Source organism: Streptomyces sp. GL_141 (genome assembly GCF_057834385.1).
Window position 1 is genome coordinate 1,876,021 of record NZ_CM174402.1, and the last position, 55,922, is coordinate 1,931,942.

The following is a 55,922-nucleotide window of genomic DNA, read 5'->3' on the forward strand; positions in this document are numbered from 1 at the left end:
CAGCCCCGCCGGTACGACTCGTCGCCCAGTGGATTCCGCATGTCCGGATTCGATGAGCTTGACCAGGGACGAAACCGCCGATTCGGCGATCCGTTCCGGATCGAAGGTGACGGTCGTCACGGACGGTTCGTTCGCGGCGTACGCCGGGTCCTCGCTGGCGCAGACCAGCAGCAGGCCCCTCTCCCCCGGGTCGGCGCCCGGTCCGCCGCCGGGGATCGCGATTCCGTGGCGCGCGGCGGCGGCCAGCACCTGTCGGCCCCCGGGGTCGTATACGCAGTAGACGGCGTCGGGCCGGTCCGCCCGGCCTCCCCGGTCCGCCCGGTCTTCCCCGTCCGCCCGGTCTTCCCCGTCCGGCCCCGCGAAGGCGGAGTCGAAGGCGTGCCCGGCGTCGTCATTGGGGTCGAAGGGGATCACCAGCGGAGTCCGCCGATGCTCGGCGCACCAGTGTTCATAGGCTGACGTGACGGCCCCGGTGTAGAACTCCCGGCCGTAGCCCGCGTGCAGCGCGATCCGCCGGGCCCCGGAGGCCGCCAGGTGGTCGAGCACCTCGCGGGTGGTGGCCGTGTGGTCGTTGTCCACCCACACGTCGTCCGGCCGCGGATCGGCCGGGGGCCCGTCGAAGACCACCGGCACCCCCCGCGCCCGCAGTGCGCGCAGCACCGGGTCGTCGGCCGGACTGTCGAGCAGCAGCATCCCGTCCACCGCCAGGGTGTGCCACAGCGGCTCGGCGCCGCGGTCGGCGGGCAGCGTGGTCAGGGCGTAGCCGTGGGCGTGCGCCGCCGAGGTGGCGGCGATGAGCAGCCGGGCGTAGTAGGCGATCCGCGCGAAGTCCCAGGCGAAGCCGGCGTACGTGGTCACGGCGATGCCCAGGCTGCGGTTGTGCGGGCCGCGCCGGGCTCCGTAGCCGAGGGCCCCGGCCACCTCGCGCACCCGGCGGCGGGTGGACTCGCCGAGGCGGCCGGTGCCGTTGAGCGCGTGGGAGACGGTCGCGGTGGAGACCTCGGCGGCGCGCGCTATGTCGGCGAGGGTCGGACCGGGCACGGGCGCGGGCGGGGGCATCGGGGGCGGGCCGGAGGCGTGAAGGGGGGCGGGCACGGCGCCATCGTACGGATTTCGTCGCCGGAGGCGGCTTCTGGTTAAGCCCTTAATCAAACAGCGTCCTGGCCACGCCAACGTTTGGGAGTGTGCATGCAGTCTTCTCCTTCCCCCCGGTCCCCGCTGTCCGCCTTCACCCCCTTCTCGCGCCGCGGGCTCCTCGCCGCCGCCGGAGCCGCGGGCGCGGCGGGTCTGCTGGGCGCGGGGCCCGCCGCGGCCGCCGCGGCCGCCGCCCCGCCCGCCGGCGGGCGGAACTCGGCCGCGCTGGTGATCCGCAACGCCTCGGTGTTCACGGGGGTCACCGGGACCGAACGCCGGGGGCCCGTGCGGGCCGTCGCGGTCGGCCGGGACGGAAAGATCCTGGCCACCGGGACCGACGCCGCGCTGCGCCGGTACGTGGGCCGGGACACCGAGGTGGTCGACGCCCGCGGCAACACCGTGATGAGCGGGATCCACGACGGCCACGTCCACCCGCTCGGAGCCGGCGAACGCTCGCTGTCCCCCTCGCTGGAGAGCGCGGAGACCACCCAGGCCGAGCTCCTGGAGATCCTGACCGGCTTCCTCGCCGACACCGGCGGCGCGGGCGCCGAGCCCGACGGCTGGCTGGTGGTGGAGGACTGGAACCCGGTCGGGCTGCTCCCCACGGGCACCGCTCCGCACCACTCGATGCTGGACGCGCTCCCGACCCGGCGGCCCGTCGTGCTGATCGGCGGCGACGGGCACAACTGCTGGGCCAACCAGCGGGCCCTGGACATCGCCGGGATCACGGCGGCCACGCCCGACCCGGTGGGCGGCAAGGTGGTCAAGGGTGCCGACGGGAAGCCGACGGGCGTCCTCAAGGACGACGCCCAGGGGCTGGTGCGGCACCTGATACCCGAGCACACCCGCGCCGAACTCGTCGCGGCGTGCGCCGAGGTGCTGGGGCTGGCCGCCGCGTCCGGGATCACCACGATGATGGACGCCCTGGTGGGGCGGCACGAACTGGAGCTGTACCAGGCGCTCTCCGCCGCGGGCCGGCTGCCGCAGCGGATCGTCCCCGCGATCCGGCTGGACGCGGACCAGGCCAAGGACCCGGCGGGCTCGCTGGCGTACGCGCGGGGCCTACGGCGGGAGTTCGAGGGAGTGCGGGGGCTCCGGTTCGGGATGATCAAGGTGTTCCTGGACGGGGTCATCGAGTACCCGGCGCAGACCGCCGCCCTGCTGGAGCCGTACCTCGACGGGAACGGCAAGCCGACCGCGAACCGCGGCGAGCTCTACACCTCGGCGGCGGACTACGGCCGGCTCAGCGCCGCCTTCAACCGGGCGGGCTGGCAGATGCACGCCCACGGCCTCGGTGACCGGGCGGTGCGCACCGCCCTGGACGGGTACGCGTACGCCCGGCGGGTCACGGGACAGCGGGACGCCCGCAACGCGGTGGCGCACCTGCAGATCGTGGACCCCGCGGACCTGCGGCGCTTCGCGCAGCTCGGGGTCGCGGCGTGCATGCAGCTGCAGTGGGCCGCGCGGGACACCTGGACGGTGGAGGCGCTGCTCCCCTACATCGGGCCCGAGCGGCACCGGTGGCTGTACCCGGCGCGCAGCCTGGAGAAGGCGGGCGCACGGCTCTCGGGCGGCTCGGACTGGCCGGTGGACGCCCTCCAGGTGTGGAACCAGCTCCGGACCGCGATCGACCGCCAGGGCGCGGAAGGGGCCGGCGAGCTGTACCGGGAGCAGGAGGCGCTGAGCCGGGACACCACCTTGCGGATGCACACCTCGGGCACGGCGTGGCAGCTCCGCCAGGAGGAGCTGACCGGCACCGTGGAGGCGGGCAAGGCGGCGGACCTGGTGCTCCTGGACCGGGACGTGACGCGCTGCCCGGTGGCCGACATCAGCGGGACGGGCGTACGGATGACCCTGGTCGGCGGCCGCGTGGTGCACGAGGCGGATTCGGCGTCGGGCCGGGCGGCTTCGGCCCGGCTGGCCCGCGCGGCGGCGGCGGGCGCGCGCCCGGCCTCGTACGCCTCGGTCCACGGCGGCGGCAAGGGGCGGCACCACGCCTGCGGGCACTGAGGGTTGCGGGGGCGGGGGGCTTGTGAGCCCCCCGCCCCGGGCGGCCGCCGGTCAGCCCGCAAGGCCGTGGCGTGCGGCCCAGGCCGTGACGGCGGCGGCGATCTCCTCGGGCCGGTCCTCCGGGCAGAGGTGGGCGGCGGCGCCGCAGTACTCGGTCTCCAGCGCGGAGATGTTCTCCTCGCTCCACGCCACCAGCTCGGGGCCGACCATCAGGGCGGGCGAGCCGTCGAAGGTGAGCAGGAGCTTGGGCACCTGCGGGCTGGCGGCCAGCCAGGCGTCGTACTCCCCGACCCGGGCGACCACGTCCGCCGGCTCGCCGCCGATCGGCAGGGAGCGGGCCCACCGGAGCAGGGGGAGCCGGCTCTCCGGGGTCGGGTAGGGGGCGGCGTAGACGGAGTGGTCGGCCTCGCTCATCGGGTTCAGCACCGTCTTGCCGATGCTGTCCTCGATGAAGAGGTTCCGCTCCAGGATCATCTCCTCCCCCACCCCCGGGGTGCGGATCGCCTCGAACCGGGCGCGGGCGGCGGGCGGGTACTCCTCCCAGGTCATCGGCCGCAGGATCGTCTCCATGAAGGCGAGCCCGCGGACCTGCTCCGGGTGGCGGGCGGCCCGGTCGAAGGCGAGCGCCCCGCCCCAGTCCTGGCCGACGAGGACGACCTCGTCGAGTCCGAGGGCGTCGAACCAGGCGTCGAGGTAGCGGGCGTGGTCGGCGAAGCGGTACTCGCCGCCGGGCTTGCCGGAACGGCCCATCCCGATGAGGTCGGGGGCGAGGACGCGGACCCGGCCCCCGATCCGGGGCAGTACGCCCCGCCACAGGTGGGAGGAGGTCGGGTTGCCGTGCAGGAAGACGAAGGGGACGCCGTCGGGGGCGCCGAGCTCCTCGTAGTACATGGTCGAGTCGAGTACGTCGATGACGGGCATGGGGAACCATCCGCTTCACTCAGGCCACTCAGGCCACTCAGGGCATTCGGGCCATTCGGGCAATCGGGTCACTCAAATTCGTTGGCGTCACGAACGTTCGCGACACCAACGAAGTTAAATCGTTAGTGCCCCGAACGCAAGGGGTACGATCCCGCCATGACCACGGAAGAGGACCAGGGCGCCTCCGCCCTCCCGGCGCGGCTGCGCGAACTGCCCAGCCGGCTGCTCTCGCAGGCCTCGGCGCACGCCACACGGCTCGTCACCGAGGGACTGAGCGGGGCGGACGCGCGCAAGTGGCACTACGCGACCCTGGTCGCCCTGGACGAGTTCGGACCCGCGAGCCAGGCGGCCCTGAGCGGCCGGACCGGCATCCACCGCAGCGACCTGGTCGCCGTCATCAACGAACTCGCCGCGCGCGAGCTGGTCGAGCGGACCCCCGACCCCGCCGACCGGCGGCGCAACGTCATCACCCTCACGACCGCCGGCCGGCGCCGGCTGCGCAAGCTGGAGCAACTGCTCGCCACGGCCCAGGAGGAACTCCTGTCCCCTTTGTCCGCACCGGAGCGCGAGCAGCTCGTCGGACTGCTCGGCCGGCTCGTCGCGCACCACGCACACGGCGGCCCCACCATGGGAGCTGACGACCGGTAAGTCCCCTTTGGCGCCTGTTGACACCCATTGACACCCGTCTGCCGCACCCAGCGCGGGCAACATCTCATATCTGAGATACGGTGCATCCATGGCAGACGACTACCTCGTACGCATCGGCAAGCTCATCCGTGACGCCCGGCAGCACCGTGGCTGGACGCAGAGTCAGCTCGCGGACGCCCTGGGCACCAGCCAGAGCGCCGTGAACCGGATCGAGCGCGGCAACCAGAACATCAGCCTTGAGATGATCGCGCGCATCGGGGAAGCCCTCGACAGCGAAATCGTCTCCCTGGGCTACGCCGGTCCGATGCACCTGCGCGTGGTCGGCGGCCGCCGCCTGTCCGGCGCGATCGACGTCAAGACGAGCAAGAACGCGTGCGTGGCCCTGCTGTGCGCCTCGCTGCTCAACAAGGGCCGTACGGTCCTTCGCCGGGTCGCCCGCATCGAGGAGGTGTACCGCCTCCTGGAGGTCCTGAACTCCATCGGCGTCCGCACCCGCTGGATCAACGACGGCGTCGACCTGGAACTCGTACCGCCGGCCCGCCTCGACATGGACGCCATGGACGCGGACGCGGCCCGCCGCACCCGCAGCATCATCATGTTCCTGGGTCCCCTGCTCCACCGGATGGACCACTTCAAGCTGCCCTACGCGGGCGGCTGCGACCTCGGCACCCGCACCATCGAGCCGCACATGATCGCCCTGCGCCGCTTCGGCCTGGACATCACCGCGACCGAGGGCATCTACCACGCCCAGGTCGAGTCCGGCATCTCCCCGGACCGCCCGATCGTGCTGACCGAGCGCGGGGACACCGTCACCGAGAACGCGCTGCTGGCCGCCGCCCGGCACGACGGCACCACCGTCATCCGCAACGCCTCCTCCAACTACATGGTCCAGGACCTGTGCTTCTTCCTGGAGGCGCTCGGCGTCCGGGTCGACGGCGTCGGCACCACGACCCTGACGGTGCACGGCGTCCCGAACATCGACGTGGACGTGGACTACTCCCCCTCCGAGGACCCGGTCGAGGCGATGAGCCTGCTGGCCGCGGCGGTCGTCACGGAGTCCGAACTCACCATCCGCCGGGTCCCGATCGAGTTCATGGAGATCGAGCTCGCGGTCCTGGAGGAGATGGGCCTCGACCACGACCGCTCCCCCGAGTACACGGCCGACAACGGCCGCACCCGCTTGGTGGACCTCACCGTCCGCCCGTCGAAGCTCGAAGCACCGATCGACAAGATCCACCCGATGCCCTTCCCCGGGCTGAACATCGACAACGTCCCCTTCTTCGCCGCCATCGCGGCCGTGGCCCAGGGCCAGACCCTGATCCACGACTGGGTGTACGACAACCGCGCCATCTACCTCACGGACCTCAACCGCCTCGGCGGCCGCCTCCAGCTCCTGGACCCCCACCGCGTCCTGGTCGAGGGCCCCACCCGCTGGCGCGCGGCGGAAATGATGTGCCCGCCGGCCCTGCGCCCCGCGGTGGTCGTCCTCCTGGCGATGATGGCGGCCGAGGGCACCTCGGTCCTGCGCAACGTCTACGTCATCAACCGCGGCTACGAGGAACTGGCGGAGCGCCTCAACTCGGTGGGCGCCCAGATCGAGATCTTCCGGGACATCTAGAAAGCCGGACGCAAGGCGTCGAAGCAGGCCCCTGCCTTCGGGTGGGGGCTTCTTCATGCCCGCGGAACGGCGATCCCGGACCGGCGCCTCGGGCCCGAGGGAAGCGCCCGTACCTGCCCGGCCCTTGGGACGGGTCTCCCTTCCTTCACCGGCGGAAGCTAGCCTCCCGCCGTGACTACGGACATCAAAAACAGGTACGCCCTCGTCAAGCTCCGCGCCGTCGAGCCGATCCCGTGGAGTGTCGACGAGGACCCGCTGGGCCGCACGAGCTACGGGTGGGAGGACGGGATGCCCCTGGAGGACATCTACCGCAACAACCGCGGGCGCTGGGGTTACCGGAGCCAGCCCGGCGCGGCACCGTGGGGCGGCGCGCCGAATGGGCCGGTTCTCGGCGTGACCGGGATCAGATTGCCCACGTCGTCCCGGGCGGCGCCGCCTCTGGTGCCGTCGTGATGGCGGTCAGGACCAGTTGGCGCGCCAGGGCTCGTAGTGCGGGTTGTCCTCGCAGCGGTCCATGATTTCCACCTTCTTCACCGTGTCCACCGGGCAGACGGCCACGATGAACGAGCGGGCGATGCCGCCCGGGAAGGCCACCTCGACCTGGGAGGCGTACTTGTGGGTGTCGCCGATGGTCTGGTTGACGTCCACCCCGCCCGGGGCGTCGATGTAGTAGTTCCAGCCGCTCTTCCAGGACTTGTACAGGTCGTGGTTGTACGTCGTGGAGACGTACGGGGAGGGCTGGTTGACCAGGACGTAACTCTCGATGTCGTACTGGCCGTTCAGGGTGTCCCTGGGCAGGAAGCCTTCCTCGAAGACCACCGACGGCGGGCGGCCGTCCGAGCGGTAGAGCTGCTTGCAGTTGATCCGCCAGGACGGGGAGGGCGTGATGCGCTGCACCTCCACGCGTTCGTCGGCGGCGGCGAAGAGGTGGTCCTGGACCCGGGGGCAGGAGTTCGCGGGAGCGGCCGCGTGGAGCGATCCGAGGGGGGCGGCCGGGGCGGCGGCGGACGCGGAGGCCGGGGGCAGCAGGGCGGCGGCGAGGGCGGTCGCGAGCACGGCGGCGCGACGGCGCAGGGCGCGGAGGGTGATCATGGGGCCACTTTGGTGTCGGCGCACCGCGCCAGGAGGCATCCTCACTCGTTGGTGAGCGTGTCGGATTCCGTCTCGACTCACTTGGATCGGGAGTGAGTTGATGGTGGAACGATCCTGCGGGGCCGGAGCGCGCCCGGGGGGCCTGGGTAGGCTCCCGTGTCGCGGCGGATCGGCGCCGCGTGATCTTGGGGGTCATTTCATGTCTGAGCATCGGGGCCGCACCATGGCCGCCGCCGTGGGGGTCGCCGTCCTGCTCCTCGCCGGGTGCGGGGAGCCGGCCGCCTCGAAGGGTGAGGGCTCCGGCGCACCGGGATCCGCCTCCGCCCCGAGCGCGTCCGGCGGGCCCGGGATGCCTGAGCTCGTCGGGAAGAAGTCCGTCGAGGCCGAGGCCCTCGTCAAGCCGGTGCTCGCCAAGCCGGTCGAGGCGCGCAGCGCCTACGACGACGTTCCGCTCGCCGCCGACCACGGCCAGTGGGTGGTCTGCTTCCAGACCCCGGTGGCCGCCACCCTCCTGGCGGGCGACGCCTCGGTCGAGATCTCGCTCGCCGCGCCCGGGACCCCGTGCCCGGCCGCCGCCGGCGCCTCCCTGCATCCGCCCAAGGGGTCGAGCCCCGCCAGGACACCGGTCCCCTCCGCGGACCCGGGCCATCCGAAGCCGAAGCGGCCGACGTCGGGCCCGACCCCGGCCCCCGGCCCGAAGGACGTCAGTTACCGCAACTGCGCCGAGGCCAGGGCCGCCGGCGCCGCCCCGATCCGACGCGGACAGCCGGGCTACGGCAGGCACCTCGACCGGGACGACGACGGCATCGCCTGCGACTAGCCGGAGGGTCCGGAGAGTCCGGAGAGTCCGGAGTGAGCGGCCCCGCGCTGCGGCGATATTCGGCCTGATGGGCCGGCAGCCCTCGCACCCGGTGGGCGGGCACCCTCAGAATCGGCCTGTCGGCACAGTTCTGAGGGCGGAGCCATGACAGCAGCGCAAGCACCACGGACAGGCAGCAGCGACCGTACGGGGATCCCCCGGCTGGAGGGCGTCCCGCTGCTCGGGTCGCTCGCCGACCTGAAGTCGGACGCCCTGGGTACGTACCAGCGGGCGCAGCGCCTGCACGGCGACGTCGTGCGGATCACGGCGGGTCCGCCGGGGCTGCGCACCGAGCTGCACTGCGTGTTCTCGGCGGAGGGGGCGCAGCAGGTCCTGGCCTCGCAGGCGGCCAACTTCCGCAAGGACAACGCCATTTACCAGGAGGTCCGCGAGGCCCTCGGCAACGGTCTGCTCACCAGCCAGGACGAGGACTATCTGCGCCAACGGCGGTTGGTGCAGCCGCTGTTCACCAAGCGCCGGGTGGACGGGTACGCGGACGCCGTCGCGACCGAGACCGCTTCCACCCTCGGCGCCTGGGAGGCGGCCCCGGACGGGGTCGTCGACGTCGCGGACGAGATGATGACCCTGGCGCTGCGCGCCGTCGCCCGGATCCTCTTCGGCACCGATGTCGACGCCACCGCCGACGTCGTGGACCGGTCCTTTCCGGTCATCACCGCCTATGTGATGCGCCGCGGCTACTCCCCCGTCAACGTCCCCCGCGACTGGCCCACTCCGGGCAACAAGCGGGCCGCCGCCGCGATGGACGAGCTGTACGCGGTGTGCGACGGGATCATCGCCGAGCGCCGCAGCGAGAGCAGCAAGAGCAGCAAGAGCAGTGCGAGCAGCGAGAGCAGCAACAGCAGTGGCGCCGGAGCGGGCGAGGATCTGCTGTCGCTGCTCGCCGCCGCGAGCAGCGCGGACGACGGGGAGTTCGACGCCACCGAACTGCGCGAACAGGTCCTGATCTTCCTGCTCGCCGGGCACGAGACGACCGCCACCTCGCTGGCCTTCTCCCTCCACCTGCTGGCCCGCCATCCGGAGTTCCAGGACCGGGCCCGCGCCGAGATCACCGCGGTGCTGGGCGACCGTACGCCCGGGGCCGCCGACCTCGACCGGCTCCCCTACCTCACCCAGGTGCTCAAGGAGGCCATGCGGCTCTACCCGGCGGCCCCCGTACTCGGCCGTCGCTCGGTGGCCGCGGCCGAGGTCGACGGGCACACCATCCCGGCCGGCGCCGATGTGATCGTGGCGCCCTGGGTGACCCACCGCCACCCCGGCTACTGGCCGGACCCGGAGCGTTTCGATCCCGACCGGTTCACCCCGGAGGCGGAGGCGGCCCGGCCGCGTTATGCCTGGCTGCCCTTCGGCGGCGGGCCGCGCGCCTGCATCGGGCAGCACTTCTCCATGCTGGAATCGGTGATCGCGCTGGCGATGCTGCTACGGGCCTACGAGTTCGAGGCGGTGGACACCGAGGTGTCCGTCGTCGCCGGGATCACGCTGCGCAACACCAGTCCGGTGCGCTGCCGCATCCGGCGCCTCGGGACCTGACCGTCAGGTCCCCGCCGCCGGTGTGTGGTTGCCCTGGAGGCGGGCGAGGTCCGAGGGCCGCACCTGGATGACGAAGAGCGCGATCAGTGCCGTGACCAGGGTGAACACGGCTGCCGCCACGAAGGCGGCGCTGACGCCCGAGGTGAGGACCTGGTCGCTCCAGGGCTTCGGGAACTGCTTGGTCTTGGCGAAGAAGAGCTTCTGTTCCGGTGTGGCGGTGCGCAGGAAGGAGCCCACCTGGTCCTTGGCCTCGTTGCGGCTGGCCGTGCCGAAGACCGTGACCAGGATGGACAGGCCGAGCGAACCGCCCACCTGCTGCATCGCGTTCAGGAGGCCGGAGGCCGCGCCCGATTCCCGGTCGGGGACGTTCGAGAGGGCCATCAGGGTCAGGGACACGAACTGCATGCCCATGCCCGCGGAGAACAGCAGCATCGGGCCCAGGATGCTGCCCAGGTACGTCGAGTGGACGTCGGTCTGCGTGAGCCAGGCCAGTCCGGCGGCCGAGAACAGGGAGCCGGCCACCATGAACGGTTTGGGGCCGAACTTGGGCAGCCCCTGGGAGGTGATCCCCGCCGTCACCGCGATCATCGCGCTGACCGGCAGGAAGGCGAGCCCGGCCCGCAGCGGGCTGAAGCCCAGCACGTTCTGCACGAACAGGGTCAGGAAGAAGAACATGCCGAAGATCGCGCACGCGAAGAAGAGCATGATCGCGTACGTGCCGGCCCGGTTGCGGTCGGCGAACATGTGCAGCGGGGTGATGGGCTGGGGCGAGTGCCGTTCGTTGACGACGAAGAGGGTCAGCAGGACCACGGCCGCCGCGAAGGAGCCGAGCGTCAGCCCGTCGAGCCAGCCGTCCTGGGACGCGCGGATGAATCCGTAGACCAGGGCCACCATGCCGAGGGTGGAGAGCAGGGCGCCCGCGAGGTCGAAGTGTCCGGGCCGGCGCGCGGATTCGCGGATCACCTTAGGGGTGACCAGGGCGATCAGCAGGGCGATCGGGACGTTGACGAAGAGCACCCAGCGCCAGTTCAGCCACTCCACGAGCACCCCGCCGGCCAGCAGACCGATCGCGCCGCCGCCGGCCGAGACGCCGGCGAAGACCCCGAAGGCCCGGTTGCGTTCGGGTCCTTCGCGGAAGGTGGTGGTGATCAGCGCGAGGGCGGTCGGGGAGGCGATGGCGCCGCCGACGCCCTGGAGGGCGCGGGCGCCCATCAACTGGCCGGCGTTCTGGGCGAATCCGCCCAGCAGCGAGGCCAGGCCGAAGAGCAGGACTCCGAAGATGAAGACGCGCCGCCGGCCGAGGATGTCGCCCGTGCGGCCGCCGAGGAGCAGCAGGCCGCCGAAGGTGAGGGTATAGGCGTTGACGACCCAGGACAGGCTCTCGGTGGAGAAGTCGAGTGCGGTCTGGATGTGCGGCAGCGCGATGTTCACGATGGTGATGTCGAGAACGACCATGAGCTGGCAGGAGGCGAGCACGAGCAGAGCTAGTCCGTGATGGCCTTCGCTGTCTTGGACCTTGCCGTCGGTCCCGGTGCTGGTGCTGCTCGGCGTAGCGTTCGGGTCCACTTTTTCGACGCTAAACCTGTATGGGGGGTGTCACCACTCGAACGGCCTAGGGCATGTGACATATGCCGTGTGATATATACCGTGTAGTATTTCACATGACACACTGATTCCATGGATCGCATGGATGACTTCCTCAGGCTCTCCGCGAGCACCGCCCGGTTCACCTACGGCGCCCCGCGCGCCTTCTCCTTCGGCGACGGAGGCCGGCTCCTCTGGTTCCTCCGCTCCACCGGCCCCACCGATCCCTTCGACAGCCTCTGGGTCCTGGACACCGCCACCGGCGCCGAAACCCGGCTCGCCGACCCCCGCGAGCTGTCCCCCGAGCCCGGGCCCCTCCCCGTCGTCGAGCGCCGGCTGCGCGAACGCTCACGGCTCGTCGCCGCCGGGATCGGCTCGTACGCGCTCTCCGCCGACGGGCTCACCGCGGTGTTCGCGCTCTACGGCCGCCTGTACGAGGTCACCCGCGCGACCGGCTCCGGAGCGCCCGCGCAGCCCAAGGAGCTCCCCACCGCCGGGCCCGTCTTCGACCCCCGCCCGAGCCCCGACGCCTCGCGCATCGCCTACGTCACCGGCGACGCCCTGCACACCGTCCCCGGCGGCCGGGTCAGCCCCGAGGACGGAGCCCGATGGGGCGTCGCGGAGTTCGCCGCCGCCGAGGAGCTCGACCGGCACCGCGGGCACTGGTGGTCCCCCGGTGGCGAGCGCCTGCTCGCCGCCCGCGTCGACGAATCCGCCCTCCAGCGGCGCTGGTTCGCCGACCCGGCGCACCCGGAGCTGCCGGCCGAGGACTTCGCGTACCCCGAGGCGGGCGGCCCCAACGCCGACGTGCAGCTCTGGGTGCTCGGAGCGGGCCCGGACGCCGCCGTGCGGCTCGTCTGGGACACCGAGACCTACCCCTACTTCTCCGACGCCGAGTGGCTCCCGGGTGACACCGCGCCCGCCGAGATCCTGCTCACCGTGCACGACCGGCTCCAGCAGAACGTCCTGCTGCTCTCCGCCGACCCGGACACCGGCCGCACCCGGGAGCTGTCGCGCACCACGCACCCCCAGTGGGTGGACCCGATGCTCCCCGGTACCCCGGCGCGCCTGGCCGACGGCCGGATGCTCACCTCGGCCGACACCCCCGGCGGAGCCGCCCGCGCGCTCGCGCTGGACGGCGTGCTCCTCACCGGGGACGGGCTCCAGGTCCGCAAGGTGGCCGGCACCCACGGGGACCACCTGCTGATCGAGGCCGGGCAGCGCGACCCCTCCGAGCAGCAGGTGCTCCTGCTGGACCCGGACACGGGCGACCTGACCCCGCTCGCGGACGGGCCCGGCGTGCACTCCGTCCAGGCCGCGGCCGGGTCCCTGCTGCTGACCTCCGCCGACGCCGACGGGATCCGCCGCGTCCTGCTGACGGCCGACGGGCGGGAGTTCGTCCCCGGCGACCTGTCGCAGCCGCTGCCGTACCGGGTGGTCCCGGTGCTGGAGCGGGTCACCGAGCACGGGGTGCCCACCGCCCTGGTGCTGCCGCGCGGGCACGTGCCCGGCACCCGGCTGCCCGTCCTGATGGACAGCTACGGCGGCCCCGGCATGCAGGACGTCAGCGCCGAGCCGCGCCGCTGGCAGCACCGGCAGTGGTGGGCCGACCAGGGCTTCGCCGTGGTCACCGTCGACAACCGCGGCACCGCGTACGTCTCGCCGCGGTACACGCACGCCATGTACCGGGGCTTCTCCGAGGTCACCCTGGAGGACCAGGTCGCCGCCCTCCAGGCGCTCGGGGCGCGCCACGGCGACCTCGACCTGACCCGGGTGGGCATCCGCGGCTGGTCGTACGGCGGGTATCTCTCGGCGCTCGCGGTGCTGCGCCGCCCGGACGTCTTCCACGCGGCGGCGGCCGGGGCCGCGCCGACCGACCTCCGGCAGTACGACACGGCGTACACCGAGCGGTACCTGGGTCTGCCCCAGGAGCACCCGGAGGTGTACGAGCGGGACAGCCTGCTCGCCGACGCCGCGGGGCTGCGCCGGCCGCTGCTGCTGGTCACGGGGCTGGCCGACGACAACGTCCACCCCTCGCACACCCTGCGGCTCTCGCAGGCCCTGACCGACGCGGGCCGCCCGCACCAGCTCCTCGCGCTGCCGGGGGTCACCCACATGACCCCGGGCGGGGTGCGGGAGAAGGTCATGGCGCTGGAGCTGGAGTTCTTCCGCAAGGAGCTGGGCCTCGCCTGAGCCGGCACCGGAACGGAGGAAGGGCCCCGGAGCGAGATCATCGCTCCGGGGCCCTTCCCGTACCCGGGTTCCCCGCCGGTCCCCCGGGCGTCCGCGGCTACGCCATGTGGCAGGCCACCTCACGGGAGGCGACCGTCCGCAGCAGCGGCCGTTCGGTGCGGCAGATCTCCTGCGCCACGGGGCACCTGGGGTGGAAGGTGCAGCCCGGGGGCGGGGCGGCCGGACTCGGCGGATCGCCGAGCAGCACGATCCGCTCGCGCCGCCGCTCCGCCGCCGGGTCCGGCAGCGGTACGGCGGACAACAGCGCCCTGGTGTACGGGTGCTGCGGGTTCTCGTAGAGCGACTTCTTGTCGCCCATTTCCACGATCCGGCCGAGGTACATGACGGCGACCCGGTCGCTGACCCGTTTGACGACCGAGAGGTCGTGCGCGATGAACACGTAGGCCAGGCCCAGTTCGGCGCGCAGCCGCTCCATCAGGTTGACGATCTGCGCCTGGACGGAGACGTCGAGCGCCGAGACCGGTTCGTCGGCGACGATCAGCCGGGGGTTGGTGGCGAGCGACCGGGCGATGCCGATGCGCTGCGCCTGGCCGCCGGAGAACTCGTGCGGATAGCGGTCGATGTGCTCCGGGATCAGTCCGACGAGCTCCATCAGCTCGGCGGCCCGGCGGCGGGCGTCCGCCGCGCTCGAACCCTGCACCAGCAGCGGGTCGGAGATGATCCGGGCCACCGTCTGGCGGGGGTTGAGGGAGGAGTGCGGGTCCTGGAAGACCATCTGGAGGTTCCGGCGCAGCGGGCGCAGGGCGCGCTGGGAGAGCCGGCTGATGTCCTTGCCGTCGAACTCCACGCTCCCGGAGGTCGGTTCGAGCAGCCGGACCAGCATCCGCCCGGTGGTGGACTTGCCGCAGCCCGACTCCCCTACGAGGCCCAGGGTGCGGCCGGCCTCCAGGTCGAAGGAGACTCCGTCGACGGCGCGCACGGGCGCCCCCCGGCGCCCGGTCACGGTCCGTTTGCCGGGGAAGGCCATCGTGAGGTCGCGGACGCTCAGCAGCGGCGGCGGGAGCTCGGCGCGGGCCGCCGGGACCCGGGCGGTGCGGGGACCCGTCTGGTTCGGCGTGGTCATCGGGTCACCTCCCGGACGGCGCCCGCGAAGTGGCAGGCCGTCTCGCGGCCGGCGTCGCCGTACGGCCGGAGTTCGGGCCGCACGGTGGCGCAGCGCTCCCGGTCCTCCTCGCCGCTCGCGGCGGCCACGGCGCACCGCGGGGCGAACGCACAGCCCGGGGCGGGGGCCAGCAGGGAGGGCGGGGAGCCGGGGATGGCCCGCAGCGGCTCGTCGTCGGCGTCGTCCAGCCGGGGCAGGGAGTCGAGCAGCCCCCGGGTGTAGGGGTGGGCCGGGTCGGCGAACAGGTCGTCCACCGGGGCCTGTTCGGCGGCGCGGCCGCCGTACATGACGAGCACCTCGTGGGCGACGCGGGCGACCACGCCCAGATCGTGGGTGATCATGACGACGCCGAGCCCGCGCTCCTGCTGGAGCCCGGCGATCAGCTCCAGGATCTGCGCCTGCACGGTGACGTCGAGCGCCGTGGTGGGCTCGTCGGCGATGAGCAGGTCGGGTTCGCAGGCCAGCGCCATGGCGATCATCGCGCGCTGGCGCATGCCGCCGGAGAACTGGTGCGGGTACTCCCCCGCCCGGCGGGCGGGTTCGGGGATGCCGACCTCGCCGAGCATGTCGACGGCGCGCCGCTTGGCGGCGGCCCGGCCGGCCCGGAAGTGGACCCGGAAGTGCTCGGCGATCTGCTCGCCGACCGTGTAGTAGGGGTGCAGGCTGGACAGCGGGTCCTGGAAGATCATGGCCATCTTGCGGCCGCGCAGCTTGGAGAGCTCCTTCTCGGTCTTGGTGGTCAGCTCCTGTCCGTCGAGGGCGATGGAGCCGCCGATCTCGGCGCCCCGGTGCAGGCCCATGACGGCGAGGGAGGTGACGGACTTGCCCGAGCCGGACTCGCCGACGATGCCGAGCGTGCGGCCGGCCTCGACGGTGAAGCCGAGGGAGTCGACGGCGCGTACCGTGCCGCGCGGGGTGGTGAACGTGACGTGCAGGTCGCGGACTTGGAGCAGCGGGGCCGCGGGGGCCGCGGCTTCGGGAGGAGGAGCCATCAGTACCTCACCCTCGGGTCGATGACGGCGTACAGGAGGTCGACGGCGAGGTTCGCGACGACGATGAAGAAGGCGGCCAGCAGGGTGACCCCGAGCACCACGGGCTGGTCCGAGCTGACCAGGGCCCCGTAGAACAGCCTCCCGATGCCGGGGAGTCCGAAGATGGACTCGGTGATGACGGCTCCGGCGAGGAGGCCGCCGAGGTCCATGCCGAAGATGGTGAGGATCGGGGTCATCCCGGAGCGCAGTCCGTGTTTGACGACGACGGTGCGCTCGGGCATTCCCTTGGCGCGGGCGGTGCGGATGTACGGCTCGGCCATGGCCTCGATCATCGAACCGCGGCTCTGGCGGGCGTACATGGCGGCGTAGAGCAGGGCGAGGGCGGTCCAGGGCAGGAGCAGGTTGCTCGCCCAGGCGAGGGGGTTGTCGGTGAAGGCCTGGTAGGTGGGGTAGGGCAGGAGCCCGGCGATGCGGATGACTCCGTAGATGAGCATCACGGAGGTGAAGTACACGGGCAGGGAGGCGGCGGCGACCGCGCCCACCATGAGGACCTTGTCCGTGGCCGTGTCCTTGCGCAGGGCGGCGGTGACTCCCGCGCCGAGGCCGAGGACGAGCCAGAGGGCGGCCGCGCCGACGGCGAGGGAGGCGGAGACCGGGAGCCGGTCCATCAGCAGGTCCCACACGGGCAGGGAGTTCTCGTACGAGTAGCCCAGGCAGGGGAAGTCGCACTGGACGGCGTACTGCCCGGTGCCGAGGGTGCGGCCGGTGAAGATCCCGGTGAGGAACTCGCCGAACTGCCGCCACAGCGGCTGGTCCAGGCCGAGGTACGCGCGTACGTCGGCCAGCCGCTCGGCGCTGCAGGTCTTGCCGCAGGCGGCCGCGGCCGGGTCGGAGGGGAGCACGTAGAAGATGAGGAAGGTGATGGCGGCGATGGCCAGGAGGACGCCGGTGAGGGCGAGCAGCCGGCGCGCGAGGTAGAGGATCACGTCCGGCCGCCCCTCGGGTCGAGGATGTCGCGCAGGGCGTCGCCGAGCAGGGTGAAGGCGAGGACCGCGAGGAAGAGGAAGAGGCTGGGGATGACGAAGTACATGGGGTCGGTCTCGTAGAAGGCCACGGACTCGGCGATCATCTGGCCCCAGGAGGGGGTGGGCGGGCGGACGCCCACGCCGAGGTAGCTGAGCGCGGCCTCGGTGCTGATCATGCCGGGGATGAGCAGGGTGGTGTAGGCGATGACCGGTCCGGAGACGCCCGGGAGGATGTCGCGGGTCAGGATCCGCCAGGAGCTCGCCCCGCCGACGCGGGCGGCGTCCACGTACTCGCGGTGTTTGAGCGAGAGGGCCTGGCCGCGGACGACGCGGGCGACGCCGGGCCAGCCGAAGACGCCGATGACGACGGTCATGAGGACGATGCGGTTGACGTCCTTGGCCACCGACAGCATCGCGATCATGAAGATGAGGGACGGGAAGGACATCGTCAGGTCCATCAGCCGGGACAGGATGGTGTCGGTGCGGCCGCCGAAGTAGCCGGCGGCGATTCCGGCGGCGGTGCCCGCGACGACCACGATGGCGGTGGCGGCGAAGGCGATGAGCAGCGAGACCTGGGCGCCGTGGACGACGCGGGCGAACAGGTCGCGGCCGGTGACGGGTTCCACGCCGAGCCAGTGGTCGGGGCTGATCCCGCCGAAGGAGCCCAGCGGCTGGCCGCCGAGGTAGGGGTCGATGGCGGACTTGTCGAACTCGTCCGGGGACCAGCCGCCCAGGGCGCCCAGCCAGGGGGCGGTGAGGGCCATCAGGACGAAGAGGAGGACGACGCAGAGGCTGACGCGGACGGCGGGGCGGCGGCGGAGTTCCCGCCGGGCGAGCTGCCAGGGGCTGCTGCCCGGGGGGACGGCCGCGGCCGGTGCGCCGTCCGGGGCTGCCGGACGGGCGGCGCCCGGTCCGGCGGCGCCCGGTGCGGTGGTGGTCATGGTGTCAGGGGTCCCCGCGCCCTCAGCCCTGGCTCTTCGACGGGTCCTTGAGGCCGATGGTGGCGTAGTCGAGCTGGCCGACCCAGACGGGGTGGCCGAAGGCGCCGGCGATGTTGGTGCCGACGAGCAGCGGCTTGCGCTCCAGCAGGACGGGGACGGCCGGGGACTTCTTCATGATCTCGGCGTCGAGGTCGATCCAGGCCTGGTTGGCCTCCTTGGCGTCGGCCATGGCGTTGATCTCGTCGATCCGCTTGATCGTGGCGTCGTCCTTGAACTGGGAGTAGTTGCCCGAGTTGCCCTTGGCCTTGATGGTGCGGCCGTCGAAGACGAAGGGGAGGAAGGTGGAGCCGGAGGGGTAGTCGGGGCACCAGCCGGACAGGACGAGGTCGGGGGCGGTGGTGGTGTCGCCGATGACGTCGTAGTAGGCGCCCGGGTCGACGGTGTCGATGACCACCTCGATGCCGGCGCGGGCCAGGCCCTGCTGGACGGCTTCCGCCTTGCCCTTGTCGCCGGTGGAGACGGCCAGGGAGACCTTGAGGGTCTCCTTGCCCGCGGCCTTGAGGAGCTCCTTGGCCTTGGCCGGGTCGCCGGAGGGGGCGATCTTCAGGGTGTCGGCCTGCTTGCCGCCGGAGAGGGCCGGCGGCAGGTAGGCGGTGGCGACCTCGTTGAGGGCCGGGCCGCCGCCCGCGGTGACCACGGCCTCCTTGTCGACGGCGTACTGGAGGGCCTCGCGGACCTTCGGGTCGTCGAAGGGGGCGCGGGAGTTGTTCATCTGGAGCATCTCGGTACAGCCCTGCGACTCGGCCAGCAGCCGCGACTTGATCTCCGGCTTGGGCAGCACCTTGGGGGCGCTCTCGGGCCGCATGTCGGACCACTGGACGGAGGAGGCGTCGGCGCCCTCCCCGGCGATGATCCGGTCGTCGATCTGGCCGCCCTTGAGGCCCATGACGACCACGAACTTGTCGGGGTAGGCCTTGCGGACGGTGTCGGTCTTGGCGTCCCAGTGCTCGTTGCGGACCAGGACGAGCTTCTTGTCGCGGTCGTACGACTCGATCTTGTACGGGCCGGAGGAGAACGGGCGGGCGTCGTACTGCGTGCCCTTCTCCTGCGACTCGGGGACCGGGGCGAAGGTGGGGAGGGTCGCGGTCGCGGAGAACTCGGCGACGGGCCGCTTCAGTTCGAAGACGATCGTGCGGTCGTCGGGGGTCTTGACGGAGTCGAGGTGCTTGCCCTGGAGCGGGCCCTTGTAGCCCTCGGCGCCGGCGAGGTACTGGGCCGCGTAGTCGGGGCCGCCGGTGAGGTCGGGGGCCATGGAGCGCTCGACGTTGTACTTGATGTCCTGCGCCTTGATGGGCGAGCCGTCCTCGTACTTCACGCCTTCCTTCAGGGTGAAGGTCCAGGTCTTGCCGCCGTTGGAGGGGGTGCCGAGGTCGGTGGCGAGGTCGGGGACGAGCTCGCTGCCGGCCTTGCCCGGCTCCGCCTTGAAGGTGACCAGGGTGCGGTAGAGGAGGCGGGTGCCGAAGTCCATGGTCGGCATGACCCAGTTGCGGGCGGGGTCGAGGTGGGAGAAGTCCTGGTTGGACAGGACGGTGAGGGTGCCGCCCTTGACGGGCGCGCCGCCGAGGATCTTCCCGTCGTTGGCGGAGGCGGGGTTCGACGCTCCGCCGCCGGCGGCGGAGCCCTTCTTGGGGTCGGAGCAGCCCGAGGCGCCGAGTGCGAGTGCGGCCACCAGGGCGGTGGCGAGGGCGAGTTGGGTGCGCTTGGTCATGGGTCACTCCAGTGAAGGGCCGCGCTCTATGATGTGACCGGTAACATAGTAATGTGAAATTGTACTGACAAGGGGTTGGACCCAGGTTGGACCCACCGTTATCCAGCCGTGTCCAAATCGGCACGGGCAGCCGGGTGTTGGACATGCCGAACGCCGGGCGCGCTGCTGCTGCGCCCGGCGTCGTGGTCTCCGGATCCGGTCCCGACCCGGGGTGGGCCCGGGGTGGGACCTGCCGCTAGAGGCCCGAGCCCAGGCGGCCCTTGGTGCGGCCCACCGGTTCGTCGCGACCCTGGGCCCAGAGGGAGCGGACGTGGCCCAGGTGTCGGGTCATGCAGGCTTCGGCCGCCTCCGCGTCGCCGCTGAGCATCAGGTCCAGGAGCTCAATGTGCTCCTCGGCGGAGGAGACCAGCTTGCCGGCCTCGTCCAGGCCCGTCAGCCCGTACAGCCGGGACCGCTTGCGCAGGTCGCCGACGGTTTCCACCAGGCGGTCGTTGCCCGAGAGTCCGAGCAGGGTGAGGTGGAAGCGGCGGTCGGCCTCCAGGTAGCCGATGAGGTTGTGCTCGCGCGCGCTGGTGACGATCTCCTGCGCGATGGGGCGCAGGGCCTCCAGGGCCTCGGGCGTGGCGATCTTCGTGATCCGGCCGATGGTCGGGACCTCGATCATCGTGCGCAGCTCGGTGTACTGGTCCAGATCGCGCTCGCTGACCTCCGTGATGCGGAAGCCCTTGTTGCGGACCGGCTCCACCAGGCCCTCGCGGGCCAGGTCGAGCATGGCCTCGCGCACCGGGGTGGCCGAGACGCCGAGTTCGGCTGCGAGGCCGGGGGCGGAGTAGACGCTCCCGGGGCGCAGTTCACCCGCTATCAGGGCTGCCCGCAGGGCGTGGCCGACCTGGTCGCGGAGCCGTTCCTGAGCCTTGATGAGACTGTGCTGCTTCAGGTCACCCATTGCATTTCCTCCGAGACCGCTCACACCACCGGCGTGCGGAGGAACAGCGTACAATGTCACGTTGCGCTCGCTCCTCAGTGGACACCTCTCCCGGCGGCCTCGAACAGTGCGACCGCCACAGCGAGATCTTCCCAGGCCATGCCCACGCTCTTGAAGAGCTGTGGACAACTCGCCGCCCCCGGACCCGGCATCCGGCCCGCGACCAGGTCGGCCAGGGTGCCGGTGATATGACCGGCGCCGATCGCCCCTTCCGCCTCCGGCACCAGCAGGTCCCCCGCCTCGCGCAGAGCCGCCGCACGCGACTCCACGTACACGGCCGCCCGCCGGACCAGCGCCGTGTCCACCTCGCGGGCGTCCGGCTCGTGCGAGCCGACCGCGACCACGGTGGCGCCCGGCGCGATTAGCCGCCCGTCGAAGAGGGGTTCGCGGGAGGTGGTGCAGCAGATCACCAGGTCGGCGTCGGCCACCTCCGCCGCCACCCCCGTCCGGGCGGGGACGCCCAGCCCCCGCGCGTGCGCCGCCAGCTTCTCCGCGCCGGCGGCGCTGTCCGCGGACCCCGCACGGGCCACGACCACCACCTCCGCCAGCTGCCGCATCGCGTGCACCGCTTCGAGGTGCCCGTACGCCTGCGGACCCGATCCGAAGAGCAGCAGCCGCAGCGGCCGCCCGGCCGGGGCCAGGTGGCGCAGCGCGAGCGCCGAGACGGCCGGGGTGCGCAGGGTGGTCAGCGCCGCCCCGTCGAGCAGGGCGAGGGGGCGCAGGGTGGGCCCGTCCAGGAGGAGGTAGGACCCGGTGATCCGGGGCAGCCCGAGCGCCGGGTTCCCCGGGGCCACCCCGGCGATCTTCACGCCGGCGTAGGCCCCGGTGGCGGCCGGCATGAGCAGCAGCTCCCCGCCGCCGGGCACGGGCAGGGCGCTGCGCGGCGGGCAGGTCTCCGGGTCCAGCCCGGCCCGCAGGACGCCCGCCAGCGCGTCCGCGGCGGCGGCCGGGGTGAGCAGCTCGGCCATCTCGGCGGCCGACAGCTGGGGGATCACAGCAGGAAACCGGTTCCGAGCGCGTCCTGAGGGTCGACGCTGAAGAGATGTTCACCGGTGCGGTAGGCCGTACCGGTGACCTCCGTGACCACGCCCTCCGCCACCCGCGCGGCGACGCGGCCGGTGAACACCGTGCCCACGACCGACTCGTGCAGCAGGTCCTCCCCCTCCCCCAGCCGCCCGTCCTCGGCCAGCAGCGCGAGCCGCGCCGAGGTGCCGGAGCCGCAGGGCGAGCGGTCGATCTGCCCGTCGGCGAAGACGGTGACGTTGCGCTGGTGCGGCCCGAAGGGGGTGTCGGGGAGCTCCTCGTAGAGGGTCACCCCGTACACCCCGGAGAGCAGCGGCCCGTCCGGGTGCCAGGTCCCGGGGTGGGTGGCGAGGGCGGCGCGGATCTCCTTGCCCGCCCGCACGAGCGCGGGCAGGGAGGCCAGGGTGACGTCCAGGCCGAGGTCCCGGGCGGGCAGGGAGGCGTAGCAGGCCCCGCCGTGCGCGATGTCCACCTCGGCCATGCCCAGGGTGGTGGCGACGGGCACCTTGCGTGCGCTGGTACGGGCCGGGACGTTGCGGAAGGTGACCCCGGTGGTGCGGCCCCCCGCACGGTGCACGGTCGCGGCGACCCGCCCCGAGGGCACGTCGATCCGTACCTGGACGTCCCCGTCGTCCGGGGCGGCGACCCGGCCGGTGTCCACGGCCCAGGCGCCCAGTGCCATGGTGCCGTGGCCGCAGGCGGTGGAGTAGCCGTCCTTGTGCCAGAACAGCACCCCGAAGTGGGCCCCGTCGTCGTCGGGCGGGACCACGAAGCCCCCGTACATCCCGGCGTGCCCGCGCGGCTCCTGCACGAGGAGCCGGCGTACGTCGTCCAGCGGGCCGCGCCGGGGGGCCGTGCCCGATCCCCCCGGCCCGATGGCCGTGGCGCAGCGCTCGGCGACGGTGTCCCCGGGCACGGGCGGCGCTCCCCCGGAGGTGAGGTCGACGATGCGGAAGGGCTCGCCGGCGGTGTGGTAGTCCACGGTTCGTACGACGGTCACAGGATCGCTCCTAGGACGCCCCGGGCTTCAGCCAGGGACGGAACGGGGCCGCCCGGCATCATGGGCGCGGAGCGCCGGAAGTCTCTTCGCATCTATCGTGACCTGCGCTTTCTGGCATTGTCAGTGGTCCGGTCTAGGTTGATCGCATGACGGCTTCTCAGGCGACGGAGCGTGCCGGGCCTGCCCGGTTCACCTACCGGCTTCGCATGTCGTCCACCGCGCTCGCCGAACTGCTGGGTGAGTGGGACCGGTGCCGGTGGATCTGGAACGAATGCTGCGCCCGGTCGAAGAAAGCTCATGCCGAGGACGAGGGGTGCGGGCCGGCCAGGCTGGACAAGATGCTCACGGAAGCTCGCAACCGGAACCCCTGGTTGGGTGCTGGCAGCAGCGTGCCGCAGCAGCAGTTGGTACGGGACTTCGGGAAGGCCCGCGCCAAAGCGTTGAAGGACGTCAAGGCCCGGTTGTCGATGCGGCAACGGGCCGGAATGCCCAGGTACAAGAAGAGAGCCGAAGCTGCTCCGACGCTCGACTACACCCGCCGCGGTTTCCGGATCAAGGACGGCCGCCTGTACCTCGCGGGCGGATTCAGCCTGACCGTGGTGTGGTCCCGCGACCTTCCGGCGGCCCCGTCGTCGGTACGGATCTACCGCGACAGCCTTGGGCACTGGTACGCGTCCTTCGTCGTCTCGGTCGAATCCCAGCCCCTCCCAGAGATGGGCGCGGTGATCGGGATCGACTGGGGTGTGAAGGAAACCGCGACTACCACCAGTGACGCCTACGACCTCCCCCATGCCGGGCACGGGCGGAAGGCCGCCGCCGGGCTCGCCCGCTATCAGCGGATGACGGCCCGCCGGAAACCGGCGAAGGGCAGGCCCGGATCGAAGGGCTACCGGACGGCGAAAAGGCTGACGGCGAAGCTGCAGAAGCAGGTGGCCCGGCAACGCCAGGACGCCGCCCGCAAGTGGGCCAAGACCGTCGTCCGCGACCACGACGCTCTCGCGGTGGAGGACTTCCACCCCGCGCACACCACCATGGACTGTGCGCAGTGCGGAGCGAGAACCAAGCACGCACTACCTCTCTCAGAACGTACCTACACCTGCACCGCGTGTGGAGCCGTGTCCCCCAGGGACAAGAACTCCGCACACGTCATGCTGGTCCGGGCTGGTCTCAACCCGGCTGGTGCCGATCGTGGAAGGCCTGACGGCCCGCCGGGCCGTCAGGCTGCGTGAGCCAGGAATCCTCGGCCCTCAGGGCGGGGAGGACTCAAAACAGGAACCCTCCGGGGAACGGGTCGGACGGGTCGAGGAAGTACTGGGCGGTGCCGGTGATCCAGGCCCGTCCGGTGATGGTGGGCACCAGGGCCGGCAGGCCGCCCACCGTGATCTCGCCGACGAGGCGGCCGGTGAACTCGGTGCCGATGAAGGACTCGTTGACGAAGTCCGTGTCCAGGGGCAGGAGTCCGCGGGCGTGCAGCTGTGCCATGCGCGCGCTGGTTCCCGTACCGCAGGGCGAGCGGTCGAACCAGCCGGGGTGGATGGCCATCGCGTGCCGGGAGCGGCTTGCGTCGGAGCCGGGGGCGGCGAGGTAGACGTGCTTGACCCCGGCGATGGAGGGGTTCTCGGGGTGGACGGGCCGGTCCGCGGAGGCGTTGATGGCCTCCATGACGGCCAGGCCGGCGGCGATCAGGTCGTCCCCGCGCTCCCGGTCGAAGGGGAGCCCGAGGGCGTCGAGTTCGACGAAGGCGTAGAAGTTGCCCCCGTAGGCGAGGTCATAGGTGACCGTGCCGTATCCGGGGACCTCGGCCTTGAGGTCGAGGCCGACGCAGAACGCCGGGACGTTGGTGAAGGTGACGGCGGTGGCCGCCCCGTCCTCGACCCGGACGTCGACGCTGACGAGCCCGGCCGGGGTGTCGAGCCGGACGGTGGTGACCGGTTCGACGACGGGCACCATGCCCGTCTCCACCAGGACGGTGGCGACCCCGATGGTGCCGTGCCCGCACATGGGGAGCAGGCCCGACACCTCGATGTAGAGGACGCCGAAGTCGGCGTCGGGGCGGGTCGGGGGCTGCAGGATGGCGCCGCTCATCGCGGAGTGGCCGCGCGGCTCGTACATGAGCAGGGTCCGGATGTGGTCCAGGTGCTCGATGAAGTGGAGCCGCTTGTCGGCCATGGTGGCGCCGGGGATGACCCCGACTCCCCCGGTGATCACCCGGGTGGGCATGCCCTCGGTGTGCGAGTCCACCGCGTGGTAGACGTTTCGGGTGCGCATCAAGTCCCCCTCGGACTTCTCGACTCTCGGACTGGGTTAGTTGAGGCCCTCGGCGAGCGCCTTCTCGGTGGCGGCGCGGACGCCGGCCTCGATCTCGCCGGTGAGCGGGAAGCGGGGCGGGCGGGTGGGGCCGCCCGGGCGTCCGGCCAGGTCCATGGAGAGCTTGATGGCCTGGACGAACTCGGTCTTGGAGTCCCAGCGCAGCAGCGAGTGCAGGGACTTGTAGAGCGGCAGGGCGGTGTCCAGGTCTCCCGCGACGGCGGCGCGGTAGAGGGTGGCGCAGGCCTGCGGGAGGGCGTTGGGGTATCCGGCGATCCAGCCGACGGCGCCGGCCAGGGCCAGTTCGAGCAGCACGTCGTCGGCGCCGATCAGCAGATCCAGCCCCGGGGCGAGCTCGGCGATCTCGTAGGCGCGCCGCACGTCCCCGCTGAACTCCTTGACGGCGACGATCGAGCCGTCGGCGTGCAGCCGGGCGAGCAGGGAGGGGACGAGGTCCACCTTGGTGTCGATGGGGTTGTTGTACGCGACCACGGGGACGCCGACGCGGGCGACATCGGCATAGTGGGCGCGCACGGTGTCCGCGTCGGCCCGGAAGGCGTTCGGCGGCAGCAGGAGCACGGATCCGCAGCCGGCCTCGGCGGCCTGCTCGGCCCAGCGGCGGGATTCGGCGCTGCCGTAGGCGGCGACTCCGGGCATCACGCGGGCGCCGTCGCCGGCGGCCTCGACGGCGGTACGGACGACGGCGGCGCGCTCCTCGTCGGTGAGGGTCTGGTACTCGCCGAGGGAGCCGTTGGGGACGACACCGTCGCAGCCGTTGGCGATCAGCCAGGCCACGTGTTCGGCGTAGGCGTCGTGGTCGACGCTCAGGTCTTCCCGCAGGGGCAGGGTGGTGGCGACCATGATGCCGTGCCAGGGGCGGGTGCGGGTGTCCGTACCGGCGGGCGCGGGGGTGTGCGCGTGGGTCATGAGGATGCTCCCTAGAGTGATGTGTGACATTTTACTAGTGGGTGTGACGTGGCCACAAGAGGCGCGGCCACCCTGTCGGCGTTCCCGTCAGGGAAGTTCGGGGGGAAGCGCGGCGAGGTGCCGGAGAGGAACCGGGCAGGACAGCGGCCTGCGGTCGGGGGCGGGATCGGCCCCGGCAAGGGCCGCTACGGCCGGCACGCACATCCGGCCCTGGCACCAGCCCATCCCGGCCCGGGTGAGGAGTTTGACCGTACGGGCGTCCCGCGCACCCAGGTCCTCGACGGCCTCCCGGATCCGGCCCGCCGGGACCTCCTCGCAGCGGCACACGTCGGTGTCCTCGCGCAGCCAGCCGGTCCAGCCGGGGCCCGGCCGGTGCGCGCCGGCCATCGCGGCGGCGAAGGCGCGCAGCCTCGTACGGGTACGGACCAGGCGCGCCGGAACCGGCCGGCCCGCGACCGAGTGGGCGGCGATCTCCCCTTCGGCCAGGGCCAACTGGGCTCCGCCGATGCCGCCGGTCTCCCCGGCGGACCAGATCCCGGGGACGGAGGTGCGCTGCTCGGCGTCCAGTTCCAGGGCGACGGTGGCGTCCGGGCTCGGGCGGGTCGCGCAGCCGAGACCGGTGGCCAGCTCCAGCTGGGGCACCAGCCCGTGGCCGACGGCCACGGCGTCGCAGGGGATGCGGCGGCCGGTACCGGGGACCGGGCGCCAGTCCCGGTCGAGGCGGGCCACGGTGACGGCCTCGACCCGGTCGGTGCCGTGCGCCTCGGTGACGGCGTGCCGGGTGAGCAGGCGCACCCCGTGGCGGAGCAGGGCCCCGCCGTACGTGGCGCCTTCGGCGAGCTTCCCGGGGTTGCGGAGCAGCGCGGGGACATGAGCTGCGTAGCCGCTGTACGCGGCGGCCTCCACGACCACGGGCACCCGGGCTCCGGCGGAGGCCAGCGAGCCGGCCACGGCGAGCAGCAGCGGCCCGCTCCCGGCGACGACGACCCGGCCGCCCGGCAGCACGAGCCCGCCCTTGAGCATGGCCTGCGCCCCGCCGGCCCCGACGACCCCGGGCAGGGTCCAGCCGGGGAAGGGGAGCTGGCGCTCGTAGGCACCGGTGGCGAGCAGGACGGCACGGGCCCGGACCGTGGCGGCGGCCTCCTCGTCCCCGGCGACGGCGTGCAGGGTCCAGCCGGGGCCCACGGGATCCGGGGTCACCGTCCAGACGTGGTGCTGGGGCAGGTACGTGATCTGCCCGGCCGACACATGGGCCCGCAACGCGGCTTCGCGCGAGGCGAAGTCGGACCACCCGTGGTGCAGGGCCTCGGGGCGGGCCGCACCGAGGCCGGGCGCGGGGTGGCGGAAGTACTGCCCGCCGGGCCGCTCCCCCGCATCCAGCAGGGTGACGCGCAACCCCAGACCGGCGGCCGCGACCGCGGCGGCGAGGCCGGCGGGGCCGGCGCCGACGATGGCGAGGTCAGACGGCGAGGTCGTCATGGCCGGTCCCTTCCTGGCTGGTGACGTGGTCGCCCGGGCGGGCGGGGACGAGGCACGCGCGCTGGTTCGGGCGGCCGTTGACGGTGACGAGGCAGTCGTAGCAGCTCCCGATCCCGCAGAACGCTCCGCGGGGGGCGCCGGTTCCGCGGGTGGTGCGCCAGGCGAGGATGCCGGCGGACCACAGGACGGCGGCGACGCTCTGGCCGGACTGGGCCGACAGTTCGCGGTCGTCGAAGCGGAGGCTCCAGGTTTCCGCGGGGGTGCCGCCCACCAGGTCGCGGGGCGACCTTCGCCGCCCCCTCGTAGCTTCGCTCATCGCTTCCGTCCTCCTCGTTCCTCTGACTCGGCACGTTCCCGCACCGCGGTTGCTGTCCCCTGCGGGGCCGTCCCCGCCCCACCCTTCCACCGTTCCCCGGGCCGACCCGGACCCGGTCCTCAAACACCGGACGGCTGAATTGGCTGCGCCCGGTCGGGGACGGGGGTGGGGTGGGGTGTCGGCCGGGACGTAAAGCGTGATGTGTGGCGCGGGAACACGCCGCGCCCTGTCGAAGTCGGGCGCAGGGCGCCCAAATCATGCAGTCCAGGCCGACACCCCACCCAGCCCCGCCGGCGTTTGAGGCGCAGGGGCCCGGGGACTGGTCCCCGGCAACGGCGCCGCACCCAAAGTCATCCCGCGGACTCCGCAAAGCGCCCCGGAGCGAAGGCCCCCGGGTCCATGACGGGGTCCACCCCCGTCAGCGCCGCAGCGATGAGCACCCCCGTAGCCGGAGCCAGCCCGATACCCGCCCCCTCGTGCCCACAGGCGTGAAACAGCCCCGGAACCCGGGAATCCGCCCCGATCGCCGGGAGGTGATCCGGCAGGTACGGCCGGAAGCCGTGATACGTGCGCAGGACCCGCACATCGGCCAGGACCGGAAAGAGCGCCGCGGCCTGCGCCGCCAGCCGCCGCAGCGCCTCCGTGGACAGCGACCGGTCGAAGCCGACCCGTTCGCGGGTGGCGCCGATCAGCACCGGCCCCGCCGGGGTGCCCTCGACCACCGCCGAGGACTGCAGCGCCGCCGACCCGCTCGCGACGTCCGCGATGTAGTCCGCGGCGTAGACCTTGTGCCGCACCACCCGCGGCAGCGGCTCCGTCACCAGGACGAACCCCCGCCGGGGCAGCACCGGAAGGCCGACTCCGGCCAGCTCGGCCACCGCCCCGCCCCAGGTTCCGGCCGCGTTGAGCACCGCCGGGGCGAGGAGGTCGCGGCGGGCCGTACGGACTCCGCGGAGTTCGCCCGCCGGGCCCCGGAGGAACTCCGTGACCTCCTCACCGAGGTGGACCACGACACCGGGCGCCGCGGCCAGCAGCTGCGCCGCCGCCTGGGCCGGCTGGACCTGGGCGTCCTGCGGGTAGTGGAAGCCGCCCGCCAGGTCCGGGGCGAGGTGGGGCTCCAGTTCGCGCAGCTCTCCCGGGCCCACCTCGACCGCGTCGACGCCGGCCGCGCGCTGGCCGTCCGCGAAGCCCCGCAGGGCCTTCACGGTGGCCTCGTCCGCGGCGACGACCAGGCCGCCCTTGGCCTCGTACTCGATCTCCCCCGGGAGTTCTAGCGCGAGTTCGCGCCAGAGCCGCGCCGAGAGCAGCGCGAGGTCCAGCTCGGGGCCCGCCTCCTTGTCGGAGACGAGGAGGTTGCCTTCGCCGGCGCCGGTGGTGCCGCCGGCGACCGGGCCGCGGTCGACGACGGCCACGCTCAGTCCGGCGCGCGCCGCGTAGTACGCGCACGCGGCTCCGACGACGCCGGCGCCGATGATCACGAGGTCCAGGGGGTGTCTCTTGGGCACGACAGTAATATGTCACATATCTCTAGAGGTGGACAGGGCTGGATCCAAGCCGAACCCAAGCCGATTCCAAACCCGACCCGAGCCCGACCCGAGCCCGGCCCAAGCCGACTCCAGGCCGGACCCGAGCCAAGCCCGAGCCCGGCCCGGGAGGCCCGATCTCAGCCGCGCAGCGGCCCCTCGCAGCTGTAACTCGACGTCCCCGCAACCCGGTTGCTCCAGATGTCCAGCGCACCGAAGGAACAGTTCATGTCGGCCAGGTTGTTCGAGGCCGCGCCCGCCCGGTCGAGGATGAAGTAGTCGACCGTCTCGGACATGTCCTTGAAGTTCTGGTCGTCGCTGCGCCAGTCCTTCAGGTTCGCCGTGATCCTGCCGGTACAGGTGAACCGGCGCTTGCCCGGCTCGCCGTTCTCCACGCAGTCCGGCGTGTTGTACGTGGCCGTCGCGAAGCTGGACTTCACGTCCGCGAGCACCGCGTCGCGCAGCTGCGCGTTCGGGGTGAAGGCGGTGTTCGGCACGTACAGCTGGTCGACCTTGGCGATCTGGGCGTCCAGGAACCGGTCGTAGCCGCTCTGGACGGCCGCGTCGCGGCCCATCCGGGTGCGCCAGGCGTCGAAGCCCGCCGGGTTGTCGGCGCGCAGGTATCCGTACATCTCGCGCAGCTTCGAGGGCTGCTCGGTCCACAGGAACTCGAAGAAGGCGCCCGAGTACCCGTAGAAGCGGAAGCCGTCGTTGGCGTACGTGGCGTGCAGGAGCTGGTCCACCGACATGCGCGGGCCGCCGCCGGCCGTGTCGGCGATGATGCTCTTGATCAGGGACTTGCGCACGGCGATGCCGTTGTCGCGGGTGGCGCCGTCGAAGAACTCGGCGGTGCCCTCGTCCATGGCGGTCGTACGGTCGCCCTGGTACCAGGCGCCCTGGCCGAAGGTGCCGGGGACGGCGAAGCGGCCGTTGAGGTAGTGCACGTACTCGTGGCGGAAGAGCTCTTCCAGGGTGAGCTGGGAGTCCTGCGGGACGCGGCGCTGGTAGGTGTAGAAGGTGGCGCCGTTCTCGATGTAGATGCCGCCGTTGTTGGTGCCGTAGCCGGTGAGGACCGGGTGGTAGTTCACGTAGTCCGCGCGGGAGGCGTAGAGCACGATGTTCAGGGTGGTGTTGGTGTCCCCGGCGATCGGCTGGTCGGCGCCCACGACCCGGTGGTACTGGGTCTTGACCTGCTTGCTCGCGTAGTAGAGCTGGTCGACGGTGGCCCGGTCGAGGGCGGTGCGGACCTTGATGGCGCCGCTGTCGTACGTGTAGGTGTTCGGGAAGAGCTCCCGCTCGATGTCCTCCTTGCACACCCCGTACGGCTTGCACGCCTGGTAGAAGTTGAGCCAGGAGACGGCCTTGGCCCACGGCTCGCTGCCGTCGCCGAAGGCGGCCCGGGCCGGGGCGAGGAGCGCGCCGAGGTCGGCGGTGACGGCATCCTTCAGCCCGGCGATCTGGCCGAAGCGGCCGAACTCGGCGATGGCGTCGCGCGCCACCCAGGCGTTCGCGGTGCCCTTGAGGTGGGCGTACGTCGCGAAGTTCTTGAAGGTGGCGCGGTACGGGGCGTCGGCGGCGGCCGCCGCGTGGAACGCGGTGTCGTTGTTGTACACGCCGAGGTAGTTGACGGAGAGGGCGGCGAGCGCCGCGCCCGCCCAGGCGGTGTCCAGGTGCGTCGCGGTGTGCGACGGGTCCATGGTGGCCAGGACGTCCCTGATCAGGCCGAGCTGGTGGTGGCGCAGGCCGGGGGCGCTGCCGGCGTAGAGGGCCTCGCGCAGGGTGCGGGCGTTGGAGCCGGTGGCGTCGAAGGTGCGGGCGGCGCCCGCGAAGGCGGCGATGGCCTGGCGCATGGCGTCGACGGTCGGGGCGTCGGTGACGTCGATCTCGGCGCGGGAGTGGTCGTGGTAGGCCACGGCGTGCAGGTAGGTGAACATCTCCTCCAGGTGGGAGGAGCCCAGGCCGTCGTGGGAGGCGGCCAGGCCGGATATCCGGCGGGAGACGGCCTGCACGTGGGCGTCCGACATGACGGGGGCCAGGCGGGCGTCCCAGGTCCAGATGAGGCCCGAGAGGCAGCCGCCCTTGGCCGCCGTGACGGCCGGGTCGGCGAGGAAGTCGGCGAACTGCTCCGGGGTGAGCCCGGTGATCCCGTCGAGGGTGCAGGGGACGCCGGTGGCGGTGCTTCCCTGGGCGGAGGCGGCGAGCCTGCCGCTCTTCGTGGCGGTCACGGCAGCGGGCGCGGTGACGGCGCCGGGTACCTTGCCCTCGGCGAGGGCCTGGCCGCCCGGGACCTGGCCGCCGGGGGCCGGGGCGGGCGCGGGGGCGGCCTGCTGCGCGTCGGCGAGGTGCTCGACCTCGTCGAACGGGTTCGCACCGGCCTCGGCGCCCGCAGCGCCCCCGGTGAAGGTGCCGGGCGCGGCGGGACCCGCCGTGTTGGCGCGGGCGCCGGTCTCGGCGGCCTGGGTCACGGCCTGGCCCGCGGTGGCGAGGAGGGTGACCGCGACGGCGGCGGAGAGGAGGGACGTGCGCACAACTCTGTGCTGGGACACCAAGAACTCCTGGCTGGGAGGGGCGGTGGGGGAAAAGTGCGGAACTGCCCTGCTTCACGCGGCGTTTGGCGGGGATTAACGGTGACTAACACAGCGCGGTGTGAGCTGTAACATAGTAATGTGAAATTGCACTGACAAGACCTGTGCGCCCACCAGTTCGCATCTTCTTGAGGGAGCCCCTGTGACCGACACCCCCTCCCGCCCCACCGCCGGGCTCAACATCGGCAGCCACGACCTGCCGGTATCAGCCGAGTTGTCCCGCTTCATGGCGTCGGACTGGGCGGCCTCCCCCCTGCCGGACGCCGCGCGGGTCCCCGCGTACGCCGTCACGCCCGCCCGCCGCGCACGCCTCTCCGCCCGCTTCCCCGGCGAGCGGCTGATCATCCCCGCGGGTGAGCTGAAGGTCCGCAGCCACGACTGCGACTACCGCTTCCGCCCGCACAGCGCGTACGCCTGGCTGACCGGGCTCACCGGCGAGGACCAGGTCGGCCACGTCCTGGTCCTGGAGCCGGCCGGCCCGCACGGACACGAGGCCGTCCTCTACCTCCGCCCGCGCTCACCGCGCAGCGGGGGCAACGAGGAGTTCTACCGCGACCGCCGCTACGGGGAGTTCTGGGTCGGCCGCCGCCCCGACCTCGAGGAAGCGGAGCGGCTCTCCGGCATCCGCTGCGCCCACCTGGACGCGCTGGGCTCCCCGACGGGGCGCAATGCCGCCGCGGACCCGGAGCTCGCCGTCGCCCTCTCCGAACTGCGCCTGATCAAGGACGCCTGGGAGGTCGCCGAGCTGCAGCTCGCGGTCGACCACACCACCGCCGGGTTCGAGGACGTCGTACGGGACCTCCCGCGCGCCCTGGCCCACCCGCGCGGCGAGCGGTGGATCGAGGGGGTCTTCAACCGCCGCGCCCGGGCCGAGGGCAACGGCACCGGCTACGAGACGATCGCCGCGTCGGGCGCGCACGCCTGCGTGCTGCACTGGATCCGCAACGACGGCCGGCTGAACGCGAGCGACCTGCTCCTGATGGACGCGGGCGTGGAGACCGACGGCCTCTACACGGCGGACGTCACCCGCACCCTCCCCCTGTCGGGCCGGTTCTCCCCCGTCCAGCGGCAGGTGTACGAACTGGTCCTGGCCGCACAGGACGCGGGCATGGCGGCGCTGCGGCCGGGCGCGAGCTTCCGCGACTTCCACCGGGCCGGGATGCGGGTGATCGCGGAGGGGCTCGCGGAGTGGGGGGTGCTCAAGAACGCCGAGGGCGATCTGCACCGGCGCTACACCCTGTGCAGCAGCGGGCACATGCTCGGGCTCGACGTGCACGACTGCGCGCAGGCGCGCGCGGACACGTACCTGGACGGGGTCCTCGAAGAGGGCCAGGTCCTCACCGTGGAGCCGGGGCTCTACCTCCAGCCCGACGACGAGACCCTCCCGCCGGAGCTGCGCGGCATCGGCGTCCGCATCGAGGACGACCTGGTGATCACGGCCGAGGGCGCCCGCCTGATGTCGGGCGCCCTGCCGCGCACGGTGGCGGGCATCGAGGAATGGATGGGGAACCTGCTGGAGGACGGCGGCCGGTAGCGGGCCGCGAAGCGGAGCGGGCCCCGGCGCGGTTCACCGCACCCGGGCCTCGCGCCCCGGCGTTCGGCCAGTCACGTTCGGCCAGTCACGTTCGGCCAGTCACGTTCGGTCAGTCGTTCCAGTTGTTCCCGTTGCGGTAGCCGCCGTCGTTCCGGCCGCCGTCGCCGTCACGCCAGTTGTTGCCGTTGTCGTGGTTCCAATTGCCGTTGTCGCGGTCGTGGTTCCAGCCGTCGTTGTCGTTCCAGTTGTCGTGCCGGTTGTTGTCGTGCCAGTTGTCGTTGTTCCCATTGCTGTTGTCCCAGTTGCTGTTCCAACTGTCGACGTCCCAGTTGTTGTTGTCCCAGCACCAACTGGGGCGGTCCGCGCGCGAGGTGTCGCAGCAGTAGCGCCACCAGTCGTCCCCGCGCCAGTCGCTGCCGCGCCAGTTGGAACACCGGTCGTACGTCTGCGGCAGGCCCGAGGCAAAGGCGCTGCCGACCGGCATCAGGCCGAGCGTGATCCCGGCGGCCCCGGCCACGGCTGCCGCAACGAACCCACGGCGCATACTCATACACCTCCGAGAATGAAGGGTCGATTTGGTGCGGATTACTCCGCTATGAGCCATTTCCACCCTCCCCCCTCCCCTGCCCACTGTCAAAGGCACCCGCGCGGCACCCGCGCTCACCAGCGAAAAGTCCCGCGGGAGTGCTACGGGAGCACCGCCAGCCCGTCCAGCTCGACGAGCGCCGCCTCGTCCCACAGCCGGACCACGCCCACGACCGCCATCGCCGGATACTCCCGGCCCGCCAACCGCCGCCAGATCCGGCCCAGTTCGGGGGCGCAGTCCCGGTAGTCGGCCACGTCCACGGCGTAGACGGTGACCCGGGCCAGATCGGCCGGCGAGCCGCCCGCCCCCGCCAGCGCGGCCAGCAGGTTCGCCAGCGCCCGCTCGAACTGCTGCGGCAGCGTCGCTCCCACCACCTTCCCCGCGCCGTCGAGCGCCGTCTGCCCGGCCAGGAACACCAGCCGGCCCCCGCTCGCGACGACGGCGTGCGAGAAGCCCGTCGCCGGGGACAGCTCCTCCGGGTTGATCCGCTCCAGGCTCACGCCTCCCCCACCTCCCGCGCCTCCCGGGTCCCCTGCATCGCCTGGGCCTCCTGGGTCTCCCGCAACTCCCGCACCTCCCGCGCCTCCCGGTAGAGCTCCTTGGCGATGATCGTGCGCTGCACCTCGCTCGCCCCCTCGTAGATCCTCGGCGCCCGCACCTCCCGGTACAGGTGTTCCAGCAGGTGGCCCCGGCGCAGGGCGGCCGCCCCGTGCAGCTGTACCGCGTGGTCGACGACGTACTGGGCCGTCTCGGTGGCCAGCAGCTTCGCCATGGCCGCCCGCCTCGGCACCTGCGGGGAGCGCGCGTCCGCGTCGTAGGCCTCCGCCGCCGCGTAGACGAGGAGCCGGGCCGCCTCGGTCCGGGTGGCCATCTCGGCCACCCGGTGCGCCACGGCCTGCAGGTCGCCCAGGACCCCGCCGAAGGCGGTTCGGACGGCCGTGTGCGCCACCGTCGCGTCCAGGGCGGCGCCGGCCATCCCGACGGCGAAGGCGCCCACGCTGGGGCGGAAGAGGTTCAGGGTGTCCATGGCCACCCGGAAGCCCCGGCCCGGCTCCCCCAGCAGGTCGGCCGGGCCCACCGGGACCCCGTCGAAGGCGAGCGCGCCGATCGGGTGCGGGGAGAGCATGTCGAGCGGCTCCCCCGAGAGCCCCGGCCGGTCCGCCGGGACCAGGAAGGCGCTGACCCCCTTGGCTCCCGGGCCTTCGCCGGTGCGGGCGAAGACGGTGTAGAAATCGGCCTCGGGGGCGTTGGAGATCCAGCACTTCTCCCCGCTGAGCCGCCAGCCACCGCCACCGCCACCGTCGGCCACCGCTTCGAGCGCCAGCGCCCCCGCGTCCGATCCGGCCCCCGGCTCGCTCAGCGCGAAGGCCGCCACCGTGCGCCCGGCCCGGACCCCGGGCAGCCAGCGCTCGCGCTGGGCGTCGGTGCCCGAGCGCAGCACCGGGTACGCGCCCAGTCCCTGGAGGGCGAGGGCCGTCTCCGCCTCCGTACATCCGTAGGCGAGGGATTCGCGCAGCAGGCACAGTTCCAGCGCGCCCGAGGTGAACACCCGGTTCAGCAACCCCTCTTCGCCCAGTGCGGCCAGCAGCGGCCGGTTGACCCGGCCCGGCTCCCCCTTCTCCGCCAGCGGCCGCAGCCGCTCCGCCGCCAGTGCGCGCAGCCGCGCGCACCACTCCTCCTGGTCCACCCCGAGCGCGAATCCCGTGAATCGGGTCATCCGTATGCCCCAGCCTCTATCGCGTCCTGTTGACTCCCGTCACCATGACGATACGCTCGTGCTGCGTTCGCACGGCCCGGCTCTTCCACTTCGGTCCACAGTCCATACGCAGGGTCCGGCCCCCACCCGGGGCGCGGGCCGTCGCAAGGGGGCGAACCCGCCTTGGAGCTCAAGCCTTCCGCTCACCGAGACACCTTCGCGCGCGACCACCTGCCGCCCGCGCACGCCTGGCCGCAGCTCCTCTTCGAACTCCCCGGGCTGGCCTACCCCGACCGGCTCAACTGCGGTGTGGAGCTGCTGGACGCCACCATCGCCCGGCTGGGCCCCGACCGCCCCGCCTTCCGCGGCGCGGACGGCACGGTGTGGACGTACGGGGAGCTGCACGCCCGCGTGGACCGGCTCGCGCACGTGCTCACCACCGATCTCGGCGTGGTCCCCGGCAACCGCGTGCTCCTGCGCGGCCCGACCGGCCCCTGGCTCGCCGCGTGCTGGCTCGCGGTGATGAAGGCGGGCGCGGTGGCCGTCACCGTCCTGGCCCAGCAGCGTGCGCAGGAGCTGGCCACCGTGTGCGCGATGGCCCGGGTGAGCCACGCCCTGTGCCAGGCGGAGGTGGTGGACGACCTGGTCAAGGCGGGGGTGCCGGGCCTGCGGATCACCGCCTACGGCGGCGCGGACCCGGACGACCTGCTGCGCTTGATGGAGCGGCATCCGGAGCCCTTCCCGGCGGTGGAGACCTCCGCCGACGACGTGGCGCTGATCGCCTTCACCTCGGGCACCACCGGGCGCCCCAAGGGCTGCATGCACTTCCACCGCGATCTCCTCGCGGTGGCCGACACCTTCTCCCGCGAGGTGCTGCGCCCCCGCCCCGAGGACGTCTTCGCGGGCAGTCCGCCGCTCGGCTTCACCTTCGGCCTCGGCGGCCTGGTGGTCTTCCCGCTGCGGGCCGGCGCCTCGGCGCTGCTGCTCGCGGACGGCTCCCCGCGCCGGCTGCTGCCCGCGCTGGCCGAGCACCGGGTGTCGGTGCTGTTCACCGCGCCCACCGCGTACCGGTCGATGCTGGACACGCTGGGCCCGTACGACACGGGCGCCTACGACCTCTCCGCGCTGCGCCGCTGCGTCTCGGCGGGCGAGAACCTGCCGGCCGCGACCTGGCAGGCCTGGTACGAGCGCACGGGCCTGCGGATCATCAACGGGATCGGCGCCACCGAGCTGCTGCACATCTTCATCTCGGCGGCCGACGAGGACATCCGGCCCGGTACCACCGGCCGCGTGGTACCGGGCTGGCAGGCCCGGGTGGTGGACGAGGCGGGGCTGCCGGTCGCGGACGAGGTGCCGGGGCTGCTGGCCGTGCGGGGGCCGGTGGGCTGCCGCTACCTGGCGGACCCGCGGCAGGGCGAGTACGTACGGGACGGCTGGAACCTCACGGGCGACACCTACGTCCGCGACGCGGAGGGCTACTTCCGCTACGTGGCCCGGGCCGACGACATGATCATCTCGGCGGGGTACAACATCGCGGGACCCGAGGTCGAGGAGGCCCTGCTGCGCCATCCCGACGTGCTGGAGGCAGCCGTGGTCGGCCGCCCCGACGAGCGGCGCGGGCAGATCGTGGTCGCGTACACGGTCCCCCGGGAGGGCGCGGTCCTCACCGAGGACGCCCTGCGCACCTTCATGCGGACCGAGCTGGCCCCGCACAAATGCCCGCGCACCTTCGTCTTCCTGCCCACCCTGCCCCGGACGGCGACGGGCAAGCTGCAGCGCTTCCGGCTGCGCGATCAAGAAGAGCATTTAGAGTGAAGCCGTGGTCGAGCAGCACACCCCGCGATCTCTGATCGTCACGTTCTACGGCGCCTACGGGCGGGCCTTCTCCGGCCCGGTCCCGGTGTCCGCGCTGGTCCGCCTGCTGGGCGCGGCCGGCGTGGACGCTCCGTCCGTCCGCTCGTCGGTGTCCCGGCTGAAGCGGCGCGGCTTCCTGCTGCCCGCACGGACCGGGGACCGCGCGGCGGGGTACGAGCTCTCCGGGGAGGCGCGCCGGCTCCTGGAGGACGGCGACCGCCGGATCTACGGGGCCGCCCGCCCGGCGGAGTCCCGGGAGTGGCTGCTGGCCGTCTTCTCCGTCCCGGAGCAGGAGCGGGCGAAGCGGCACCTGCTGCGCTCCCGGCTGGCCGGGCTGGGCTTCGGCGCGGTGGCCCCGGGCGTCTGGATCGCGCCGGCCCACCTGGACGGGGAGACCCGGCACACCCTGGAGCGGCTGCACCTGACGGGGTACGTGGAGCTCTTCCGCGGCGCCCACCTGGGCTTCGCGCCGACCGCGGAGTCGGTGGCCCGCTGGTGGGACCTGGCGGCGCTGGCCAAGCAGCACGAGGAGTTCCTCGACCTGCACGAGCCCGCCCTGCGCGCCCTGCAGACGGGCGCGGCCGACCCCGCCCCGGAGGCCGCCTACCGCGGCTACCTGCTCGCCCTGGACACCTGGCGCCGGCTCCCGTACGCCGATCCGGGCCTGCCGCGCGAGCTGCTCCCCTCCGACTGGCCGGGCGACCGCTCGGCGGCGGTCTTCGCGGAACTGCACGAGCGGCTGCGGGACCTGGGGGCGGGCTTCGTGGAGCCGTGAGCCCGGCGGCCCGGAAAAAGGGGGCTGTACCGCGCGCCGGACGCGGGCGATCATGGGCCATGACGTGGACCTTCACCCCTGATCTGGCGGCCTGGCTGGCCGCCGTGCGCCCCGCCGTGGCGGCGCAGCCCGTCCCCCACACCCAGCTGGTCACGGTCATCGACGCGCTGGAGCGGCAGGGCCTGGACGCCTTCGGGTCCGAGCCGCCCCTCTTCGGCTGGTGGACCGGGGCCGACGGACTGGTCGCGGGCGCCGTCGTCCAGTGCCCTCCGCACCCTCTGCTGATCGGCACGCTGCCCGCCGGAGCCGTCCGGGAGCTGGGGGCCGCGCTCGCCTCCGAGCCGCTGCTCGCCGGGGTCGACGCGCTCAACGCCCGCCGTGAGGACGCGAGGGCGCTGGCCGACTGCTGGGGGAAGCCGACCGAGGTCGTGGAGGAGAACCGCCTCTACCGGCTCGCCGGACTCATCGCCCCCGACCCCGCTCCGGCGGGGCGGGCCCGCCCCGCCGGAGCGGCCGATCTGCCGTTGCTCCTGGAGTGGGTCACCGCCTTCAAGCAGGAGTCCGGCGAGGGCGGCGGCGCCTCCGAGGCGGCCCTGCGCGACCGGCTCTCGTACGGGGGCATGCTGCTCTGGGAGGACGCCGGGACCCCGGTCTCGCTGGCCGGCTTCTTCCGCCCGATCGACGCGGTGACCCGGATCGGCCCGGTCTACACCCCGCCGGAGCTGCGCGGCCGCGGGTACGCCGCCGGGGCCACCCACGCCGCGACCGAGGCGGCGCACGCGGCCGGGGCCGCGGAGGTGCTGCTCTTCACCGACCTGGCGAACCCCACCAGCAACCGCGTCTACCAGCGGCTGGGCTACACGCCGGTCGAGGACCGGGTGGAGGTGGCGCTGGCATGAGCGCCCCCGCGGACGACGTGGAACCGCTCGAACCCTGCTGGATGCTGGCCGCGAACGTGGTCCTGTGGCGCCGCTACGGCGAGGGCGGCCAGGGCCAGCGCCCGGGCACGAAGATGTTCAAGGGCGGCGCGAAGGTGTACGTCCACGACCTGGTGAGCGGCTGGGAGGGCTGCCAGGTCGTCGGCCGGCCACGACACGGCCGCGTGTACCGCTGTGCGTACCTGGCCATCCGCCACCTGCACGGCTTCCGGCCCGTGCTCGTACGGTCTCCCACCGTGCTGCGGATCACCGAGGGCTCGGTCTTCTCCGACAAGGAGGACGCCGAGGATTACGCGGTGCTCATGGAGTACCGCGCCTGGGAGCTCCGCTCCGGCGCCGGGCCGTACTGGCCGCATCCGGAGCCCTGCCACTGCCACGAGTGCCTGACCCTGCGGCCGCACCGCTAGGCGGGCGGGACCCTACCCCCGCCCCGTCGGCGGCTTGCGGCTGCCCGCGCGGTAGGGGGCGGGCCAGGGGGCGGCCGGGCCGGTGTAGGACTGGTCGGCGGCCGCGTGCAGGGTCCAGTGCGGGTCGTAGAGGTGGGGGCGGCCGAGCGCGCAGAGGTCCGCCCGGCCCGCCAGCAGCAGGGAGTTGACGTCGTCCCAGGAGGAGATCGCCCCGACCGCGATCACCGGGACGTTCAGGGCGTTGCGGATCCGGTCAGCGTACGGGGTCTGGTACGCGCGCCCGTACTCGGGGGTCTCCTCCGCGACCACCTGGCCCGTGGAGACGTCGATGGCGTCCGCTCCGTGCGCCGCGAAGGCTCGGGCGATGGCCACCGCCTCCTCGGGCGAGGTGCCGCCCGGCGCCCAGTCGGTGGCCGAGAGGCGGACCGTCATCGGCCGGTCGGCGGGCCAGACGGCGCGGACCGCGTCGAAGACCTCCAGCGGGAAGCGGAGCCGGTTCTCCAGCGGGCCGCCGTAGGCGTCGGTGCGGTGGTTGGTCAGCGGGGAGAGGAACCCGGAGAGCAGGTAGCCGTGCGCGCAGTGCAGTTCGAGCAGGTCGAAGCCGCTGCTCGCGGCCCGGACGGCGGCGGCCGCGAACTCGGAGCGGACGGCGGCCAGGTCGGCGGCGCCCATCTCCCGGGGCACGGCCGAGACTCCGGGGCGGTAGGGCAGTGCGGAGGCGGCCACCAGGGGCCAGTTCCCCTCGGGGAGCGGGGCGTCCATGCCCTCCCACATCACCCGGGTCGATCCCTTGCGGCCCGAGTGGCCGAGCTGGACGCCCAGCGCGGTGCCGGGCGCCGCGGTGTGCACGAAGTCGGCGATCCGGGCCCAGGCGGCCGCCTGCCCGGCGGTGTAGAGGCCCGTACAGCCCGGGGTGATCCGGCCTTCGGCGCTGACGCAGACCATCTCGGTCATCACCAGGGCTGCCCCGCCCAGGGCCCGCGCGCCGAGGTGGACCAGGTGGAAGTCGCCCGGTACGCCGTCGCCGTCTGCGGAGTCGGCCGAGTACATGTCCATCGGGGAGACCACGACCCGGTTGCGCAGGGTCAGGCCCCGCAGGGTGAACGGGGTGAACATCGGCGGGGTTCCCGGCTCCTCCGGGCCGCCCTCGGGGGCCTCGGGGGCCTGGGGGCAGCCGAAGTCGCGCTCCACCGCGCGCGTGAAGCGCGGATCGCGCAGCCGCAGGTTGCCGTGGGTGACCCGCAGGCTGCGGGTGAGGAGGTTGAAGGCGAACTGCCGGGCGGGCTGCTCCACGTACCCGGCGAGCTCCTCGAACCACCGCATGCTGGCGGCCGCGGCCCGCTGGGTGGAGGCCACTGCCGGCCGGCGTGCGGCCTCGTAGGCGGCCAGTGCGGCCGGGACGTCCGCCTCGGCCTCCACCGCCCGGGCCAGCGCGAGCGCGTCCTCCACGGCCAGTTTGGTGCCGGAGCCGATCGAGAAGTGCGCGGTGTGCGCGGCGTCGCCGATGAGCACCGTGTTGCCGTGCGACCAGCGCGCGTTGACCACCGTACGGAACCGCGTCCACGTGGAGCCGTTCCCGCGCAGCGGCCGTCCCCGCAGGGCCTCGCCGAAGATCTTCGCGCAGCGCGCCGCGGATTCCGCCTCGTCGCAGAGGTCGAAGCCGGCGCCGTGCCAGACCTCTTCGCGCATCTCGACGATCACGGTGGAGGAGTCGGCCGAGTACGGGTAGGCGTGCAGTTGCATCACCCCGTGCTCGGTCTCCGCGATCTCGAAGCGGAAGGCCTCGAAGGGGAAGTCGGCGGCCAGCCAGATGTACCGGCACCGCCCGCCCGTCAGCGTGGGCCCGTAGTGCTCCGCCGCGGCCTCCCGGATCCGGCTGTGCACCCCGTCGGCCGCGACGACCAGGTCGTACGAGGCTGCGAGCGCCTGCGGCTCGGGGGCCGGGGTGCGGAAGCGGAGCCGGACCCCGAGGCCCGCGCAGCGCTCGTGCAGGATCTCCAGGAGCCGGCGCCGCCCGAGCGCGGCGAAGCCGTGGCCGCCGGAGGTCAGCAGCCGGCCCCGGTGCACGATGTCGATGTCGTCCCAGCGGACGAACTCGGCGCTCAGGGCCGCGTAGACCACGGCGTCGGCCGCTTCGATGCCGCCGAGCGTCTCGTCGGAGAGGACCACTCCGAAGCCGAAGGTGTCGTCGGGGGCGTTCTTCTCCCACACGTCCACCGCGTGCCCCTGCCGGGCCAGCAGCGCGGCGGCGTACAGCCCGCCCGGGCCCCCGCCGACCACGGCGACCCGCAGGGCGGCGCTCTCCCGGCCGGTGCTCGTCGAACCGGTGCTCATCGAACCGGCACTCATCGCACTACCGGCCCTTCCACTGGGGCGGCCGCTTCCCGGTGAAGGCCGCGTGGAACTCCCGGTAGTCCTCGCCGTTCATCAGCAGCGCCTGGGTGTTCGCGTCGAGTTCCACCGAGGCGGCGAGCGGCATGTCCAGCTCGGCGGTCAGCAGGGCCTTGGTCTGCGCGTACGCGAGGGCCGGACCGGCGGCGAGGTGCGCGGCGAGCTCCGCCGCCCGTACGGAGGCCTTGCCCTCCTCGGTGACCTCGCTGAGCAGCCCGATCCGCTCGGCCTCCGGGGCCCTGACCTGCTCCCCCAGCATCAGCAGCCGGGTGGCGTGTCCGAGCCCGACGACGCGGGGCAGCAGGTACGCGGCACCCATGTCGCCGCCGGAGAGGCCGACCCGGGTGAAGAGGAACGCGAAGCGGGCGGTGGGGTCGGCGATGCGGAAGTCGGCGGCGAGCGCGATGACGGCCCCGGCGCCGGCGGCGACCCCGTGGACGGCTGCGATGACGGGGAAGGGGCATTCGCGCAGGGCGCGCACGACCTGTCCGGTCATCCGGTTGAAGTCGAGGAGCTGGGCGGTGTCCATCGCGAGGGTGGCGCCGATGATCTCGTCGACGTCGCCTCCGGAGCAGAAGCCGCGCCCTTCGCCGCCGAGCACGAGGGCGCGTACGGACCGCTCCCTGGACAGTTCGGCGAGCAGGTCGCGCAGGTCGGCGTAGGCGCCGAAAGTGAGCGCGTTGAGCTTCTCGGGGCGGTCGAGGGTGACGGTGGCGACGCCGTCGCGCAGGTCCACCCGGAGGTGGTTCCAGCGTTCGGTCGCGGGTGTGGAACCGAGGAAGGGACTCACCCTCCCGACGGTATCACCGGTCCATGACTGTCGTCAGGGAAGCGCGATAACTGTGCGTCCGCGGCCCGCCCGGGGCGCCACACGCACCGAACGTCCCGAGCCGATGTGCCCGACGTCCCTTGCGATCACGTCGGGGTGCCCTACGGCAGGACATTTCCACTTCGTATCGTTGAAAACAGGATTTCCCCCGCACCCCTCCACCCACGCCCCCCCCCGACCCCACGACCCCACGGAACGGACGGTCCTGCCTTGCCCGACGCCTCCGCCTGGCGGATAACCCTGCCGCACACGACAGCGGCCGTACCCATCGCCCGCGCCCTCGTCCGTACGGCCCTCGCCGACATCGACGCGCCCGCCGACAGCGACACCGCCGAACTGCTCACCGCCGAACTGGTCGCCAACGCCGTGGAGCACACCCCCGGCGACGCCCCCATCGAGCTCGTCGTGGAACTCCTGGCGAACGGCTGCCAGGTCGAGGTCCACGACGGGGACCCGCAGCCCCCCGCCGACCTGACCGCCCCCGGCCCGGACGACGCCCATCCCGACCCCTGGCAGGAGCACGGCCGCGGCCTGCTGCTGATCCGGACCCTGAGCTCGGCCTGCGGCCACCGCGCCACCCCGCACGGCAAGGCCGTGTGGTTCACCCTGCCGTCCCGGCCGGCCCGCTAGGGCACCTGGACCCCGGCGCCTGCGCTCCGGCGCATGACTATGCGGCCGGCCCCGCGAGGGTCGCGACGAGCACGGCCTTGATGGTGTGCAGCCGGTTCTCGGCCTCGTCGAAGACGACGGAGTGCGCGGACTCGAACACCTCGTCCGTCACCTCCAGCGATTCCAGCCCGTGCCGCTCGTGGATCTCCCGGGACACCTTGGTGCCGAGATCGTGGAACGCCGGCAGGCAGTGCATGAACTTCACGTCCGGGTTCCCGGTGGCGCGCAGCACGTCCATGGTGACGGCGTACGGGCTCAGCGCCTCGATCCGCTCGTCCCAGACCTCCTTGGGCTCCCCCATGGACACCCAGATGTCGGTCACCACGAAATCGGCCTGCCCGACGCCCTCCGCGAGGTCCTCGGTGAGCGTGATCCGGGCGCCGCTGGCAGCCGCCAGCTCGCGCGCCGCGGCCACCACGGGGGCGGCCGGCCAGTAGTGCTCCGGCGCCACGATCCGTACGTCCATGCCCAGCAGTGCGCCGGTCACCAGGTAGGAGTTGCCCATGTTGAAGCGGGCGTCGCCGAGGTAGGCGAAGGCGATCCGCTCCAGCGGCTTGGCGCAGTGCTCGGTCATCGTGAGCACGTCGGCCAGCATCTGCGTGGGGTGCCAGTCGTCGGTGAGGCCGTTGAAGACGGGCACGCCGGAGTGGGCGGCGAGCTGCTCGACGGTGTCCTGCGCGTCACCCCGGTACTGGATGCCGTCGAACATCCGGCCCAGCACCCGCGCCGTGTCCTTGACCGATTCCTTGTGGCCCATCTGGGAGCCGGAGGGGTCGAGGTACGTGGTGTGGGCGCCCTGATCGGCGGCCGCGACCTCGAAGGCGCAGCGGGTGCGCGTGGAGGTCTTCTCGAAGATCAGGGCGATGTTCTTGCCCTGGAGGCGGCGCAGCTCGGTCCCGGCCTTCTTGGCCGCCTTGAGTTCGGCGGCGAGCTCGACCAGGCCGCGGAACTCGGCGGCGGTGAAGTCGAGCTCCTTGAGGAAACTGCGGCCGACAAGATCGGTGGCCATGGGGGCGCTCCAGAGTCACGGTGACAGGGGATGCTGGAAGTCTATACGACGGCCTGCATTGATATACAGAGCGTTCGCATACGAACCCGCCCCTCGGCCTCCGCCCCGCACCCCGGGCCGGCCCGGCCCGGCCTGGCCTGGCCCGGCCCGGCCCGGCTAGGTCACCGCGTCCCGCTCCACCGGGCAGCTCATGCAGCGCGGTCCGCCCCGCCCCCGCCCCAGCTCGCTGCCCGGGATCTCGATCACCTCGATGCCCTGCTTGCGCAGGTGGGTGTTGGTCGTGACGTTCCGCTCGTACGCGACGACCACGCCCGGCTCCACGGCCAGCACGTTGCAGCCGTCGTCCCACTGCTCGCGCTCGGCGGCGTGCACGTCCTGGGTGGCCGTGAGCACCCGGATCGCGTCCAGCCCGAGGGCGGCGGCGATGGCCCGGTGCATGTGCTCCGGCGGATGGTCGGTCACCTTCAGCTCGCTCGGCCCGCCGCCGGGCTCGATCGTGTAGGAGCGCAGCATGCCCAGGCCCGCGTACTGCGTGAACGTATCCGCGTCGACCATCGTCATCACCGTGTCCAGGTGCATGAACGCACGCCGCTTGGGCATGTCGAGCGCCACGATCGTCGTCGCCGACCCGGCGGCGAACAGCCCGCGCGCCAGCATCTCCACCGCCTGCGGGGTGGTCCGCTCGCTCATCCCGATCAGCACGGCGCCGTTGCCGATGACCAGGACGTCGCCGCCCTCGATGGTGGAGGGATAGTCGGCCTGCCCCTGCGACCAGGTGTGGAAGGGGCCGGAGCCGGTGAAGAGCGGGTGGTGCTTGTAGATGGCCTCGAAGTGCACGGTCTCGCGCTGCCGGGCCGGCCAGCGCATCGCGTTGATGGACACCCCGTCGTAGATCCAGGCGGAGGTGTCCCGGGTGAAGAGGTGGTTCGGAAGCGGCCCCAGCAGGAAGCCGTCCAGCTCCAGGGCGTGGAAGCGGACCGACACCGGCTCCGCGTGCCGCGCCAGGAACTCCCGCTTGGTCATCCCGCCGATCAGCGCCTCTGCCAGGTCCGCCGAGGGCAGTCCGTCGAAGACCGCCCGCAGGTGGTCGGCGGCGAGCGGACCGTACTCCTTCTCGTCGAAGACCCGGTCCAGGACGAGGTGTCTCGCCTCCGGGATGTCCAGGGCCTCCACCAGCAGGTCACCGAAGAGGTGCACCTCCACGCCCCGGTCGCGCAGGACGTCGGCGAAGCCGTCGTGCTCCTGGCGGGCCCGGCGCACCCACAGCACGTCGTCGAAGAGCAGCGCGTCCTTGTTGCTCGGCGTGAGCCTCTTCAGCTCCAGGTCGGGCCGGTGGAGGATGACGCGGCGAAGCCGCCCGGTCTCGGAATCGACATGGAATCCCATGCCGTACACGTTCGCAGACCGGGCGGCTTTTTGACGTGGCGTCGGCTCAGCGGGTTCGGACCGCCGGATCCCGGCGGCGGGCCGGGCCCGCCGGTTCAGCGCAGGCCGAGCAGGGCCTTCGGGGTGCCGGTGAGGTCCGGGGCGATGACGCCCAGCGCGGGGGCGGTCACGTTCGGCAGCCCGTGGTTGGACGCGTCGGGCATGGTCAGCGGGGAGCCGACGAGCAGGCCCGGGGTCCGGGTGCGCATCGTGGTCGCGGGGGCGTCCAGCGAGCCCTCGCCGTCCGTCTCCGGCTTTCCGGCCAGGTTCGGCACCGGGGAGGTGAGGAGGGTGTCGCCGAGCTCGGTGCCGATCGGCACCGCCGGCAGCAGTGGGGTCGGCAGCATGTCGCCCTTGTGGAAGCGGGGCGCCTCGGGCGCTCCGACCACCGGCACCGGCACTCCGGTGGCCAGGTGCGGGACGTCCACGCCCAGCGTGGTCCGCACCGCGTCCAGGGGGACTCCCACCGGCACCGCGTCGGCCATGGCCGGGGTGGCCGCGCCTGCCGCGGCCATACAGGTCATGAGTGCCGCAATGCTTCCGCGCGCGGTCATCTTCATAGGTGACGTTCCGTCCTTCCAGGGTCGCGGACATTCCGCTGCCCTGGATGAACGATCCCGCCGGTCGTTTTCCCGGAGTTCTCCGCGAAAGTTCCCCCATACGACCTAATGAGCGGCCGTACGGGGGTCCTTCCTTGACGCCAAGTGCTGCGGCCCGGAGCCCTCAGAGCCGCGGGTCCACCGGCTCCGACTCCAGCGCGAGGACGGCGAAGACCGCCTCGTGGACCCGCCACAGCGGCTCCCCGGCCGCCAGCCGGTCCACGGCCTCCAGACCGAGCGCGTACTCGCGCAGGGCGAGCGAGCGCTTGTGCCCGAGGTGGCGCCCGCGCAGCCGCTCCAGGTGGTCCGGGCGCGTGTACTCGGGACCGTAGATGATCCGCAGGTACTCGCGTCCGCGCACCTTCACCCCCGGCTGCACGAGCCGGCCCTTGCCGTCCTTGGCGTACGCCTGGAGCGGTTTGACGACCATGCCCTCGCCGCCGGCGGCCGTCAGCTCCAGCCACCAGTCGGTGCCCGCCCGTACCGAGGCCTCGTCGGCGGTGTCCACCAGGATCCGGCCGGTGCGGCGCAGCAGTCCGGTCCCGGCGGCCTCGTCGGCGGCGACGAGCCGGTCCAGCCAGAACAGCTGCTCGTCATGGGGTACGGCCGCCAGCGAGCGCCCGGCCGCGGCCAGCAGCTGGAACGGGGCGAACCGTACGCCGTCCAGCCCGTCGGTGCTCCAGCAGTAACGCCGGTACGCCTCGGTGAACTTCGCCGCGTCCGCGGCGCGCCCGCGCTGGCGCTCCAGCAGCTCCCCGGTGTCGACGCCCCGGGCCGCGGCCGCCTCCAGGGCGGCGAGGGCCTCCGGGAACACGGCGCCGGAGGCCGCGCCCACGGCGGCGTACTGGTTGCGCAGGAGGCCGGCGGACTTCAGTGACCAGGGCAGCAGTTCGCCGTCGAGGAGCAGCCAGTCGGTGGCCAGTTCCTCCCACAGCCCGGCGTCGGTGACCGCCGAGCGGATCCGGCCGAGGACCTCCTCGGTGACCTCGGGGTCCTTGAAGAAGGGCCGTCCGGTGCGGGTGTAGACGGACCCGGTGGGACCGTCGACCCCGAACCGCTCGCGGGCCGCGGCGGCGTCCTTGCAGAGCAGCACGGTGGCGCGGGAGCCCATGTGCTTCTCCTCGCAGACGACCTGCGCGATGCCGTCCTTGCGGTACTGGGCGAAGGCCTCGGCGGGGTGCTCCAAGTAGCCCTCCGTCTGCGAGGTGGCGGTCGGCGCCATGGTCGGCGGGAGGTACGGGACCAGGCGCGGGTCCACGGCGAAGCGGCTCATCACCTCCAGCGCGGCGGCCGCGTTCTCCTCGCGGACGTTGACGTTGCCCAGGTGCCGGGTCTCGACGATCCGGCGGCCGTGGACGTCGGCCAGGTCGAGCGGACGCCCGTCGTGCCCGCCGGGAACCTCGGTGACGAGCGGCTTGACCGGCTCGTACCAGACCTTCTCGGCCGGTACGTCGACCAGCTCGCGCTCGGGCCAGCGCAGGGCGGTCATCCTCCCGCCGAAGACGGCTCCGGTGTCGAGGCAGATGGTGTTGTTGATCCAGGCGGTGTTCGGGACGGGGGTGTGGCCGTAGACCACGACGGCCTTGCCCCGGTAGTCCTCGGCCCACGGGTAGCGCACGGGCAGCCCGAACTCGTCGGTCTCGCCCGTGGTCTCCCCGTACAGGGCGTGCGAGCGCACCCGGCCGGAGGTGCGGCCGTGGTACTTCTCGGGCAGCCCGGCGTGACAGACCACGAGCTTGCCACCGTCGAGGACGTAGTGGCTGACCAGGCCCTGGATGAAGGTGCGGACCTCCCGGACGAACTCCTCCGGCTCCCCTTCGAGCTGCTCGATCGTCTCGGCGAGGCCGTGGGTCCGCTGGACCTTGGATCCCTTGAGGTGACGGGCGAGCTTGTTCTCGTGGTTCCCGGGCACGCACAGGGCGTTGCCGGAGCCGACCATGCCCATCACCCGGCGCAGGACGCCCGGGCTGTCCGGGCCGCGGTCGACGAGGTCGCCGACGAACACGGCGGTGCGGCCCTCGGGGTGGGCGCCGTCCTCGTAGCCGAGCTTTCCGAGCAGGGTCTCCAGCTCGGAGGCACAGCCGTGGATGTCGCCGATGATGTCGAAGGGGCCGGTGAGGTGCGTGAGGTCGTTGAAGCGCTTCTCCAGGACCACCTCGGCCGACTCGACCTCCGCGGGCGTGCGCAGCACGTGCACCTTGCGGAAGCCCTCGCGCTCCAGGCCGCGCAGCGAGCGCCGCAGGTCGCGGCGGTGGCGCTGGATGACGGCGCGCGGCAGCTTCGCCCGCTCGGGGCGGGCCGCGTTGCGCTCCGCACAGACCTCTTCGGGCAGGTCGAGGACGATCGCGATGGGCAGCACGTCGTACTCGCGGGCGAGCTGGACCAGCTGCCGGCGGGACTCGGCCTGGACGCTGGTGGCGTCGACCACGGTGAGGCGGCCGGCGGCGAGCCGCTTGCCCGCGATGTAGTGCAGGACCTCGAAGGCGTCCTTGCTGGCGCCCTGGTCGTTCTCGTCGTCGGCGACCAGGCCCCGGCAGTAGTCGGAGGAGATGACCTCGGTCGGCTTGAAGTGCGTGCGGGCGAAGGTGGACTTGCCGGAACCGGTGGCGCCGATCAGGACGACGAGGGACAGATCGGTGACGGGAAGTACGCGCTTGCGGTCGGTGGTGGTACTGGCGTCGGTGTCGGTGGTCATGCTGCCTCGCCCTCCTTCGGGGTGTCGGTGTTGGTGGTGCTGATGGTGCCGGTGGTCAGGGTGAAGACGGCCATCTGGGTCGGCGGGCCCACCTCGGGGTCGTCGTCCCCGACGGGCAGGTACGCGACGGAGTAGCCGTGCCGGGAGCCGACGCCCCCGGCCCAGGTCCGGAACTCCTCGCGGGTCCACTCGAAGCGGTGGTCGCCGTGCCGGACGTGCCCGGCGGGCAGGGTCTCCCAGCGGACGTTGTACTCGACGTTCGGGGTGGTCACGAGGACCGTGCGGGGGCGGGCCGAGCCGAAGACCGCGTACTCCAGCGCGGGCAGCCGCTCTAGGTCCAGGTGCTCGATGACCTCGCTGAGCACGGCCGCGTCATAGCCCGCGAGCCGCTTGTCGGTGTAGGCGAGCGAGCCCTGCGTCAGGCGGACGCGGGAGCTCTGCCGCTCCCCCATCCGCTCCAGCCGCAGCCGCTTCGCGGCGATGTTCAGCGCCCGGACGGACACGTCCACGCCGACGATCTCGGTGTACGCCGGATCCTTGAGCAGCGCCTGCACCAACTGGCCCTGGCCGCAGCCCAGATCGAGGACGCGGGCCGCGCCGGCCGCGCCCAGCGCGGCGAGGATCGCCTCGCGGCGCAGCACCGCGAGCGGTACGGGCTTCTCCTCCGTGTCGATGGTCTCGTCGACCGCGTTGTCGAGCTCCTCCACCTCGCTGCCGTCGGCCTCGGCGAGGCGGACCAGCTCCAGGCGCTCCAGGGCGTCCTGGGTCAGCCGCTTGTGGCGGGCCAGGTAGCGGGAGGTGATCAGCCCGCTCTCCGGGTGGTCGGCGAGCCAGCCGTCTCCGGCGCGCAGCAGCTTGTCCACCTCGTCGGAGGCGATCCAGTAGTGCTTGGAGTCGTCGAGGACGGGCAGCAGGACGTACAGGCCGCGCAGTGCGTCGGACAGCCGCAGCTCGCCCTCCAGGACGAGGCGTACGTACCGGGAGTCGCCCCACTCCGGGAAGGTCTCGTCGAGCGCGACCGGGGTGGCCGTGACCGATTCCCAGCCGAGCGGGCCGAACAGCCGGCGCACGAGCTCGGCGCCGCCCCTGGCGGGCAGCACCGGGATCTCGATGCGCAGCGGGCGCACCTCGTCGGGCAGCTCGGGGCGGGCCGCGCACTGCCCCTTCAACGCGCTGCGGAACACGCCGCTCAGCGCGACGGCCAGCAGCGAAGAGGCGGCGTAGGGGCGGTCGTTGACGTACTGCGCGAGCGCGGCGTCCGGCGTGCCGCCCTGGCCCTTGCCCTGACCGCGGCGCACGAGCGCGACGGGGTCCACTTCCAGCAGCAGGCCCGCCGTGCACCGCTCGTCCGTGGCTTCGGGGTAGAAGACGTGGGCGGTGCCATGGGAGGTGGAGAACGCCTGCGTCCGGCCGGGATGCTTGTGCAGCAGGAAGCCCAGGTCGGTGGCGGGTCGCTCGGCCGTGCCGGTCGTGGAGATCGTCAGGAACATGCGAGCGATTGTTGCTGGTCAGCGGTGTTGCCCGCGCCCTATTTTCCGGCGGCGCCTACCGTCGAAACATGAGCGGCATCGTCGTTGTGTACGAGCTCGACCATCCGGCGGCGGGATCCGTCCACCGGGTGCACGCCGCGCCCACCGCCCCGGGAGGCGGCTCCGAGCGCGGCCCGCGGACCATGTGCGGCAAGGACACCTTCGCCATGGAAACGGCCGACTGGAAACCGTCCGAACATCCGGACGCCTGGTGCCCGCCGGAGTACGCCGACGCCGTGTGCCCCGGATGCGAGGCGGTGATGGGCGAGGACTAGACCGTCTCTTCGATCGGGGGTCCCGGTTCGGGGTCTCCAGGGTGATGACGTATCCATCATGACAGGTCAGAGGCCGTTTTCGTAGGACGGACGGCACAGCCGATTTGTCTTGTTCGGGGCCCTGTGCGGATCACAGAATCTCCCTCATGAATCCCACGGAGAACATCAATCACGACGCCGTGCTGCGAGCCCGGGTGGCGCTCCTCGGATCGGGCACGCTGCCCGTCCGGGAGCGGGTGGCCGCCTATCGCGTCCTCGTCCGGGTGAGTCCGTTGGCCTATCTGCCGCTGCTGGCGGCCGCGTTGTTCGCGTACAGCCGTCAGGAGTTCGCCCACCGGCCCGGGATAGCGCTTGCCCTGCGCGCCGAGTCCGTCGCCGCCGCGCGCCGGATGTGCGCCCTGGAACCCGAGGAGACCCAACTGCTCCTCACCGCGCTCGTGCACTACCGCGAGCAGCTGCTCCTGACGGAGCGTCCGGAGGAACTGGCCGCCGTGGAAGCGGAGATGACCGCTCTCGTGGCCTCGGGCGGCGGGTCGCCGGGCGTGCGCTGGGACCTCAGCGGAGCGTAGCCGCCAGGTCCGCGATCCGGTCCGGGCCGATGCGGCAGCAGCCGCCGATGAGGCGGGCTCCGGTGCGCCGCCAGGCGGCCGTGGGCCAGGGGGCGGGGGTGGCCGGGGCCCGCCAGGTGGCGGTGGCGGGCTCCCAGACCGAGCCGTCGTTGGGGTAGGCCAGCAGCGGTTTCCCCGTGACGGCGGCGGCCGCTTCGAGGGCGGGCAGGACCTCCGCCGGGTCGCAGCAGTTCACGCCGACGGCGATGACCTGCGGGGACCCGGCGGCGAGGGCGAAGGCCTCGGGCAGCGGCTGCCCGGCCCGGGTGCGGCCGTCCGCCACCGTGTAGCTCAGCCAGGCCCGGGCTCCGCTCTCCGCGAGCACGGCGAGCAGGGCTTCGGCCTCGGTGGCGTCCGGGACGGTCTCCAGGGCCAGCAGGTCGGGGCCCTCGGCCAGCAGCGCCGCGATCCGGGGCCGGTGGAAGTCGGCCAGCTCCCGCACGCTCAGGCCGTACCGTCCCCGGTACTCGGAGCCGTCCGCGAGCACCGCCCCGTACGGGCCCACGGACGCGGCGACCCACACCCCGTGCTCCGCGGCCCGGGCTGCCTCGTCGGCCAGCCGCACGCTGCGCCGCAGCAGGGCCGTGGTGCGCTCCGGGCCGTGGCCGTGCCGGGCGAAGGCGGCGTACCCCACCTGGTAGCTCGCGGTGATCAGCACCTCGGCGCCGGCCCGCGCGTAGGCGGTGTGGGCGGCCGTCACCTGTTCCGGCCGCTCGGCGAGGACCCGGCCCGTCCACAGGCCGCCGGACAGGTCGCAGCCCTGGTCGGCGAGCTGGTTGCTCAGCCCGCCGTCCAGGAGCACGGTCCGCCCGCCGGGGCGGGCCAGGGCCTCGGCGAGCGGCCGGGATGCGCGGGGCACGGTGACCGCCCCGTCAGCCGAGCTGGGACTGGACCCCGGTGGAGATCAGCTCCAGGTGGTCGAGATCGCCGAGGTCGAGCAGCTGGAGGTAGAGGCGGGAGGAGCCGACCGCCTCGTAGGCTCCGATCCGGTCGACGACCTCGGCCGGGGAGCCGGCCAGGCCGTTGGCCTTGAGCTCCGCCACGTCGCGGCCGATGGCGGCGGCCCGCCGGGCCACCTCGGCGTCGTTCTTGCCCACGCACACGACCAGCGCGTTGGAGTAGACGAGGTCGCCGGGCTTGCGGCCGGCTTCCTCGACGGCCGTGCGGACCCGGCCGAACTGCCGCTCGCTGTCCGCGATCGAGGCGAAGGGCATGTTGAACTCGTCCGCGTACCGGGCGGCGAGGCGCGGGGTGCGCTTCGCGCCGTGGCCGCCGATCAGGACCGGGATCTTGTCCTGGGCCGGCTTGGGCAGCGCCGGGGAGTTCTCCACCTGGTAGTGGACGCCGGCGTAGTCGAAGGTGGCTCCGGGCTCGGTGGCCCACAGGCCGGTGACGATCTCCAGCTGCTCTTCCAGCCGGGCGAGGCGCTCGGCGGGGAAGGGAATGCCGTACGCCTTGTGCTCCTCCTCGAACCAGCCCGCCCCCAGCCCGAGTTCGATCCGGCCGCCCGACATCTGGTCGACCTGTGCGACCTGGATGGCGAGCACGCCGGGGAGGCGGAAGGTGCCGGCCGTCATCAGGGTGCCCAGCCGGATCCGCTCGGTCTCACGGGCCAGGCCGGCCAGGGTGATCCAGGCGTCGGTGGGACCGGGCAGACCGTCGGCCGCACCCATGCGCAGGTAGTGGTCCGAGCGGAAGAAGGCGTCGAAGCCAAGGTCCTCGGTGGCCTTGGCGACGCTCAGGAGGGTGTCGTAGCTCGCGCCCTGCTGGGGCTCGGTGAAGATACGGAGATCCATGTCTCCATCCTGCCCCTTCGGCCCCGGCCGGGTGAATCTGCGTCAACCGGGCGGTCGCCGCCGCCCGCGCCAGTGACCAGCCCGGATGGGGATCGTTGGCTCGGACGGAGCCGGACCGCCCGGCCCGCGCGCCGGCGGCCTTCGCCGGTGCGTCCACCGCCCCCTTCCGCCCCGGAAGGGCCAGGGCCGAGGAGGCCGCCATGTCCCAGGAGTCCGCGCCGGAGACCCTCCGGCAATCCCGTCAGGACTGCCAGACCGGACAGGCAGCGCACGACCACGCACGCCAGGAGTCCGCGGTACCCGCCCAGGGCGGCGCGCCGAAGGGCCTGCTGCAGCAGATGGAAGAGCTGATGGCCGCCCTGAACGCCGACCTCTCCCAGCTCGACGCCGACCTCCAGTCCTCCACCGACCGCAGCCCCGGCACTGCGCTGCACCAGGGCGGCCGCACCCCGGAGGGCGGAGACCGCCCGTCCTACCGGTCCTCCTGACCGCCCGGGTCCCGTCGCGCGCGGCGGGACCCCACCGAAGCACCCCCGACGCCGAAGCACGCCTGATCAGGCCGCCCCCGTCCGGCCACACCCCGGGGAGGGCCGTCCCGGCTCAGGGCACGCCGGCCCGGCCACGCCGTCTCAGGCCACCCCGGAGGCCGATCCCCGCTCGCGCACGGCCAGCCGTCGCAGGATCGCCCGGACCCGGTCGCTCGACTCGTCGGCCGCGTCTATCGACTCTATGCACTGCCAGTACAGACCCTCATCGTCCGTCCCGCAGGCCACCCCGACCAGCGCTATGCCCACTTCGCCGAGCAGCGCCTGGAGCCCGAGCAACGCCTGCCGGGCGTCCGTCACCTCGGTCAACTGCGCGGCCCGGGGCGGGAGATCGGGCGCATAGCCCTCTCCCCGCAGAGCCGCCCGGTCGAGCACCCCGCAGCCTCTGCTCCCCGCTTCACCCAGCCCCCGTGCCTCCGATCTCAGCTCCGGCGGCCCGGTGACGGCCAGCCAGCTCCCGATGCCCTGGGCGAGGGCCTGCGCCTGCCAGGCCTCGCCCACGATGTCCCATGCAGCCCCGCTCTGCGCCAGCGCGTGCCGGCCGGCTGCGATGAGCCGTACCGCGTCCATATGCCGTCCCCCGTCCGCACGACATCTTGCCGTTCTCTCCACTACCCAGAGTGAGGGCAACGGGCCGGTAAAGCCAGGGGTATTCGGAAATTGTGGACACCGAAGATGGTTGTGGATATCGCCATCACTCCGAAGAGTGACGATCTGCCCCCGGAGTGCCCGGGACGGGGAACCTCAGCTCGTTCCGGTCGATCTTCGCGGCGAGCGCATCCAGCACATCGACCCCGAGAACCTCACAGAACTGCAGCAGATAGGCGAGTACGTCCGCCACCTCATCGGCCACTCTGTGTGCGGTGTCCGGCTTCTCCATGACCTTGGCGGACTGTTCGGGCGTCAGCCACTGGAAGATCTCCACCAGTTCGGCCGCCTCGACGCTCAGCGCCACCGCCAGGTTCTTGGGCGTGTGGAAGGGCTCCCACCCGCGCGCCGCCGCGAACTCGGCCAGCCGCCGCTGGAGCCGGTCGATCCGCTCGCCGGCCCCCTTCTCTTCCCCGGTCGCTCCACGTTCTTCGCTCATGCACCCAGGTCTACCACCGAGACCCCCGCAACCCCCCGGGCGGCCGTCGCGCAGGCCTCGCCCGCCGAGGCCGCCAGCCTGACCTGCCCGCGCCCGCAGGCCAGTACGGCCAGCCGCAGCAGTTCGGCGGTCTGCCGACCGTCCAGGTCCCGGTCGAAGCCGTCCGCGAGCACCGCCAGCGTCTGCCGTGCGGAGGGCAGTTCGGCCGCCGGGTCCACGTCCAGGACCCCCGGCCCGGTCAGCAGCACCAGCGCGAGGGCGAGGAAGCGCAGCTCGCCCGCGCCCAGCCGGGCCAGTTCGGTGGCGGGCCTCGACGGGCCCCGGTCCAGCAGGCCGGTGACCGGGCCGCCCTCGGGAGCCCGTACGTCCAGGCCGGCCACCCACCCCGCGCACCCGGTCCGGGCGGCCCCGGTCAGCAGCCCGTACCGGGTGCCGCACTCCAGGCGGGTCCGGCGCAGCACGTCGGCCAGGTTGGCGCAGTCGCCCAGCAGTCGCCCCTCCCCCGGCGCGACGGGCTCCCGCATCCGTTCCGGGCGGGGGTCGCAGGGGAACACCGAGCGCAGCGCGACCACCACTTGCTCGGCGGCGGCCAGCACCTGCCGCTGCCCCTCGGTGGCCCCGGCGACGCGCAGCGGGAGCAGCGCGGTCCCGAGGCGGTCGTCGGGCAGCGGGGCCCGGGTGACCCCGGTGGCTCCGCCGGTCAGCCAGGCCGCCTGGACGGACCGTCGCCCGGGGTCGCGCAGGGCGGTGGCGAGGAGGACCTGCCCGTCCACGGAGAGCCGTTCACCGACGATCCGCAGCGCGGGCTCCGCCTGGACGGCGAGGTCGAGCCGGACCGGCCCGGCGGGGCCGTCGACCGTGCAGCCGATCCGGAACCCCCGGCGCCGCTCGGCGTCGGGCGCCGCGCGGTCGGGGATCCGGGCCCGCGGGTCGGGGAACACCTCGTCCAGGGTGGCCCCGGAACCGAGGGCGGCCAGCGCCCCGTAGGCCTCCAGGACCTGGGACTTGCCGCTCCCGCTCGGCCCGGCGAAGAGG

50 protein-coding genes (2 of these 50 only partly in view) are annotated in these 55,922 nt (G+C 72.9%); 17 read left to right on the top strand and 33 right to left on the bottom strand.

Annotated features, from left to right (window positions below):
* Positions 1–1,095: the 5' portion of a LacI family DNA-binding transcriptional regulator gene (locus tag AC3IX6_RS07965; RefSeq protein WP_489369530.1), read on the bottom strand. The gene continues 39 nt to the left of window position 1, outside the view; the window shows 1,095 of its 1,134 coding nt (coding positions 1–1,095); the start codon lies at positions 1,093–1,095; its stop codon lies off the left edge, out of view.
* Between the two features lie 93 nt (positions 1,096–1,188).
* Between AC3IX6_RS07965 and AC3IX6_RS07970 the strand changes: the two genes are divergently transcribed.
* Entirely contained in the window at positions 1,189–3,144 is a 1,956-nt protein-coding gene (locus tag AC3IX6_RS07970; RefSeq protein ID WP_489369531.1) for an amidohydrolase, read from the top strand.
* Between the two features lie 51 nt (positions 3,145–3,195).
* Here AC3IX6_RS07970 and AC3IX6_RS07975 read toward each other — a convergent pair whose 3' ends face one another.
* A complete protein-coding gene (locus tag AC3IX6_RS07975) occupies positions 3,196–4,065 on the bottom strand; it encodes a haloalkane dehalogenase (protein ID WP_489369532.1) in 870 nt (289 codons plus the stop codon).
* A gap of 156 nt (positions 4,066–4,221) precedes the next feature.
* On the opposite strand from AC3IX6_RS07975, the gene AC3IX6_RS07980 reads away from it, so the two are divergent.
* From AC3IX6_RS07980 to AC3IX6_RS07990, 3 genes are all read left to right on the top strand, one after another.
* Positions 4,222–4,713 carry a MarR family winged helix-turn-helix transcriptional regulator gene (locus AC3IX6_RS07980; protein ID WP_489369533.1) on the top strand — a complete coding sequence of 164 codons (492 nt, stop codon included), beginning with the start codon at positions 4,222–4,224 and terminating at the stop codon, positions 4,711–4,713.
* An 88-nt stretch (positions 4,714–4,801) separates the two neighbouring features.
* Complete coding sequence (locus tag AC3IX6_RS07985; RefSeq protein WP_327303888.1) at positions 4,802–6,331, top strand: helix-turn-helix domain-containing protein; 1,530 nt, start codon at positions 4,802–4,804, stop codon at positions 6,329–6,331.
* 171 nt (positions 6,332–6,502) lie between these two features.
* The gene (locus AC3IX6_RS07990; RefSeq protein ID WP_489369534.1) at positions 6,503–6,784 is read left to right on the top strand and encodes a hypothetical protein; all 282 of its coding nucleotides are present in this window, start codon (positions 6,503–6,505) and stop codon (positions 6,782–6,784) included.
* A 6-nt stretch (positions 6,785–6,790) separates the two neighbouring features.
* Here AC3IX6_RS07990 and AC3IX6_RS07995 read toward each other — a convergent pair whose 3' ends face one another.
* On the bottom strand, positions 6,791–7,423 hold the full coding sequence (locus tag AC3IX6_RS07995; protein WP_489369535.1) for an ADP-ribosyltransferase: 633 nt from the start codon (positions 7,421–7,423) through the stop codon (positions 6,791–6,793).
* 199 nt (positions 7,424–7,622) lie between these two features.
* On the opposite strand from AC3IX6_RS07995, the gene AC3IX6_RS08000 reads away from it, so the two are divergent.
* A complete protein-coding gene (locus AC3IX6_RS08000) occupies positions 7,623–8,243 on the top strand; it encodes an excalibur calcium-binding domain-containing protein (RefSeq protein WP_489369536.1) in 621 nt (206 codons plus the stop codon).
* 144 nt (positions 8,244–8,387) lie between these two features.
* On the top strand, positions 8,388–9,830 hold the full coding sequence (locus AC3IX6_RS08005; protein ID WP_489369537.1) for a cytochrome P450: 1,443 nt from the start codon (positions 8,388–8,390) through the stop codon (positions 9,828–9,830).
* Between the two features lie 3 nt (positions 9,831–9,833).
* On the opposite strand, the gene AC3IX6_RS08010 is transcribed toward AC3IX6_RS08005, so the two are convergent.
* Positions 9,834–11,396 (bottom strand): MFS transporter, encoded by a 1,563-nt coding sequence (locus AC3IX6_RS08010; RefSeq protein WP_489369538.1) that lies wholly within the window; start codon positions 11,394–11,396, stop codon positions 9,834–9,836.
* A gap of 111 nt (positions 11,397–11,507) precedes the next feature.
* Between AC3IX6_RS08010 and AC3IX6_RS08015 the strand changes: the two genes are divergently transcribed.
* Entirely contained in the window at positions 11,508–13,607 is a 2,100-nt protein-coding gene (locus AC3IX6_RS08015; RefSeq protein WP_489369539.1) for a S9 family peptidase, read from the top strand.
* Positions 13,608–13,704: 97 nt separating this feature from the next.
* Here the strand turns inward: AC3IX6_RS08015 and AC3IX6_RS08020 are convergent, their stop codons facing one another.
* The 8 genes from AC3IX6_RS08020 to AC3IX6_RS08055 form a co-directional block, all read right to left on the bottom strand.
* A complete protein-coding gene (locus AC3IX6_RS08020; protein WP_489369540.1) occupies positions 13,705–14,730 on the bottom strand; it encodes an ABC transporter ATP-binding protein in 1,026 nt (341 codons plus the stop codon).
* Positions 14,727–15,761, bottom strand: coding sequence for an ABC transporter ATP-binding protein (locus AC3IX6_RS08025; RefSeq protein WP_489369541.1), 1,035 nt, complete (start codon positions 15,759–15,761; stop codon positions 14,727–14,729). The genes AC3IX6_RS08020 and AC3IX6_RS08025 overlap by 4 nt, the downstream gene beginning before the upstream one ends.
* The gene (locus tag AC3IX6_RS08030) at positions 15,761–16,747 is read right to left on the bottom strand and encodes an ABC transporter permease (protein ID WP_489369542.1); all 987 of its coding nucleotides are present in this window, start codon (positions 16,745–16,747) and stop codon (positions 15,761–15,763) included. The genes AC3IX6_RS08025 and AC3IX6_RS08030 overlap by 1 nt, the downstream gene beginning before the upstream one ends.
* Positions 16,744–17,727 (bottom strand): ABC transporter permease, encoded by a 984-nt coding sequence (locus AC3IX6_RS08035; protein ID WP_489369543.1) that lies wholly within the window; start codon positions 17,725–17,727, stop codon positions 16,744–16,746. The genes AC3IX6_RS08030 and AC3IX6_RS08035 overlap by 4 nt, the downstream gene beginning before the upstream one ends.
* A gap of 22 nt (positions 17,728–17,749) precedes the next feature.
* Positions 17,750–19,495, bottom strand: coding sequence for an ABC transporter substrate-binding protein (locus tag AC3IX6_RS08040; RefSeq protein WP_489369544.1), 1,746 nt, complete (start codon positions 19,493–19,495; stop codon positions 17,750–17,752).
* Between the two features lie 235 nt (positions 19,496–19,730).
* Positions 19,731–20,441, bottom strand: a complete 711-nt coding sequence (locus AC3IX6_RS08045) for a GntR family transcriptional regulator (RefSeq protein ID WP_489369545.1) — start codon at positions 20,439–20,441, stop codon at positions 19,731–19,733.
* 74 nt (positions 20,442–20,515) lie between these two features.
* Complete coding sequence (locus AC3IX6_RS08050) at positions 20,516–21,448, bottom strand: ornithine cyclodeaminase family protein (RefSeq protein WP_489371369.1); 933 nt, start codon at positions 21,446–21,448, stop codon at positions 20,516–20,518.
* Between the two features lie 23 nt (positions 21,449–21,471).
* Positions 21,472–22,503 (bottom strand): proline racemase family protein, encoded by a 1,032-nt coding sequence (locus AC3IX6_RS08055; protein WP_489369546.1) that lies wholly within the window; start codon positions 22,501–22,503, stop codon positions 21,472–21,474.
* A 146-nt stretch (positions 22,504–22,649) separates the two neighbouring features.
* Between AC3IX6_RS08055 and AC3IX6_RS08060 the strand changes: the two genes are divergently transcribed.
* Complete coding sequence (locus AC3IX6_RS08060; RefSeq protein ID WP_489369547.1) at positions 22,650–23,732, top strand: RNA-guided endonuclease InsQ/TnpB family protein; 1,083 nt, start codon at positions 22,650–22,652, stop codon at positions 23,730–23,732.
* A 34-nt stretch (positions 23,733–23,766) separates the two neighbouring features.
* Here AC3IX6_RS08060 and AC3IX6_RS08065 read toward each other — a convergent pair whose 3' ends face one another.
* The 6 genes from AC3IX6_RS08065 to AC3IX6_RS08090 all read right to left on the bottom strand — a co-directional run bounded on the left by AC3IX6_RS08065 (position 23,767) and on the right by AC3IX6_RS08090 (position 31,601).
* Positions 23,767–24,771 carry a proline racemase family protein gene (locus tag AC3IX6_RS08065; RefSeq protein ID WP_489369548.1) on the bottom strand — a complete coding sequence of 335 codons (1,005 nt, stop codon included), beginning with the start codon at positions 24,769–24,771 and terminating at the stop codon, positions 23,767–23,769.
* A gap of 36 nt (positions 24,772–24,807) precedes the next feature.
* Entirely contained in the window at positions 24,808–25,737 is a 930-nt protein-coding gene (locus AC3IX6_RS08070) for a dihydrodipicolinate synthase family protein (RefSeq protein ID WP_489369549.1), read from the bottom strand.
* An 87-nt stretch (positions 25,738–25,824) separates the two neighbouring features.
* Entirely contained in the window at positions 25,825–27,216 is a 1,392-nt protein-coding gene (locus tag AC3IX6_RS08075) for an FAD/NAD(P)-dependent oxidoreductase (protein ID WP_489369550.1), read from the bottom strand.
* A complete protein-coding gene (locus tag AC3IX6_RS08080) occupies positions 27,197–27,532 on the bottom strand; it encodes a (2Fe-2S)-binding protein (protein ID WP_489369551.1) in 336 nt (111 codons plus the stop codon). The genes AC3IX6_RS08075 and AC3IX6_RS08080 overlap by 20 nt, the downstream gene beginning before the upstream one ends.
* Before the next feature lie 350 nt (positions 27,533–27,882).
* Positions 27,883–29,037, bottom strand: a complete 1,155-nt coding sequence (locus AC3IX6_RS08085; protein ID WP_489369552.1) for an NAD(P)/FAD-dependent oxidoreductase — start codon at positions 29,035–29,037, stop codon at positions 27,883–27,885.
* Positions 29,038–29,195: 158 nt separating this feature from the next.
* Positions 29,196–31,601, bottom strand: coding sequence for a collagenase (locus AC3IX6_RS08090; protein WP_489369553.1), 2,406 nt, complete (start codon positions 31,599–31,601; stop codon positions 29,196–29,198).
* A 181-nt stretch (positions 31,602–31,782) separates the two neighbouring features.
* Here AC3IX6_RS08090 and AC3IX6_RS08095 point away from each other — a divergent pair, with 181 nt between their 5' ends.
* A complete protein-coding gene (locus AC3IX6_RS08095; protein WP_489369554.1) occupies positions 31,783–33,174 on the top strand; it encodes an aminopeptidase P family protein in 1,392 nt (463 codons plus the stop codon).
* Positions 33,175–33,283: 109 nt separating this feature from the next.
* Here AC3IX6_RS08095 and AC3IX6_RS08100 read toward each other — a convergent pair whose 3' ends face one another.
* The 3 genes from AC3IX6_RS08100 to AC3IX6_RS08110 all read right to left on the bottom strand — a co-directional run bounded on the left by AC3IX6_RS08100 (position 33,284) and on the right by AC3IX6_RS08110 (position 35,477).
* Positions 33,284–33,718 carry a hypothetical protein gene (locus tag AC3IX6_RS08100; protein ID WP_489369555.1) on the bottom strand — a complete coding sequence of 145 codons (435 nt, stop codon included), beginning with the start codon at positions 33,716–33,718 and terminating at the stop codon, positions 33,284–33,286.
* A gap of 143 nt (positions 33,719–33,861) precedes the next feature.
* Positions 33,862–34,260 carry a RidA family protein gene (locus tag AC3IX6_RS08105; RefSeq protein ID WP_489369556.1) on the bottom strand — a complete coding sequence of 133 codons (399 nt, stop codon included), beginning with the start codon at positions 34,258–34,260 and terminating at the stop codon, positions 33,862–33,864.
* Positions 34,257–35,477, bottom strand: coding sequence for an acyl-CoA dehydrogenase family protein (locus tag AC3IX6_RS08110; RefSeq protein WP_489369557.1), 1,221 nt, complete (start codon positions 35,475–35,477; stop codon positions 34,257–34,259). Before AC3IX6_RS08110 ends, AC3IX6_RS08105 begins: the two co-directional genes overlap by 4 nt.
* A gap of 162 nt (positions 35,478–35,639) precedes the next feature.
* On the opposite strand from AC3IX6_RS08110, the gene AC3IX6_RS08115 reads away from it, so the two are divergent.
* Genes AC3IX6_RS08115 through AC3IX6_RS08130 form a run of 4 tightly spaced genes read left to right on the top strand, consistent with a single transcriptional unit; the run spans position 35,640 to position 39,430 of the window.
* A complete protein-coding gene (locus tag AC3IX6_RS08115; RefSeq protein ID WP_489369558.1) occupies positions 35,640–37,271 on the top strand; it encodes an AMP-binding protein in 1,632 nt (543 codons plus the stop codon).
* Positions 37,272–37,275: 4 nt separating this feature from the next.
* Positions 37,276–38,085, top strand: coding sequence for a PaaX family transcriptional regulator (locus tag AC3IX6_RS08120; RefSeq protein ID WP_489369559.1), 810 nt, complete (start codon positions 37,276–37,278; stop codon positions 38,083–38,085).
* A 59-nt stretch (positions 38,086–38,144) separates the two neighbouring features.
* Complete coding sequence (locus AC3IX6_RS08125) at positions 38,145–38,984, top strand: GNAT family N-acetyltransferase (RefSeq protein ID WP_489369560.1); 840 nt, start codon at positions 38,145–38,147, stop codon at positions 38,982–38,984.
* The gene (locus tag AC3IX6_RS08130; RefSeq protein ID WP_489369561.1) at positions 38,981–39,430 is read left to right on the top strand and encodes a hypothetical protein; all 450 of its coding nucleotides are present in this window, start codon (positions 38,981–38,983) and stop codon (positions 39,428–39,430) included. The genes AC3IX6_RS08125 and AC3IX6_RS08130 overlap by 4 nt, the downstream gene beginning before the upstream one ends.
* A 12-nt stretch (positions 39,431–39,442) precedes the next feature.
* Here AC3IX6_RS08130 and AC3IX6_RS08135 read toward each other — a convergent pair whose 3' ends face one another.
* Positions 39,443–41,764: a bifunctional salicylyl-CoA 5-hydroxylase/oxidoreductase gene (locus AC3IX6_RS08135; RefSeq protein ID WP_489369562.1), complete on the bottom strand. Its 2,322-nt coding sequence runs from the start codon at positions 41,762–41,764 to the stop codon at positions 39,443–39,445.
* A gap of 19 nt (positions 41,765–41,783) precedes the next feature.
* Positions 41,784–42,611: an enoyl-CoA hydratase family protein gene (locus tag AC3IX6_RS08140; protein ID WP_489369563.1), complete on the bottom strand. Its 828-nt coding sequence runs from the start codon at positions 42,609–42,611 to the stop codon at positions 41,784–41,786.
* Between the two features lie 249 nt (positions 42,612–42,860).
* Here AC3IX6_RS08140 and AC3IX6_RS08145 point away from each other — a divergent pair, with 249 nt between their 5' ends.
* Positions 42,861–43,280, top strand: a complete 420-nt coding sequence (locus AC3IX6_RS08145) for an ATP-binding protein (protein ID WP_489369564.1) — start codon at positions 42,861–42,863, stop codon at positions 43,278–43,280.
* 37 nt (positions 43,281–43,317) lie between these two features.
* Here AC3IX6_RS08145 and argF read toward each other — a convergent pair whose 3' ends face one another.
* The 5 genes from argF to AC3IX6_RS08170 all read right to left on the bottom strand — a co-directional run bounded on the left by argF (position 43,318) and on the right by AC3IX6_RS08170 (position 50,537).
* On the bottom strand, positions 43,318–44,328 hold the full coding sequence (gene argF / locus AC3IX6_RS08150; RefSeq protein ID WP_489369565.1) for an ornithine carbamoyltransferase: 1,011 nt from the start codon (positions 44,326–44,328) through the stop codon (positions 43,318–43,320).
* 156 nt (positions 44,329–44,484) lie between these two features.
* Positions 44,485–45,714 (bottom strand): arginine deiminase, encoded by a 1,230-nt coding sequence (locus tag AC3IX6_RS08155; RefSeq protein ID WP_489369566.1) that lies wholly within the window; start codon positions 45,712–45,714, stop codon positions 44,485–44,487.
* 95 nt (positions 45,715–45,809) lie between these two features.
* Positions 45,810–46,277: a hypothetical protein gene (locus tag AC3IX6_RS08160; protein WP_489369567.1), complete on the bottom strand. Its 468-nt coding sequence runs from the start codon at positions 46,275–46,277 to the stop codon at positions 45,810–45,812.
* 199 nt (positions 46,278–46,476) lie between these two features.
* On the bottom strand, positions 46,477–49,047 hold the full coding sequence (locus tag AC3IX6_RS08165) for a polynucleotide kinase-phosphatase (RefSeq protein ID WP_489369568.1): 2,571 nt from the start codon (positions 49,045–49,047) through the stop codon (positions 46,477–46,479).
* Complete coding sequence (locus AC3IX6_RS08170; RefSeq protein ID WP_489369569.1) at positions 49,044–50,537, bottom strand: 3' terminal RNA ribose 2'-O-methyltransferase Hen1; 1,494 nt, start codon at positions 50,535–50,537, stop codon at positions 49,044–49,046. The genes AC3IX6_RS08165 and AC3IX6_RS08170 overlap by 4 nt, the downstream gene beginning before the upstream one ends.
* Positions 50,538–50,605: 68 nt before the next feature.
* Between AC3IX6_RS08170 and AC3IX6_RS08175 the strand changes: the two genes are divergently transcribed.
* Entirely contained in the window at positions 50,606–50,851 is a 246-nt protein-coding gene (locus AC3IX6_RS08175; RefSeq protein WP_489369570.1) for a hypothetical protein, read from the top strand.
* A 146-nt stretch (positions 50,852–50,997) separates the two neighbouring features.
* Positions 50,998–51,420, top strand: a complete 423-nt coding sequence (locus tag AC3IX6_RS08180) for a hypothetical protein (protein ID WP_489369571.1) — start codon at positions 50,998–51,000, stop codon at positions 51,418–51,420.
* Here the strand turns inward: AC3IX6_RS08180 and mmuM are convergent.
* Both mmuM and AC3IX6_RS08190 read right to left on the bottom strand, forming a co-directional pair.
* Positions 51,407–52,318, bottom strand: a complete 912-nt coding sequence (gene mmuM, locus AC3IX6_RS08185) for a homocysteine S-methyltransferase (RefSeq protein WP_489369572.1) — start codon at positions 52,316–52,318, stop codon at positions 51,407–51,409. The two genes, AC3IX6_RS08180 and mmuM, sit on opposite strands and share 14 nt — an antisense overlap.
* A gap of 13 nt (positions 52,319–52,331) precedes the next feature.
* The gene (locus tag AC3IX6_RS08190; RefSeq protein ID WP_489369573.1) at positions 52,332–53,255 is read right to left on the bottom strand and encodes an LLM class F420-dependent oxidoreductase; all 924 of its coding nucleotides are present in this window, start codon (positions 53,253–53,255) and stop codon (positions 52,332–52,334) included.
* Between the two features lie 200 nt (positions 53,256–53,455).
* Between AC3IX6_RS08190 and AC3IX6_RS08195 the strand changes: the two genes are divergently transcribed.
* A complete protein-coding gene (locus tag AC3IX6_RS08195) occupies positions 53,456–53,743 on the top strand; it encodes a hypothetical protein (RefSeq protein ID WP_489369574.1) in 288 nt (95 codons plus the stop codon).
* Positions 53,744–53,884: 141 nt separating this feature from the next.
* Here the strand turns inward: AC3IX6_RS08195 and AC3IX6_RS08200 are convergent, their stop codons facing one another.
* The 3 genes from AC3IX6_RS08200 to AC3IX6_RS08210 all read right to left on the bottom strand — a co-directional run.
* Positions 53,885–54,370 carry a DUF6099 family protein gene (locus AC3IX6_RS08200; protein WP_489369575.1) on the bottom strand — a complete coding sequence of 162 codons (486 nt, stop codon included), beginning with the start codon at positions 54,368–54,370 and terminating at the stop codon, positions 53,885–53,887.
* 124 nt (positions 54,371–54,494) lie between these two features.
* Entirely contained in the window at positions 54,495–54,887 is a 393-nt protein-coding gene (locus AC3IX6_RS08205; RefSeq protein ID WP_489369576.1) for a nucleotide pyrophosphohydrolase, read from the bottom strand.
* Positions 54,884–55,922, bottom strand: partial view of an AAA family ATPase gene (locus AC3IX6_RS08210; RefSeq protein WP_489371370.1) — the 3' portion only. It continues 80 nt past the right edge of the window; the window shows 1,039 of its 1,119 coding nt (coding positions 81–1,119); the start codon falls outside the window, past its right edge — the gene reads right to left on this strand; it ends in the stop codon at positions 54,884–54,886. The genes AC3IX6_RS08205 and AC3IX6_RS08210 overlap by 4 nt, the downstream gene beginning before the upstream one ends.

Bases quoted from the DNA above. Each gene is read 5' to 3' on its own strand.
- AC3IX6_RS07970 (WP_489369531.1), top strand. From the start codon at position 1,189: ATGCAGTCTTCTCCTTCCCCCCGGTCCCCGCTGTCCGCCTTCACCCCC.
- AC3IX6_RS07975 (WP_489369532.1), bottom strand. From the start codon at position 4,065: ATGCCCGTCATCGACGTACTCGACTCGACCATGTACTACGAGGAGCTC.
- AC3IX6_RS07980 (WP_489369533.1), top strand. From the start codon at position 4,222: ATGACCACGGAAGAGGACCAGGGCGCCTCCGCCCTCCCGGCGCGGCTG.
- AC3IX6_RS07985 (WP_327303888.1), top strand. From the start codon at position 4,802: ATGGCAGACGACTACCTCGTACGCATCGGCAAGCTCATCCGTGACGCC.
- AC3IX6_RS07995 (WP_489369535.1), bottom strand. From the start codon at position 7,423: ATGATCACCCTCCGCGCCCTGCGCCGTCGCGCCGCCGTGCTCGCGACC.
- AC3IX6_RS08000 (WP_489369536.1), top strand. From the start codon at position 7,623: ATGTCTGAGCATCGGGGCCGCACCATGGCCGCCGCCGTGGGGGTCGCC.
- AC3IX6_RS08005 (WP_489369537.1), top strand. From the start codon at position 8,388: ATGACAGCAGCGCAAGCACCACGGACAGGCAGCAGCGACCGTACGGGG.
- AC3IX6_RS08015 (WP_489369539.1), top strand. From the start codon at position 11,508: ATGGATCGCATGGATGACTTCCTCAGGCTCTCCGCGAGCACCGCCCGG.
- AC3IX6_RS08020 (WP_489369540.1), bottom strand. From the start codon at position 14,730: ATGACCACGCCGAACCAGACGGGTCCCCGCACCGCCCGGGTCCCGGCG.
- AC3IX6_RS08025 (WP_489369541.1), bottom strand. From the start codon at position 15,761: ATGGCTCCTCCTCCCGAAGCCGCGGCCCCCGCGGCCCCGCTGCTCCAA.
- AC3IX6_RS08035 (WP_489369543.1), bottom strand. From the start codon at position 17,727: ATGACCACCACCGCACCGGGCGCCGCCGGACCGGGCGCCGCCCGTCCG.
- AC3IX6_RS08040 (WP_489369544.1), bottom strand. From the start codon at position 19,495: ATGACCAAGCGCACCCAACTCGCCCTCGCCACCGCCCTGGTGGCCGCA.
- AC3IX6_RS08045 (WP_489369545.1), bottom strand. From the start codon at position 20,441: ATGGGTGACCTGAAGCAGCACAGTCTCATCAAGGCTCAGGAACGGCTC.
- AC3IX6_RS08050 (WP_489371369.1), bottom strand. From the start codon at position 21,448: ATGGCCGAGCTGCTCACCCCGGCCGCCGCCGCGGACGCGCTGGCGGGC.
- AC3IX6_RS08060 (WP_489369547.1), top strand. From the start codon at position 22,650: ATGACGGCTTCTCAGGCGACGGAGCGTGCCGGGCCTGCCCGGTTCACC.
- AC3IX6_RS08065 (WP_489369548.1), bottom strand. From the start codon at position 24,771: ATGCGCACCCGAAACGTCTACCACGCGGTGGACTCGCACACCGAGGGC.
- AC3IX6_RS08070 (WP_489369549.1), bottom strand. From the start codon at position 25,737: ATGACCCACGCGCACACCCCCGCGCCCGCCGGTACGGACACCCGCACC.
- AC3IX6_RS08075 (WP_489369550.1), bottom strand. From the start codon at position 27,216: ATGACGACCTCGCCGTCTGACCTCGCCATCGTCGGCGCCGGCCCCGCC.
- AC3IX6_RS08080 (WP_489369551.1), bottom strand. From the start codon at position 27,532: ATGAGCGAAGCTACGAGGGGGCGGCGAAGGTCGCCCCGCGACCTGGTG.
- AC3IX6_RS08100 (WP_489369555.1), bottom strand. From the start codon at position 33,718: ATGCGCCGTGGGTTCGTTGCGGCAGCCGTGGCCGGGGCCGCCGGGATC.
- AC3IX6_RS08110 (WP_489369557.1), bottom strand. From the start codon at position 35,477: ATGACCCGATTCACGGGATTCGCGCTCGGGGTGGACCAGGAGGAGTGG.
- AC3IX6_RS08125 (WP_489369560.1), top strand. From the start codon at position 38,145: ATGACGTGGACCTTCACCCCTGATCTGGCGGCCTGGCTGGCCGCCGTG.
- AC3IX6_RS08130 (WP_489369561.1), top strand. From the start codon at position 38,981: ATGAGCGCCCCCGCGGACGACGTGGAACCGCTCGAACCCTGCTGGATG.
- AC3IX6_RS08135 (WP_489369562.1), bottom strand. From the start codon at position 41,764: ATGAGCACCGGTTCGACGAGCACCGGCCGGGAGAGCGCCGCCCTGCGG.
- argF (WP_489369565.1), bottom strand. From the start codon at position 44,328: ATGGCCACCGATCTTGTCGGCCGCAGTTTCCTCAAGGAGCTCGACTTC.
- AC3IX6_RS08155 (WP_489369566.1), bottom strand. From the start codon at position 45,714: ATGGGATTCCATGTCGATTCCGAGACCGGGCGGCTTCGCCGCGTCATC.
- AC3IX6_RS08160 (WP_489369567.1), bottom strand. From the start codon at position 46,277: ATGACCTGTATGGCCGCGGCAGGCGCGGCCACCCCGGCCATGGCCGAC.
- AC3IX6_RS08165 (WP_489369568.1), bottom strand. From the start codon at position 49,047: ATGACCACCGACACCGACGCCAGTACCACCACCGACCGCAAGCGCGTA.
- AC3IX6_RS08170 (WP_489369569.1), bottom strand. From the start codon at position 50,537: ATGTTCCTGACGATCTCCACGACCGGCACGGCCGAGCGACCCGCCACC.
- AC3IX6_RS08175 (WP_489369570.1), top strand. From the start codon at position 50,606: ATGAGCGGCATCGTCGTTGTGTACGAGCTCGACCATCCGGCGGCGGGA.
- AC3IX6_RS08180 (WP_489369571.1), top strand. From the start codon at position 50,998: ATGAATCCCACGGAGAACATCAATCACGACGCCGTGCTGCGAGCCCGG.
- AC3IX6_RS08190 (WP_489369573.1), bottom strand. From the start codon at position 53,255: ATGGATCTCCGTATCTTCACCGAGCCCCAGCAGGGCGCGAGCTACGAC.
- AC3IX6_RS08195 (WP_489369574.1), top strand. From the start codon at position 53,456: ATGTCCCAGGAGTCCGCGCCGGAGACCCTCCGGCAATCCCGTCAGGAC.
- AC3IX6_RS08200 (WP_489369575.1), bottom strand. From the start codon at position 54,370: ATGGACGCGGTACGGCTCATCGCAGCCGGCCGGCACGCGCTGGCGCAG.
- AC3IX6_RS08205 (WP_489369576.1), bottom strand. From the start codon at position 54,887: ATGAGCGAAGAACGTGGAGCGACCGGGGAAGAGAAGGGGGCCGGCGAG.